The sequence below is a fragment of the Chitinophaga vietnamensis genome, assembly GCF_902167635.1.
Classification (GTDB): Bacteria; Bacteroidota; Bacteroidia; order Chitinophagales; family Chitinophagaceae; genus Chitinophaga; species Chitinophaga vietnamensis.
The window spans coordinates 865,071-922,741 of sequence record NZ_CABHMS010000001.1; the positions used below are offsets into that span (position 1 = coordinate 865,071).

Here is a 57,671-nt window from a genome sequence, read left to right on the forward strand (position 1 = left end):
CGGCGGCAAGCTGTTCTCCGGCACCAACAACCTCGCCTGGTATCAAGGTTTGGCCAAAGCTACATTGCCTGGCCGTGAAGGCGGTATCGTTGGTAAAGGAGTAACAGAAGATGGTAAAGCCAATACTGTAAATGTATCCGCAGAAACCTATTACAAGTTTGTTGCTAACAATATCACAGAAGAGTTTGTATATGATGCCAGCTTCGTGAAACTGCGCCAGGTAGTACTGGGCTACAACCTGCCACAGCGCTGGATCAAGGGTTCTGCCTTCCAGTCGGTGTCCTTGTCTTTTGTAGCGCGTAACCTGCTCACCATCTATTCCAAAGTGCCGGTGGTAGATCCTGAATCAGCCTACTCTACTGGTAACAACCAGGGCTTTGAAATGCTGGGACTGCCCGCTACCCGCAGCTTCGGATTCAATCTCGGTGTGAAGTTCTAATCATTCATCTCTCAAAGAAAAATTATGAAAAGAAAATATTTAGCATATATAGGCGCGTCGCTGGTGTTGATGGCTACTGCCTGCACCAAAGACCTGGAGAACCTGAACAAGAACCCGAACAGCAATACCAGCATACCACCTGCTACGATGCTGAGCAATGTGCAGCTCTCTTCTGCCACGCTCGACAGAGGCACGGTGCGGCGTACCAATCTCTCTTTCTCTATGATGCTCGTGCAACAGCTGGCATCCACTGAAACGCTGGATGGAGGAGAAGGAGATAAATACCTGAAGAATGATAACTGTGGAAATCTCTTTGAAGCAACATACAACAATGCGGTGATCAATCTGTCGCAATTGGCAGATGCGATCAAGGGAGATGCCAGCCAGGTAAACCTGCAATCCGCCGCCCGCATCTGGCGCGTGCTGGTATTCCAGCGCCTCACTGATGCTTATGGCGATGTGCCTTATTTTAATGCAGGCCAGGGGTATACAGGTGGCGTTTTCTTTCCGGTATATGATAAACAACAGGATATTTATGGAGATATGTTGAAAGAGCTGGGAGAAGCTGCCGCTGCATTTGATGCCAGCAAAAAGCCACTCGGCAGTGCTGACCTGGCATACGGCGGCGATATCGCCCGCTGGAAAAAACTGGCTTACTCCCTCATGCTGCGACTGGCTTTCCGCATGGAAAAACAAGATCCTGCCAAAGCCAAAGAGTGGGCTTTGAAAGCCATCAACGGCGGCGTGATGCAGACCAATGACGATATCTGCTACATGAGACATTCCGGCGACCGTAATGCCCAGATGAACGCGATCGCCTATACGTTTTCCAGCTATAATCTCGCTGATACGAAAATCAAGATCAGCAAAACTTTCCTGGATTATCTCATCAACACGAACGATCCACGCAGGGCCGTATACGCCAGCCTGAAAACCGGCGATACCGCACTGGCGCATCAGAAAGGCCTGCCTAATGGCCTGGATCAATCCGGCTTCATTGCGAAGTTCCCGGGTGACAGCCTCCAGGGCTTCTCTACGCTCAATACCAATGTGATCCTGCAACCCACCGCGCCTACTTTCTTCATCACCAATGCGGAAGTACAACTGATGCTGGCAGAAGCAGTGGTAAAAGGCTGGACCTCCGGCAATGCAGCAGATTACTACGCCAAGGCGGTGACCAGCTCCATGCAGCAGCAGAAGCTCTATGGCGCAGGCGGTGTGATCAGCGATGCAGCCATCCAGCAATACCTGGACGCCAATCCGTTTCCGGCCACCAGCGCCGACCAGCTGAAAGCGATCGGCACCCAATACTGGATCGCTACTTTCCTCAATGGTTGGGAATCCTTCGCAAACTGGCGCCGCACCGGCTACCCGGTGCTTACACCAACGAACTTCCCCGGCAACCTCACCAATGGCACGATTCCGCGCAGGTTCACTTACCTGTTGTCTGAATACAGCACTAACGGGAAAAATATCAACGACGCGGTGTCCCGCATGGGTAAAGATGATTATCTCACGAGAGTATGGTGGGACAAACAATAATTAAGGATTGCAAATTAAACATTACGGCCATCGGCCGTAATGTTTAATTTGTAGTTTCTAATTACAAGAATATGCTGCAATTAATCGACTGGATCATTATTGGTATCTATCTGGGCGTGATCGTTCTGATAGGTTTATTGTTAAGAAGAAAAGCAAAGCAGAACAAAACAGCGTATATGCTTGGGGGTAAGTCATTGCCCTGGTATATGTTAGGTTTGTCGAATGCGGCTGACATGTTCGATATCTCCGGCACCATGTGGCTGGTGACGCTCACTTTTGTTTATGGCATGAAGAGCATCTGGATCCCTTGGCTGTGGCCGATCTTCAACCAGGTGTTCATGATGGTGTTTATATCGGCCTGGCTACGGAAGTCTAATGTGAGCACCGGCGCCGAATGGATCATCACACGTTTTGGCAATGGCCGCGATGCGGCTTTATCACACACGATCACCGTTGTTTTTGCGCTGATCAGTTGCCTGGGCTTTATGGCATACGGTTTCATCGGCCTGGGCAAGTTTATGGAAATATTTATCCCCTGGCAAAATATTGCGCCTTACGTTCCTTTTACGGTGCAGCCGGCGTATGTACCACATCTGTATGGTGTGGCCTTTGCGCTGTTTGCCGTATTCTACAGCATCCTTGGCGGTATGAGCAGTATTGTGTGGGCAGATGTGGTGCAGTATGTGATCCGTACGGTGGCCGCTGTGATCATCGCGGTGATTGCGGTGCGCGCGCTGGCCGTACATGCATTGAATGTGCCGGAAGGGTGGTTTAATCCTTTCTTTGGCTGGAAACTGAACCTCGACTGGAGCCGCATCATCCCCGAGGTGAATAACAAAATTAACAGCGACGGCTATACGATTTTCGGCGCTTTCTTCATGATGATGCTCTTCAAAGGCGTGCTGGTAAGTCTTGCCGGCCCTGCGCCCAATTACGACATGCAGAAAATATTATCCACCCGCAGTCCGCAGGATGCCGCCAGGATGAGCGGTTTTGTATCCATCGTGCTGATGCCGGTACGTTACCTGATGATCATCGGTTTCGCGGTACTGGGCTTGATCTACTATAACCAGCTGAATTTAAAAACCGGCGACCATATAGATTTTGAGAAGATATTACCAGCCGCTATCAGCAGCTTTGCACCCGTTGGCGTGATGGGCTTGCTGGTGGCGGGTATGCTGGCATCGTTTATCGGCACTTTTGCCGGCACGCTGAACGCCGCACAGGCTTATATCCTCAATGATGTGTATCTCAAATATATCAATCCGCAGGCGAGCAATCGCCGTATCAGCAGCATTAACTATCTCTCGGGGATATTGGTGGTGGTGATCAGTATCATCATCGGGGTATTTGCGAAAGATGTGAACAGCGTATTGCAATGGCTGGTATCCGGCCTCTGGGGCGGATATGTAGCGGCCAACGTATTGAAGTGGTACTGGTGGCGTTTCAACGGCTACGGTTTCTTCTGGGGAATGCTGGCAGGTATTGCCGCCGCATTGATCTGTCCTTACATCTTCACAGGTCTTAATCTCTATTATTTCCCGGTGATATTACTGGTATCGTTGATCGGTTGTGTGGCCGGCGCCCTTGCCACGCCGCCGGTGGAAGAAAAAGTATTAAAGCAATTCTATTACAACATACGCCCATGGGGCTTCTGGAAACCGGTGCTGGAAAAGCTCAGGCAGGAAGATCCGGCGATTGCCCCCAATCAAAATTTCAGCCGCGACATGCTCAACGTAGTGATCGGGATCATTGCACAGCTTTGCCTGATGGTATTGCCCATGTACCTCGTATTGCAAAAGCAGCAACCTTTCTTCATCACCGCCGGCATATTGCTAGTGATGCTGTTCGTGCTGAAAAAGACCTGGTGGGATCACCTGAATAAACAATGATGAGTAAATAAAATATGACAACGAGCGAGATTTTTTCAAGCAGGCTACAGCAGCTGGAAGCAGCGCAACAGGAACTGTTTCAATTGCGCAATGAACCGATACTTCCGGGCAATGGCATATATGAGCGCTATCGCTATCCGGTGCTCACAGCGGCGCATACCCCTCTTTCATGGCGTTACGACCTGAACCCGGCCACCAATCCTTACTGTATGGAACGTTTCGGCATCAACGCTACGTTCAATGCAGGAGCGATGAAATGGCAGGGTCGCTATATTATGATGGTACGTGTAGAAGGCGCTGACCGCAAATCATTTTTTGCGATCGCTGAAAGTGCCGATGGTATTCAGCACTGGCGCTTCCGTAACACGCCGGTAGCATTGCCGGAAACCGAGGTGCCCGATGTGAACGTATATGATATACGCCTTACCGAACATGCCGATGGCTGGATATATGGCCTCTTCTGTACAGAACGCAAAGACCCGCAGGCGCCTCCGGGCGATATGTCGTCGGCCATCGCGCAATGTGGTATCGTGCGTACTAAAGACCTCGAACAGTGGGAGCGCTTGCCGGACCTCATCACGTCTTCGCCACAGCAACGCAACGTGGTGCTGCACCCTGAATTTGTAAATGGTCAATACGCCTTTTATACCCGTCCGCAGGACAATTTCATCGAAGCCGGTTCCGGCGGAGGTATCGCTGTCGGCTATACGAAAGATATTACCCATCCGGTGGTAAGCACTGAAACGGTGATCGACCCGCGTCAATATCACACCATCAGTGAGCTGAAGAACGGCCAGGGGCCTGCGCCGCTGAAAACTTCCGAAGGCTGGCTGCACCTCGCCCATGGCGTGCGCAACACCGCCGCCGGCCTGCGTTATGTGCTCTACATGTTCCTCACCGACCTGCACGACATCACCAAAGTGATTGCCAAACCAGCCGGTTACTTTATGGCGCCGCAGGGAGAAGAGCGCATCGGCGACGTATCCAACGTGCTTTTCTGCAATGGCTGGATCGCCGACGACAACGGCCGCGTCCTCATCTACTACGCCTCTTCTGATACCCGCATGCATGTGGCATCCTCCTCCATCCCCCGCCTGCTGGACTACGTGAAGCATACCGCCGCCGACCAGCTGCGGAGTGGTAAGAGCGTGGAAACGCTGCTGGGTATTATTGAGAAGAATATTGGCGCATAGCGCGAAGGTTGTCTGGCTCAGGATTTAAGGATTGAAAGGATTACCAGGATTTTTTTTCAGGATTAATAAAGATTAAAGAAGATTGAGGAGAAGATCAACGAGGTTCAAGCCCTTGAAGCGCTTTGAGCGCTTCAAGGGCTACCGTCGCGAAGATCTTCTCCTCAATCTTCTTTAATCTTTATTAATCCTGAAAAAAAATCCTGGTAATCCTTTCAATCCTTAAATCCTGAGCCAGACAACCTTCGCTCATATTCTCAAAAATTTCTTCTATATTGCTACTGATGTCAACCAGGTCAGTATGTAGTATAATCCTGCTTTTTCTGCTGGGAATAGGTATGGGTGCGCTGGCACAGGACTCTGTGCAAACTTTCCGTTTGCTGGATTCTGTCAGGCAGCTGCCGCGGGATACCGCCAAAGTAAGACTGCTGCTGCAAAAAGGAAAAATTGCCGCACGCTATTTCGACTCGCACAAAACAGAAAACCTCTTTTACCTCGATGCCATCTCTCTGGCGCAACACCTCAAAGATGCCAGGGGCCTGTCGCTCGTCTTCAATGAGCTGGGTACCAACAAAAGAAATAAATCTCAATACATTCTTGCGGAAGACTATCACGAGCGCGCGATCAAATTTGCGGAAGAAGCCCGCGATTCGCTGCTGATGAGCCTTTCGCTCAACAATGCCGGCGTGGATTGCCGCCGCCTCGATAAACTGCAAAAAGCATTCGACTATCATTTCCGCGCCTTGCAGATCGCTGAAGCGATCAATGATGTGAGGAATATTTGCGTGGCCACTAACAGTATCGGGAATATTTTTTTGTCGGCCGAAAAATATGAAGACGCCATCCAGCGCTTCCAGCGCGCCCTGAAGCTGGAACAGGAAAGCAACAACGACCTCGGTGTGGCCATCAACCTGGGCAACCTGGGCTACGCCTACCAGGGCCTGCATAAACTGGATCATGCCATCCAGTATTATAAAAGTTCGCTGGCAGTGAACCAGAAGATCGATAATCCTGTTGGTATAGTGATCTGCTATAATTCTCTCGGCTCCGCCTATAAAGAGAAAAAAGACTACAATACGGCCATGGACTACCTTAAAAAAGCCCTGGCAGTGAATGACAAGGTAGACGACAAGGTACATATCGCCGAAAGCTATCTCAATATCGGCAAGTTGCTCAGCGACCAGGACAAATACGAAGAAGCCCGGCAATACATCCAGCAATCCATTGACCTGAGCACCTACTGGGGCTTCAAATCCACGCTCATGGAGGCTTACAAGGCACTGGCCAATGATTATAAACGCAGCGGCGATTTCCGTAAATCGCTGGAGGCAACAGAAAAATCATTACAGTATAAAGACAGCATACTCGATGAGAAATCAGCAATGGCCCTGAGCCAGATGCAAACCATCTACGAAGTGGACCTGAAAGATAACCAGATCCGCACGCTGGAACACGACAAGGCGCTGGGGGAGCTGCGCACCAAACGTAATGTGGTATTCACTTTCGCGCTGGCGGCCTTTCTGCTGATGATGATAGTAGGCGGCTTTTTCTATATCCGGCACCGCAACCTGCAGGCTAATAAACAAACCTTGCAGCTGGAATTGCGCTCCCTGCGTTCGCAGATGAACCCGCATTTTATTTTCAATTCGCTCAGCTCCATCCATCGTTATATCTGGAGCAATAACCAGGAGGAGGCATCTGACTATCTCACCAAATTCTCCCGCTTAATGCGTCTGATACTCGACAATACACAGCATACCTTTGTAACATTGAACAAGGAGCTGGAATCATTGCGCCTGTACCTCGACCTTGAATCATTGAGATGTAATGGTATCTTTGAGTACCATATCCGGCTGGGAGAAAATATTAACGACGAAGAAGTGCTGATCCCGCCGATGATATTGCAACCGTATGTAGAGAATGCCATATGGCACGGACTGGTGCATAAGCTGGCCGACAAAGGCGTGCTGGAGATCGCGATCAAACTGGAGGGGCGAAGCCTGATCTGCACCATCCGCGATAATGGCATCGGCCGCAAAAAGGCCATGGAAATTAAAGAACGGAAAGGAAAGACCCACAATTCCGTAGGCATGAAAGTAACAGAAGGACGCATTAACCTGATCAGGAAGATCAACAACAAAGATGCCCGGGTGATCGTTTCCGACCTGGAAGATGATCAGGGCCAGGCCGCCGGTACCTGCGTGACGATCATTTTACCGGCCGAATTTATATTTTAGCAGACGCCAATACTGTCCATCCATCACTGTAACCCGCTCTTGATTTTTATAATAGCTTAAAAACCAGCACAGACGCTGGCCTAAATCCTACAAGCATGAGTGATATCAAAGCCATTATCGTTGATGATGAGCAACATTGCATTGATGCCCTGCAAACCATGTTATCGAAAAAGTGCCCCGGTGTAAATGTGATCGGCAGGGCCAGCAGCGTAAAAGAAGCAAAGACGCTGGTAGACGAATTACAGCCCGATCTCGTTTTCCTGGATGTGGAAATGCCCCACCAGAACGGGTTTGAACTGCTCAAATTGTTCGACAAAATCTTCTTCGACGTCATTTTCACCACCGCCTACGAACAGTATGCACTCAAGGCCATCAAGTTCAATGCGCTGGACTATCTCCTGAAACCCTTTAGCATAAAGGAGTTGCAGGATGCCCTGGATAAATTCCGCGACAAACAGGCCAACCGCGGCAAAGACCTGGCCTCCTCACCGCTGGAAGTGTTCCTGCAAAACATGAAAACGCTGCATCAATCTCATAAGAAGATCGCCCTGCCTACCATCAATGGCCTCGTATTTATGCCGGTACAGAATATTGTGAGATGTGAATCGACAGGCAACTATACCAAGATATTTTTCACAGATAAGAAGAACCTGATGGTATCGCGGCCACTCAAGGAATTCGAAGAACTGCTCACAGATGTAGACTTTTTCCGCGTGCACAATTCACACCTGATCAACCTGCAACAGATGCAATCCTATATCCAGGGTGAAGGCGGCTTCGCGCTCATGAGCGATGGTACACAGGTTGAAGTGTCAAGAAGACGCAAAGCCGAATTTTTGAAAAAGGCGATGCAGTTTTGAAAATGCAATTCCAAATTTGGCCGTTTTTATGCCACTTATAGTAAATAACCTACCGGATAATAATTACCTGTTGCATGCCTTTTTTATTAAGGGTACTTTTGGATCACGATTACAATTTAGCGCTATATAAAGATTTTATTCTCTGCATTACTAGCGTGATTAGCCCCAAAGAAAAAAGACACCCTCAGGTGTCTTTTTTGTTATTGAGGGATTTTTTGATTTACGGATTTCTTGATTTAAATCCGTAAATCAAAAAATCCGTAAATCCGTAAATCAAGAAATCCCTACATATTCATCCGCTTTATGTTCCAGGCCATAGAAAGATAGCAAACGCCTTATCACGCCTTCCACGAGGGCATCGGGGCAGGAGGCGCCGCTGGTGAGCAGCACGGTTACCTGTTCTTTTTCCGGCAGGAAATGTTGGCTGTGAAGTTCTTTTTTATGATGGAAATCCCAGTGTTCAATTTCGTTGGAAGAGATGATGTGTTCCGGATCGGAGATAAAATAGGTCGGTAACTTTTCTTCACAAAGTTCTACCAGGTGAGAGGTGTTGGAGCTGTTATAGCCGCCTACCACAATGGCCAGGTCGGCCGGTTCCTGGAGCATGCCGGTAACAGCGCTCTGATTGTCGTTGGTTGCATAGCATAGCGTATCGCGGGTATCGGCAAAACGCTCGCCCACCGTGTCTTCCGTGAGGCCGAAGGTACTGATCATCACGCTGCGGATATAGTCTGCGATGGCCTGCGTTTCGGTGGCCAGCATGGTAGTTTGGTTCACTACGCCTACGCGTTGCAGGTCGGTGTTCACATCAAACCCGGGAGAGTATTGCCCGGCAAAAGTGCTGTGGAACTCGGCTGCCGGCCGTTTACCGCTGATGAACTCCGCCAGCTTTTCCGCTTCCTGGATATCTTTTACCACTACGGTAGGCGTGGCAGACTGGCTATGGGAGAAGGTGGCCCTGGTTTCTTCGTGTTTGGGTTTGCCGTGCACGATCACCGTGTAGTTCTTCTGACCGATTTGTTCCGCCTTGTTCCATACCCTTTCCACGAAAGGGCAGGTGGTATTGTATTTCAGCGGTTCGATGCCGAGTGCGCTGAGCTGTTTTTCTATTTCGAGTGTGGTGCCGAAGGCAGGAATGATCACGATATCATCCGGTTGCAGGGCATCCCAGGGAACGAGCTGGTTACCCGCGGTATCCATGAGAAATTGTACGCCACGGCCCAGCAGGTCGTTGTTCACATGGGGGTTGTGGATCATCTCACTCAACAAAAAAATACGTTTGCCGGGGTTCTCGTCTATAGTCTTGAAGGCGATCTCGATGGCATTCTCTACGCCGTAGCAGAAGCCGAAATGCCTTGCCAGCAATATTTTCAGCGGACCGAAATCCAGGGTGGTAGGCGTAAAGTCCTTCTTCATGCGGTCCTGCTGCTTGCGTCGGTTTTTGATGGAGCTGATCAGCGGACTGCGGTATATAACCGGAACGTTGAATGTTTTCATGCGCTTAAAAACGAAAATTGAATAGCAAAGGTAATCAAATGAACTGTGATCAGTTCTCCTTGCTTACTTTATCCAGCCAGGCTTTCTCTTCGGCGCTCAGGCTTTGGTAACCTTTCTCATTGATTTTGTCGAGGAGCTGATCGAGTTTGGACTGTGTATTTTCATCTGCCCGCTTCACTACTTTGAGCGGCGATTTTTTAGGTTTGAATTTGAGGGTGGTCTTTTTTTCTTTCCTGCGTTCGCTGGCGTTGAACAGCCAGATGAGCGGCTTGCCCATATCGTTGCCGGCTTGCAGCATACGGATATAAACGAAGCCAAACAATGCGCCGCCCAGGTGGGAGATCACGCCGCCGAGGTTCCCGTCCAGCATGGTAATGAGGCCCAGCACGATGAGGCCCAGTGCCAGCCATTTCAGGCGGATGGTACCCAGGAACATCAGGCCGATCTCGTAATTCGGCATCAGGGTGGCACAGGCCACCAGTATGCACATCACAGAGGCGGAAGCGCCGATCATGATCGCATCAAGGCCAGGGAAGAAAATATTATAACAGATGATGTACAGCGCCGCCCCTGCGATGCCTCCCAGCAAATACAGCGGCAACACGCGGTTATCGCCCAGGAAACTGCGGAACAGGTTACCGAACCAGTACAGGTTGATCATATTAAACAGGATATGCAACACATTCACATGGCTGAACATGTACGTGATCAGCCCCCAGGGCTTCAGTATAAAAACGCTGAAAGCAGAATGGGCAGCCACCTGCGAATACACCCAGGTGTAAATATCATTGTGCCCGAGTATGCTGACCAGGCGCACGATATTGAGCGCCAGGAAGATGATGATGTTCCAGAAAAGCAAGTGGTTAACAGTGTTTCCCTGCCTTAGCCAATAGCGAATATCCGATTGAAAAGAGGTCCCGTTCATATACACAAATTAATATAAAATCCGGGAATTTTTTTCAAGTCCCACAGCCTTTTAACACGTCCCCTTGACCATAAAGGACCTTTATTGGCCGGATGCCTCATAAGCGCTGCGGATCAGTTTCGCGAGCTCCGTTTCTTTCAAGGTCATATTGGCCGGTTCCAGCGCCTGCACAAAACCGGGGCGTACGTTGAAAGCGCCGGGAGTGGCGGGATGCGGCCCGTTCACCACATATTTCCAATCTTCCTCTTCTCCCACTTTGTATTTATATATGAAAAACTGCTTCGCGTTGATCAGCATCTTTTTTACCAGCTGCAGGTGATGGATATCATCCTCGTCCGACAGGTATTCCTGTAGAAAATTACGGGAGATGATCTCCGCAGATAACAGGCGCCTGATGGCGGGCAGCAATTTGTTGTCATCGGCCCTCCGGATAAACGACATGCCGCCATCGGGATCGTTGATACGCTTGCGCAGCTGGGCATCGCTCAGTTTGATGCCACAGTTCATCAGGCCGATCATTCCCTGATTGCTGATCAGCGCAAGGGTATCTGCTTCCATTTTGCGGAAACGCTCCACATTGCCGGCCGCCAGGCTACGGGCAGCCAGCAGGCGAGCCAGCGCATAGAGCTGGTAACGGCCGGCGGGCTTACCTTCTGATTGATACAGCTGCCATTGTTGATCAAACAGCCTTTGCAAACCAGGCTTGAGTTTAATGAGATGATATTTTTCAAAGTCGGGAGATAACCACAGAGAATCTTGCTGTGTATAAACGCTGTAGATAGAGAGAAAATCGTCCGACTGTGCGGCCAGGTCCACCAGTTGCGGAATGTATTGATTGTAATAATCCCGGTTCTTTAATTGGTAATTGATGATGCCAAAAGTGTTTCCATTCAGCTTAAAACCTGCCGCCAGCTGAAGGAACAACGGCATGCCCTTGCCGCCTTTCAGTCCTGAAAGCAGGTGCAGGATATCTTTTTGACGCTCGTAATGGCTGCGCTGGTATACCTTGGCAGCGGTTTGCAGGAATGCGTCGTCTATGGAGTCGCGCATCAGTTCCAGCAGCTTCACTTTTGCCGTATAGCCGTTAACGTTACTACTGGTATCCAGCGGGAAAGGCTGTGCCAGTGCGGCAAGTACCAACTGGCGGTTGGATGAGTCCACGGGGTAGTGCCGCACCGCCAGCAAGGCGGGATTGAACACGGCCGTATCGGTGCTTTGCAGATCCTTCAGCAGCAAGGATTTGCGGCCACGGCGTATATCCATGGTATCGAGCGGAGATGGATGGATCACGAAAGATTGACGGAACTGATCCGCGAAACCCTGATCCAGCGCCTCTTTTGAAAGCACCGCGGTAAGTGTGAACAGGCGACGGCCTTTCAGGATACTGTATCTCACGAGGTACATATCCGACTTGCGTTCCTTCAACTGACGCAAGCTCATATAGGCGCCGTTTTCCTGCCATTGACGTTGCTGTAGTATGGCTTTCGAAGTATCTGCATAATGGAGCGAATGCATCAGGCTATCCGGATGCTGCTCGTAATAAGGGCTGAACAATTGTTCCGTTACCATGTAGGTTGACTGATTGGTAACGCTGTCCACCCCTTCGTAGATACCTGTTTTGATGTTATCCACATATTGCTCGCTCATTTTCCGGTAAGGGAAGAGAGGGCCGGCCGCCTTCACGCTGAAACTCCCGTCAGGCGCGGTGGACGGCATCACAGGCGGCAGCAGTGGTTGCGGGAGTACCGACAGGCTGTTGAAGAAAAGATCAGTGAGGGCGCGCTTGCCTGCCGGAAACTGAACGAATTGCAGATAAGTGATATTGCCACGGAATACAAACCGGATGCGGCCTTCGAAGCCGTTTGAATATCTTACCCCGTAATCAGCCACGGGAAAACCAGCTAAGGTGGTGAAAGCAGAATCCGTAAATCTCGCCAAACTATCCGTTCCATGAACGCGCAGGCGGGTATCTTCTACCAGCAATTGATCATTGGTATTATAATAGCCAGGGGACGTTTTGAGCACGGCCAGGGTATAGCCAACCTGCTGCGCAGCATCGGTAGCGGTATAAGTATCAGAATAGCGGCCTTTATCATCTTCATTCGGATGGCGGCCGGTAACGAAGGTCTGGTAACCGGCCGGGAACAGTACTTTGAAGCCGTCTTTGTTATTCACGATGGTGTCGTAAGTCAGCGTAGTGCTGGCAATATCATTGAACCTTACAGAATTGAAATAGTTGTTGATCATCGCATTGCTGCTGCTGTCAACGATATTGTGCATAAACACATATGCCCGGTTATTGCGTACAAATATCCTTGCGCGGAAATAGCTGCCCATGGCCAGCAGTTCCCCTTCGAGGGCTTTGTTGTTGCGGTAGTTGACGGTGTGCTGGTTCCGGGCTTTTCCGCCGAATTGCTGCGCCATGCCGCTCAGGAGCAGCTCTTTCATTTTATCTGCATCTACGGCCACCTGCGCCAGCGCTACGGAATAGGCGAAAGCCACATCCGATTTTTCTTCATCGGAGCTGAAGTACATGCGGGTATTGGAGCCGGGGATGGGCATGGTTACCGGCATGCCGGGCAGCGTAACGCTGTAGCCTTCTGCCAGTTTGCTGAGCGGATAGCCTTTCAGTTTGTCGTATTGTTTTTTATAAGTTGTGGCAATGTCGGTGAAGGTGGCGGCTACGCGGGTAAGGGTATATCCTTTGTTGCGCAGCAGTGCGATCACGCCTTCTTTGCCGGGCAGGTGACCGGCGCCGATGGCGGCAAATACAGGTCCCTGGCTCATCAGCCGGATGATGCTGGCGGTCATATCCTGGTTGCGTTTGCGCATGAGGGCCGCTTCTTCTTTATTGTCTTTGAGATGCTGTTCAAGCCAATTGCCCAGCTGCTCTATGTTTCCACGGAAATAAATATTGACCATGGAATCGAGGAAATTGCCACGGTCTTCGGAACGGCTCTGGGTCCAGGTTTTCACGGCGCTGCTGTCAAACTGTTCATAGTAGCCGATTTCATCGAGGAAGGAGGCTTTGTCCAGTTCGGAGATGCGGGCGGAAAAGTATCCGGTTTGGTTGGAGATATCTTCGAGGCCGGCGAGGCGTTTGTGCAGGGCGCCCGCTTTCTGGTGCAGCCAGGCATCGAGGAAGATGGACTCGCGCGCTTTTTTATTGTGGCTGTATTGCGCCAGGTCTGCTTCCTGGTCTACTAATATTTTCTCTATGAACCAGAGGCGTTTGGTTTGCATCTGGCTGATATGCAGGCCGGTCTTGGCTTTCACGAGACTGTCAACAAACTGGTATTGGCTGGCATCGAATTGTTGTTGTATATAATTGACGGTGTCGAGGATGGGGCCGGAGGGATCGAGGAGATAGCTCATGAGAGAGTCGAGGTCTACCTCGTTGGCAAATATTTTTGCTTTATCGAATGCGAGCAGTACAGAATCGCTGAAATCGAATACCCGTGGGTCGCGCAGGTGCATGGTGCCATAGAGGTAAGCCGATTGCGGGATACCTGGTCCGTCGATACGCCACAGCAGCTGGTAATCATTGCGGGGCGCGGTTTTTTGCTGGGCAGATGCCGGGCAGATAAAGACGTTCCACAAAAAGACCAGGAACAAAGTACAGGAGGCCAGGCGGGGTGTAGGGAAGAAAAGGGATATCATGTATGAAAAAGATAATATGATGCAAAATTATTTAAAAAACGGTGTTAAAAGCCGGATTTTCAGCGGTTTTTTTGCCATGAAAAGTAGGAGGATACGGGTAAAATTCGTATTTTTGCCGTCCCATAAAAAAGGGAATCCGGATATCCCGGGTTAATTTTCAAATTTATATTATGAGCGAAAACAACATTCCTAACACACAAAACGCTGAACAACAGGCTACTCCGGCTACGGCTGCTGTAGAAACTGCGACAAAAAATGTTCCTGTTGCTACTGCTCACGACGATTTCGATTGGAGCGTAGACAAACGTAATGTTTCTTCTTACAGCAAAGAAGAAAAAGAAAAGTACGACGCTACTTACGAAGGTACCTTCAAAGTGTTCGAAGAGAACAGCCTGCTGACTGGTACTGTAGTAGGTCTGACTAACACAGATGTGGTGATCAACATCGGTTTCAAATCTGATGGTTTGATCTCCCTGAACGAATTCCGCGATTTACCAGGTCTGAAAATCGGTGACGAAGTAGAAGTACTGGTAGTGGAAAAAGAAGACCGCGATGGTAACCTGCACCTGAGCCGTAAACAGGCTCGCCAGAAACGTGCCTGGGAAAAAATCGTGGAAGTATACAAAACAGGCGAAGTGGTTACCGGTACTGTTACCAGCAAAACCAAAGGCGGCCTGATCGTGGACGTTTACGGTATGGAAACATTCCTGCCTGGTTCACAGATCGACGTAAAACCTGTTACCGACTACGACCAGTTCGTTGGCAAAACTATGGAGTTCAAAGTGGTGAAAGTAAACGAAACCATCCGCAACGCCGTAGTTTCTCACAAAGCGCTGATCGAAAGCGATATCGAACAACAGAGAGTGGACATCATCAGCAAACTGGAAAAAGGCCAGGTGCTGGAAGGTACTATCAAGAATATCACCGACTTCGGTGCGTTCATCGACCTGGGTGGTCTGGACGGTCTGCTGTATATCACCGATATCAGCTGGGGCCGTATCTCCCATCCGAGCGAAGTGCTGCAGATGGATCAGAAAATCAACGTTGTTGTGCTTGACTTTGACGACGAAAAACGCCGCATAAGCCTGGGCTACAAACAACTGACGCCTCATCCTTGGGATACTTTACCAGCTACCATCACTGAAGGTGCTAAAGTAAAAGGTAAAGTAGTAAACATCGAAGACTACGGCGCATTCCTGGAAATCATGCCTGGCGTAGAAGGCCTGGTACACGTTTCCGAGATCTCCTGGGCTTCTACTCCTATCAACGCTAAAGAATTCTTCAAATTAGGCGAAGAATACGAAGCAGTGGTAGTGACCCTGAGCAAAGAAGAGCGCAAAATGTCTCTGTCTATCAAACAACTGACAGAAGATCCATGGGCTACTATCGAAACTAAATTCCCTGTTGACAGCCGTCACAAAGGTATCGTGAAAAACATCACTCCTTATGGCGTGTTCGTTGAACTGGAAACAGGTATCGGCGGTATGATCCACATCTCTGACCTGAGCTGGATCAAACGTTTCAACCACCCATCTGAATACACTAAAGTTGGTAACGAAATCGACGTAGTGATCCTGGGTATTGACAAAGAAAACCGCAAACTGAGCCTCGGCCACAAACAGATCGAAGAAGATCCTTGGAACACTTTCGAAACAATCTTCCCGATCAACTCTATCCACGAAGGTACAGTTGTGAAGAAAGATGAGAAAGGCGCCACTGTTCAACTGCAATACGGTCTGGAAGCATACGCTCCTGCACGTCACCTGAGAACTGAAGATGAAAAACCAATCAACGTTGAAGACGTGAAAGAATTCATGATCATCGAATTCGATCGCAGCGAAAAACGTATCCTGGTTTCTCATACCAGAGTTTGGGAAAAAGCACAGGCGGAAGAGAAGCAAGCTATCGTGAAAGAGAAAAGAGAAGAAGCTGACAAAACCCGTAAAGCGGTGAAAAACATCCAGGGCAAAGTAGAAAAAGCTACTTTAGGTGATCTGGGTGCACTGGCTGAACTGAGAGAAAAACTGAAACAGTCTGAAGGCGGCGAAGAAAAAAGCGCACAGTAAGAACTGTTTTTGATATGAATGAAAAGCCCTCACGCTTAGCGTGAGGGCTTTTTTATTTTACGACTGATCTATTCTATAATCGCTACCACGCGCGCCGGGGCGGCGCTGGCGCCTTTTATCTTCAGAGGAAATACAGCTACCTTGAAGCCGGAAGGCGGCAATGCGCCAAGGTTTACCAGCTGTTCCATATGGCAATATTCTTTCTCCTGGCCTACGAGGTGCGCCTGCCAGAAATAATCGGCTTGGCCCCTTGCTTTGGCCTGCTGCGCCATATATTTTAATGGCAGATCAAAACCCCACTGATCGATGCCGATCACTTTCACGCCTTGGTCGATGAGCCAGCGGGTGGCGTCAGCACTCATGCCTGTGCCGCGCATAGGGTATTCTTTGGTGCCGATATACTGATCGCGGCCGGTGTGGATCAGCACAATCGTGCCGGGTGTGATCACAGCGCCGGTCTTTTCCAGGTCCTGGCGTATATCCGTTACCGTTATCTCCTCAAAATCAGCTTTGTGCGTCATGTTGATCACCACACCGCGACCATAGCACCAGTCCAGCGGCACCTCGTCGATGGTTTTGGCAGGCGCGCCATTCACAGTAGGGCTGTAATGCCAGGGGGCATCGATGTGAGTGGCGGCATGTACGCCCATGCTCACAATGCGGTCGTCGGCCCAGCCCTCAAACCCGCGCGGGAAGAGCTTTGCCGGCAGTCCTAAAAAATAACGGATCAGTAATTTGCTTTTTTTATGCGCCTTGTGTTTGATCTTGATGCGCATAAACCAGGGATCCTGTTTGTTGTAAGTAATGGTTTTGGATAGATCGATGATCTGCATGGGGATGTGAAAATTTGCCATCAAGATACAAAAAAGCCCTCCCTGACTTGCGGCAGGGGAGGGCTTTTTATATTCGGGCATTCGTTAAATTAATCGTTGCAGCGTATCATCGTTGAATTGAAGCAGAGAATCCAGCTTTACATCGGCGAGGGCATAGCGCATATCCTGACGGTTGTGCGGTTCAGGCACCACTACCGTTTTCATGCGGGCAGCTTTAGCGGCTATCATGCCGGTAACGGAATCTTCAAACGCAATGCAGTGGAGCGGGTCGCTGCCCAAGGCCTGGGCGCAGGCGAGGTATACCGCCGGGTGCGGCTTTCCGTAAGATTCAAATTCAGCAGAATATACCGCCTGGAAATAGTCGCTGATCCCGAGATGCTCCAGCACGGCGCGGATCAGGCTCATAGGAGAAGATGAGGCCAGCCCGATCTTGAAACCCTTCGCCTTAAAATAATCGAGGATATATTGCAAACCCTCCATAGACCTGCCTTTGGTGGTGATCTTATAGGTAACGCTGTCGATAATCTCCTGTGTTACTTGTTCGGCGCTTTTGCCGTCCCATTTGAAATGGTTGTGCCAATAGCTCACCACTTCTTTGGTGCGGAGGCCGGTGGTTTTGTGGGTCAGTTCGGGAGAGAGCGTAACGCCTACTGTGGAGAACACTTCCCGCATGGCGATGCCCCAGAGTGGCTCTGAATCTACCAGCAGACCGTCCATATCAAATATTACCGTATCTATCATGTCATCCTTTTTGCGCCGCAAAGATAGCAAGATCCATTTTAATGCCCGGCCTGCATTTATCTCTCCCATAACAAATAGTTATAAGGCATAAACAATGGTTATGGCCGGCGGTGGCAATTATAGCGCAGCAAGCGGGTAGGGGCGTCCCCAAACTTGCTATGGCAGGGGATTCCGGGAATAGTATCCAGCAACATGCCAAAACTGGCGGCCCAAATGGCCGGTTCCTTCCTTGAAGATTTTCTAATTGATCCCCCTGTTTTTTATGAAAAAAAGTTTTGGAATAACAGGTGCGCCGCCTATCTTTGTATTACTCTACTAAAATTATAGGAAATATGGGTAATGGACGAATGAATGGAACTTGTTGCTGTTGGTCAATGACCCGGGAGGCGCGTGTATGATGATGTACAGCTGATCTGAATCAGTCATTTTATACGAAGTCTCCGGAGAAACAACCGGGGGCTTTATTTTTTGTGAACAGTATATTCCCCTTATCAACCGTTTTTACCACCACCAGAAAATATTTTTTATGCAAAGCTTCAGAACAGAACTCGAAAATCCGGTCGTAGCACGTGATATCATTGAGCTGGAGAAAAAAATACGCCTGTTCCGCGAAGGCAGCATCCCGGAAGAAAAATTCCGCAGCCTGCGACTGGCGAGAGGGGTGTATGGCCAGCGCCAGCAAGGGGTGCAGATGGTGCGCATCAAATTGCCCTATGGTAAAATGACCTTACAGCAATGGAAACGCATCGCTGATATCTCCGACGAATATTCTACCGGCAACCTCCACCTCACCACCCGTCAGGATGTGCAGATACATTTCGTGAGTCTGGAAAAAACCCCCGAGCTGTGGTCCAAACTGGAGCTGGACGATATCACTATCCGGGAGGCCTGTGGCAACACGGTGCGTAACATCACCGCGTCGGACCGCGCCGGCATCGACCCGGAAGAGCCCTTTGACGTAACGCCTTATGCAGATGCAGCTTTCCGCTACTTCCTGCGTAACCCGGTGTGCCAGGATATGGGCCGCAAGATCAAAATAGCTTTTTCCTCCAGCGATAAAGATACCGCCTGGACTTTCATGCACGATTTCGGTATGATACCCAAAGTAAGAACGGTGGACGGCAAAACCGTGCGCGGCTTCAAAGTATTGGTGGGCGGCGGTTTGGGCGCACAGCCTTTCCTCGCCAAAACGGCTTACGAGTTCCTGGAAGAAGACCTCCTCATTCCTTACATCGAAAACGTACTGCGCGTATTTGACCGCCACGGTGAAAGAGCCAGCCGCCACAAAGCCCGCATGAAATTCCTCGTGCAGAAACTCGGCTGGGAAGAATTTGAACGCCTGGTAAAAGAAGAATATAAAGCAGTGAAACAGAAACTGGTAAAAGTAGACCATACCGCCTGGGAAGCTACCCAGCCGCCGCTTACAGGCGCCGTACCTGCTTATACCATTAAAGATCCGAAGAAATACGAAGCCTGGAAAAAGACCAACACCTTCGAACAGAAACAAGCTGGATACTTTGCAGCCTATGTGAGAGTGCCGCTGGGTAATATCAGTTCTGATGCCAGCCGTCAGCTGATCGCCGCGCTGCGCCCCGTGATCGCGGATGATGTGCGCGTAACCGCCAACCAGGGCCTGCTCCTGAAATACATACTGCCGGCGCATCTGCCCTATGTGTTCAGTGCATTGGAAGAAGCTGGCTTTGCAGAACCTGGCTTCGACAGCATCGCCGATATTACGGCATGTCCCGGTACAGATACCTGCAACCTCGGTATCTCCAGCAGCACCGGCATCTCCCAGGCATTGGAAGAAGTGATCGCCGCTGAATTTTCCGATCTCATCTACAACCGCGATATCAAAATCAAGATCAGCGGATGTATGAACTCCTGCGGCCAGCACGGTATTGCCAGCATCGGCTTCCACGGCAGCTCATTGAAAAGCGGCGGTAAAGTACTGCCCGCATTACAAGTGCTGCTCGGCGGCGGCATCGTTGGCAACGGCGAAGGACGCGTAGCCGACAAAGTGATCAAAGTGCCCAGCCGCCGCGGTCCCGACGTATTGCGCACCCTGCTGCACGACTATGAGATCAACAGCGAAGCCAAGGAATTATTCAATCAATATTACGACCGCAAAGGTGAAAAATATTTCTACGAACTGCTGAAGCCACTGGCAGATCTCAGCAACCTCAGCGAAGATGCTTTTATTGACTGGGGCCAGGCTACACAGTTTGCTACCGCCATCGGTGTGGGTGAGTGCGCAGGCGTAGTGATCGACCTCGTAGCCACCCTTTTGTTTGAAGCAGAAGAAAAATTGCAGTGGGGCACGGAAACGCTGGCCAATGGCGCGTTTGCAGATACCATCTACCACGCATATGCTTCTTTCGTACAGGCTGCAAAAGCACTGTTGCTCGGTGAAGGCGTAAGCTGTAACACACAAAGCGGTATCATCAATGATTTCGACAAGCATTTTGTAGCTACTGGAAAATTCACCTTTGAGAAAGATTTCAAATCGCTGGTGTTGCAGATCAATGAACACGAGCCCACTGAAACCTTTGCCAGACAATACTTCCAGCAGGCGCAATCTTTTTACGATGCAGCACAGGTATACCGCGTAAGCAATGCCGCCGCTGCAGCAGCGCAGGCCTGATCACATTCATTCAAATCTGAACACTACGAACATGAACAACATACAACCGAAACTTGTGCTGGTGGGAGCGGGTCCTGGCGATCCGGAACTGATCACCGTGAAAGGTCTGAAAGCCATACAGCAAGCCCGTGTGATCCTTTATGATGCATTGGCCAATAACGATCTGCTGGAACATGCGCCTGCCAATTGCCTCTGCCGCTTTGTGGGCAAGCGCGCCGGCATGCACGTGTACTCCCAGGATGAGATCAACCGCATGATCGTGAAGTATGCATTGACTTACGGAAATGTTGTACGTTTGAAGGGAGGCGACTCCTTTGTGTTCGGCCGCGGGCAGGAAGAGATGTCTTTCGCCCAGCAGTTCGGCATCGCTACGGAAGTGATACCGGGCGTTAGCAGCGCCATCGCGGTGCCGGGTATGAACAAGATACCTGTCACCGCACGCCATATCAGCGAAGGGTTTTGGGTGATCACCGGCACCACGCAGCAGGGTAATCTCTCCCGCGACCTGGAACATGCCATACAAGCCAATACCACCGTAGTGATACTGATGGGAATGAGTAAACTGGCGGAGATATCCGCGATATATGAAGCACAGGGCAAAGGCGCTACGCCTGCGGCTATCATCCAGAATGGTACGCTGCCTACGCAGCAACTGGGCGTAGGCCATGTGGCAGACCTGGCGCAGATCGCCGCCGAACACCAGCTGCATAACCCCGCGATCATCGTGATCGGCGAAGTAGTGCGTTTTCACGACGCATTCCAGGCCTTGCAGCAAAGGGTGTCTGAAGGATTAAAAATAGCAGTATAATGGATAATCAGCTGTTTCCCGTATTTTTCAAGTTACACCGCCTCCACGTACTAGTGGTAGGCGGTGGCAACATTGGATTGGAAAAGGCCAATGCTATCCTGCAGAACTGTGCTGACAGCACCCTCACGGTGGTGTCGCTCAGTTTCCTGCCGGAACTGGAAGCGCTGGCGCATCAATATCCCAATGTAACACTGGTGCAGAAAGCTTTCTCCTGTGGCGACCTGCTGGGCAAAGACCTGGTGATCGCCGCTACCAACGATAAAGAGCTGAATTATTGCATCTGGGAAAAAGCGAAGGGAAGCAAAGTATTGATCAATGTGGCCGACACACCGGAGCTGTGCGACTTCTACCTCGGTTCTATTGTACAAAAAGGAAACCTCAAAATTGCCATCTCCACCAACGGCAAATCCCCCACTGTGGCCAAACGCCTGAAACAGGTATTACAGGAAGCCATACCCGATACGCTGGATGAAGTGCTGAACAAATTGCATATTATCCGCGATAAACTCAAAGGCGATTTTGCCAGCAAAGTGAAGCAGCTGAACAGCCTCACCGATGTGCTGGTGAAAAACGAAAACAAAGAAGCCTGATCATTTTTTCCTGAGCCAGTCGGCCAGCACACGCGCCTGGTTGTTCGTTTCATCTTTTGCACCATACAGGAGCGTAACCCGCCCCTGCTTTGCCTTTTCGAGGATATGGTCTGCAAGGTCCTGATGATCTTTCAACTCCTTTTCATAACGTTTTTTAAATTCTCCGAAGTTACTTTCTTCGTGATGGAACCATTTGCGCAGCGCATCGCTGGGTGCGATCTCTTTGAGCCATTCATCCACATGCGCCTTTTCTTTGGTGAGGCCGCGCGGCCAGAGGCGGTCTACCAGTATGCGGTAGCCATCACTCGCCTCGTAGGGTTCATATACGCGCTTGATAGTGATCATATGCTGAATGTACAAAAAAAGTTGTCGTTATCTTTAGGGCTATGACAGATCAAAACATTATTGACGCGACGGTGACCTATGTTAAACAGGAGCTTGCCGGCGCGGAAGGAGGCCACGACTGGTGGCACATCTACCGGGTATGGCGGCAGGCGCGGCATATTGCAGGCACTGAAAAGGTGCATATGCTGACAGTGGAGCTGGGCGCTTTGTTACATGATATCGCTGATTCGAAATTTCATAACGGAGATGAAAACATCGGCCCTGCGAAGGCAACTTCGTTTATGCGTTCCCTGCAGTTGCCTGCCGACGTGATCCATCATGTAGAGATGATCATCCGGTATATTTCATTCAAGGGCGGGCATAACGACGGGGTGTTCTATTCGCCGGAACTGGGCGTGGTGCAGGATGCGGACCGTCTCGATGCGATCGGCGCTATCGGTATTGCGCGGGCCTTCAACTATGGCGGCTTCAGGAACAGGGCGATCTATGATCCGGGTATCAAGCCTGATCTGCATCTCACCAAAGAAGCATATAAAACGAACACCGCACCAACGATCAATCACTTCTACGAGAAATTATTATTGCTGAAAGACAGGATGAATACGGCTACCGGCAAGGCTTTGGCCGAAGAGCGACATGTGTTTATGGAACAATTCCTGCAACGATTTTACCAGGAATGGGAGGGAGAGAGATGAAAATGTGAAAATGTGAGAATGTAAGAATGTAAGAATTTACGGATTTAGGGATTTACGGATTTGTTGATTTGGTAAATCCCTAAATCCCTAAATTCTCACATTCTCACATTCTCACATTCTCCCATCCTTAAATAGCAAATAATGCTTTCAGTTCTTCTGCATCTTCTGGTTTCATTTTGCCACCGAGAATGAGGCGAAGCTGGCGACGGCGGAGGGCGCCGTCATATAATCTTTTTTCTTCTTCTGTATCTACTGTAATGGCAGGCACCGGGCGGGAGTTGCCGTTCGGGTCGAGCGCTACGAAGGTCATGAATGCTTCGTTGGATTTGTAGCGGTACTGTTGCACCGGATCTTCTCCCCACACGCGCATGTGCACTTCCATGGAAGTATTGAAGGCGCGGCTCACTTTGGCCTCGATATGTACCACATTACCCAGCTTGATGGGATTTTCAAAAGAGATATTATCTACAGAAGCCGTTACCACGGGCGCGCTGCAATGTTTCATGCACGACAGGGCGGCGGCGATATCCATCCAGTACATCAGGCGGCCGCCCATCAGGTTACCGAAAGTGTTGGTGTCGTTGGGAAGCACCAGTTCGGTCATCTGGATCAGCGAATCCTGTGCTCTTTTAGGCGTTAAAGTCATCTTTAATGTATTTCGGACGCAAATTTACAGTTTAAATAGTTATGGCGCCGCAATGATTGTGTAAAGGTTTGCGGGCGATGAAGGTTTTTAATAAATAATTTCCGTCACTTCGAAATTCTTTAAAACGCCCGCCGGATCAGTGATGGCCGCTGAATAGATGCAGTGAAAAATTAATAAACAAATAAAGTGGCAAACGAAAAAACTTGGGTGCGAAACAATTTTGTGTAACTTTGCCTGACCTTCGGAAGTAGTTTACTTGACAGGTAATACACCAAATGCAGTCCGGCACTTCCCCCTTTATAGGTCAAGTACATTTCGCTGAATTTTAGTTTTTATGGCAAAATATATCTTCGTTACGGGAGGTGTTACTTCCTCTTTGGGTAAAGGAATTATAGCCGCCTCGCTGGCTAAACTATTGCAGGCACGCGGCTTTAGAGTGACTATTCAGAAGTTCGATCCATATATCAATGTGGACCCGGGCACGTTAAACCCTTATGAACACGGGGAATGTTATGTAACTGAAGATGGCGCCGAAACCGATCTGGACCTGGGTCACTATGAGCGTTTCCTGAATACGCCTACCTCCCAGGCCAACAACGTCACCACTGGTCGTATCTATCAAACTGTTATCAACAAAGAAAGAGAAGGCGCTTACCTCGGTAAAACCGTACAGGTGATCCCGCATATCACAGATGAGATCAAACGCCGCATCCTGCTCCTGGGCAAAGATGGCAAGTATGATATCGTGATCACCGAGCTGGGTGGTACTGTTGGCGATATCGAATCCCTGCCTTACATCGAGGCGGTTCGTCAGCTGCAATGGGAACTGGGTGAAGAAGATTGCCTGGTAGTGCACCTCACGCTGATCCCTTATCTCCGCGCTGCAAAAGAGCTCAAAACCAAGCCTACACAGCACTCTGTTCGCCTGCTGAGCGAATATGGCGTGCATCCTGATATCATCGTTTGCCGTACTGAAGAGCCGATGTACCGCGATCTCAAGAAGAAGATCGCCTTGTTCTGTAATGTACAGGTAGATGCAGTGATCGAAGCGAACGACGTACCCACCATCTACGAAGTACCGTTGGAAATGATGCGTGAAAAACTGGATGTTTCCGTGTTGAAACGCCTCAACCTCCCGGTGGAAAAAGAACCGGAGCTGTCTAAATGGCGCGAGTTCCTCGACAAACTGAAATATCCGAAGTCCAAGGTCACCATCGGTTTGATCGGTAAGTATGTGGAATTGCAGGATGCTTATAAATCCATCCTGGAATCCTTTATCCATGCGGGTTCGCTGAATGAGTGCAAGGTGATTGTACAGAACATCCACTCCGAACACATCACACCGGAAAATGTATGCGAGAAACTGAAGAACCTCGACGGCCTGCTGGTAGCGCCAGGCTTCGGTCATCGCGGTATTGAAGGCAAGATCACCGCCATCCAGTATGCACGTGAAAATGCGTTGCCTTTCTTCGGTATTTGTTTGGGTATGCAGATGAGCGTGGTAGAATATGCCCGCAATGTATTGGGTTGGAAAGATGCGCATTCCGTGGAAATGAACCCCGATACGGCACATCCGGTGATCAACCTGATGGAAGAACAGAAGAAGATCACCGCGAAAGGCGGCACCATGCGTTTGGGCGCTTATGCCTGCGAGCTGCGCCCCGGTTCCAAAACAGCGGAGATCTACGGTGCTACCCATATCAGCGAAAGACACCGTCACCGCTACGAGTTCAATAACGAGTATATCACCCAGTTCGAAGAAGCGGGCATGATCCCTTCCGGTAAAAACCCGGATACCGGCCTCGTTGAAATGATCGAACTGCCCAATCATCCTTTCTTCGTGGGCTCCCAGTTCCATCCCGAACTGAAGAGCACCGTGGAAAGCCCTGCACCTTTGTTTGTGTCGTTCATCAAAGCAGCCAAAGTATATGCAGAGAATAAAAACGGGAAAGTGATAGCGGCCGAAGAAAAGATTGTACAGTAATTTATTTTATAATATAATGGGCACTTCCGGTGCTCAAGGCAGCAGCCCTTGAAGCGCTCCAAGCGCTTCAAGGGCTTTTATCGTAATTAACAGGGCTTTCACCTAAAAACCCTGTTCAAATCATAAAATCCTGCTTACCTTTGCTGCCTAAATTTTAATTGCATTTCATGGACAGAAATTCGGTTATCGGCTTTTTACTGTTGGGTGTTTTGCTGGTGGTATACATTTTCTACAACCAGAAACAACAGCAGAATGCTACGATAGAGAAAGCCAGGCAAGATTCCATCGCCAATCTGAACAAACCCAAGACGGTTCCAGCGGATACGATGACATTGACAGGTGCTAATCTCGACTCCGCCCACCAGGCGCAGCTTTCAGGGGAATTTGGCGTGTTTGCCGGCGCTGCCGTTGGCACCGAGCAAACAACTGTACTGGAAAACGATGTGGTGAAAATCACCTTTACCAATAAAGGCGGCCAACCCGCCAGCGTACAGCTGAAAAAATTCAAAACTTCAGAAGGCGGCCCGCTCATGCTGGCAAATGGCTCTTTTAACCGCCTCTCCGTAGAAGTGCCCGCCAACCCTACCAAGGTATTGAACAGCGCTGATCTCTTCTTTACTGCCGGTCAGCCGCAACAGCTGGCAGATGGCGGACAAGCCATCAGCTACCGCCTCAACACCGCCAATCCCGGCGCCTACCTGGAATTCGTATACTCCCTCAAACCCGGCAGCTATATCGTTGACTACAACGTACATGCAGTGGGATTCCAAAACCTGCTCCCTGGTAATCAAAACTACCTGAACCTCCAGTGGAACAGCCAGAACGACAGACAGGAGCAAGACATGCAGAACGAGCGCCTCAACAACCAGGTGCACTACATGTATGCTAACGATAAACACGATTACTTCACATTACAGCGTACTTCTCACGAAAAACTGGACAACAAGCTGAAATGGATCAGCGTAAAACAACAGTTCTTCAACACCACGCTCATCGCCAAAAACGGCGATTTCAACAGCGCAGATGTAAATGCCAAAGTACCTGAAAGCGGTATCATCGTAGGTCAGGCATTCAGCACGATCCAGATACCTTATAACCGCGCCAACGATTTCTCTTTCCCGATCGAGATCTACTACGGCCCGAACCACTATAAAACACTGAAATCATTTGATCTCGGCCTGGAAAAAATCATTCCGCTCGGCTCCGGCATCTTTGCTTTCGTGAAATATGTGAACAAATGGATCATCATCCCTGTGTTTAACTTCCTCAGCGGATTTATCCACAATTATGGTCTCATTATCCTGCTGCTTACCATCTTCATCCGTCTGATCATTGCGCCTTTCACTTATCAGAGCTATGTATCACAGGCAAAAATGAAAGTGCTGAAACCTGAGCTGGATGCGCTGAGAGCCAAATATGGCGATGATCAGCAGGCATTTGGCGTAGAACAGATGAAACTCTTCAAGAGCGCCGGCGTGAACCCGCTGGGAGGCTGTTTGCCTGCATTGCTGCAGCTGCCGATCCTCGTGGCCATGTACAGCTTCTTCCCGTCTTCCATCGAGCTGCGTCAGGAAAGTTTTCTGTGGGCAAAAGATCTGTCTACTTACGACTCTATTCTCAACCTGCCCTTCAACATTCCGTTCTATGGTAACCACGTGAGCCTCTTCACCATCCTGATGACCATCACCAGCTTGATCCTGGCCTTCTACAACCGCGGTATGACCGATCAGAGCAACCCGGTGATGAAGTACATGCCTTACATCATGCCGATCATGCTGTTGGGTATCTTCAACAGATTGGCAGCGGCCCTCACCTTCTACTACTTCCTCTCTAACGTGATCAGTATCCTGTTGCAGTGGGTGATACAGAAATTTATCATCAACCACGACAAGATCCACGCACAGATCCAGGAGAATAAGAAGAAACCTGTTTCAAAATCCAAATGGCAGGACAAACTGGAAGAAATGCAGCGCCGTCAGCAGGAGATACAACAGCGCAAAAAATAATACGATCTGAACAATTCAAACATAATTTTTAGCAGAAGGCTTCCCGATCGGGAAGCCTTCTCTATTTTGGCGAGATGAAACGATTGTTATTACTGGTTTGTGCAGCAGGTTTGTACATCCACACACAGGCGCAGGATACCATTCCTGATGCCGGCAGGATTCAAAAAATAGTGAACTATCTGGCTTCCGACAAACTGAAGGGCCGTGGTACCGCGGAGAAAGGCGGCGTCATTGCCAGCCGCTTCGTAGCCAGACAATTCCGGAAGCTGGGCCTCAAACCCCTTAATGGCAGCTATTATCAGCCTTTCACGTTCGACCGGAACACACACACAAATATTCCCAGCCGCAACGTGATCGGCTTCCTTGATAATGGCGCTGCGCGCACCATTGTAATAGGCGCACACTATGATCATCTTGGTACGGCTGGTTTGTTCGATGGCAAATACCCGGTGGGCCAGATCCACAACGGCGCCGACGATAACGCCTCCGGTGTAGCGGGCCTGCTGGAGCTGGCGCGCTATTACACGCAGAACAACACAAAGGAGCCATTCAATTTCCTATTCATTGCCTTCGGTGGTGAGGAGCTGGGTTTGCAAGGCTCCAAATATTACACAGCGCATCCATTGTTGCCGCTCGATCAAATGCATTTCATGCTCAACATGGATATGATAGGCCGCTACAATCCTGAAAGGGGCATTGGTATTGGCGGCTACGGCAGCGCGAAAGAATGGCCGGCCATCTTCAAGGATGTGCAGCAGCCTGGCATCAAATATTTCACCGATGCTGCCGGCAAGGGCGCTTCAGATCATCACAACTTCTACATCAGCGGTGTGCCCGTCCTGTTTTTCCACACCGGCGGCCACGACGATTATCACAAACCCACCGATGATGCACCCAAGCTACAATCCGCTGCTGAAGCCAATATCCTGCAACTCGGGATACAATTGATCAATAAGGCAATGGAATATAGCAGTTTGATTTACTCATAAGAATTTTCGGATTTATTGATTTTCGGATTTATTGATTTAATTGAAGCGGAGATGAACAATGCAATGTTGTTATCTTCGCTTCAATTAAATCAATAAATCCGTAAATCAATAAATCCGAAAATCCTTACGCGCTGGCCAGTTCTACTTCATACACGGGGCTGAAGAGGTAGATCTTTTTGGATGCAACTTCTTCGCAGCGGTAGCGTTTTCTTATTTTTTCGCCTTTGCGGAAGATGCGGCCGTCTTTGGTTTTGAAGAGTTGGTGTAACGGTAACTGCTCTACGAAAAAGTGATTTTCTTTTTGGCGATCGTAGCGTTTGAGCACGCGCATGAGGTCTTCGTCGGCGCAGGAGCTGGCGGCGGGATTGGCCATGCTCTGGCGTACGGCGAGTTCGATATCTGGTGGGAGGAGCTTGTTGCCAACGAAACCGCGGAGGATGGAAGAAAATTCGTGTTTCCATTCCTTGCCGTGGGAGGCGACGCTATTTTGATATTTGTTGAAAGTGGTGAGGTGGGCGATCTCATGCAGGAGGGTGAGGAGAAAAGCATATTTATTCAGCGATCCGTTGATGCTGATACGGTGTCCTTTTCCTCTTCCGTCGGGATGACGGTAATCTCCGAGGATGCTGCTTCTTTCGCGGGTAATGGTGAGGTGTACCTTATAGAAGGTGATAAATTCCATTACCGGCTGGAAGGTGCCTTCCGGGAGATATGACGCTAAAGCATTTAATGGCGCCTCTTTTTTCACGCAGCTTTTTATTTTTTCAGCCTGGTGAGTCTGAACAGACTGAGTGTTTCAAATACGGTGTAGACCAGGTACAGGAACATCAGGATAAAAATGGTGGCTTTGCTGACGTTGGGGCGATAGGCCAGTATATACGCCAGGATGCCGACAAGACACAGCATTAGTTTGCTGAGCGTGGATCCATAAACGGCGCGTACGAAAGCATTGTTGTTGGCGGATGCAAGCCCTTTGCGGCTCATCAGGTAGGAGAATAAGGTAATCAATGCCAATGCCAGATTGCCGGCGAGCAGCACGTAGAAATGTGCGCTGACCTCCAGCAACCTGGGTTTGAACACTATGATAAGTCCGTTTAAAATGCCGAATACTGCAAATAACCGAATAAAAAATCTGTCACTCATTGCTTGCGGGTGTCTTTGATAATTTGCCACAAAAGTATGGCTAAAGCCAGTAAAGAAAAAATGATCAGGAATACGGGGAATCTCCACCCGATATATTGGTCGAGTTTATATCCCGCAAATACGCCTAACCCCAATGTGGCCATCATCTGAAACGCAAGGCCCGCATAGCGGAGCAGGATATTACGCCTGTTCTGCTTCGGTGAGGACTGATTTTCCATGTTTGTGGCTTTCTACCGGCGGCTGTTCATCCATGTAGCAACGGCCATTGAATTTGGCAGTAGGCTCCATTTCGAAATGCGCGGTGTACACATCTCCCTTTACCAGGGCATTTCCTTTCAGGAATAATAATTCTTCCACTTTAATGATCCCGGTTACTTTACCGAGAACATCAGCGCTCTGACAAACCAGATCGCCGGTGATGTCCCCTTCAGGGCCTACGACGATCTTTGCTTTGGTTGATACCAGGCCATTTACCTGTCCATCAATGCGGATGTCGCCCTCACAAACAATATCACCCTGGATAGAAGTGCCACTGCCGATAATGTTGATGGTGGAGGTAGGTAACATCGTTTTGCTGTCACCTTTGGATTTCTGACTGTTATTAAACATAGGTTTTCAGGTTTTTCAAGTTTTTAAACCGATGTAATTTAAATTTTTAAATTTTTATATTTATAAATTTCTTGATTTATAGCGAATAGGAGCGATCGTTATGCAAATCAAAAAATCCCTAAATCCTTAAATTCCAAAATTAATAAGTGCTGTTGTCTACTTTCGGCACCTTCAACATCGTAGTATCGAGCTTGCCTTTAAAGTCGCCATTGATCACCTGCTTGATATTGTCCAGGTACTGATCACGGGCATTGACGGCCGTTTCGAGGGAGTCGGCACGCATTTTAAGCCGGATGAATTCTTTGCGCTGCTTCAAGTCGCCATAACCCGGGATATAATAACGCAAAGGCGTGAACACAACAGTAGCCACCGTAATGGCCACCAGCAATACGAACAGGGTACTCAAAGCGATATACACACTCATCCTCGACAATTTAAACGAAGTAACTTCTTCATAGGTATCATCATTCATAATTACCAGCCGGTATTTATGACTGAGCTTCTCGAGATTCTTTCTTTTGTTTTTATTCCCCTTCCTGGCCATTGCAGTTTTTCGTTTTCAGGCGGCTAAAGTTAATGATAATTGCTTTATTTGCTAACCTGTTTATCGGTTAATTGTTTGCGGGGGAATTTTTTATTTGATTATCAGGTGATTAAATGATATTTTTATATCAGGATAATAATAGCTTCGTCAAAACCAGCGCTGGAGCCATCCTACACGGTCATCAACCATCAACTATTTTATCCTATCTTTAAAATATTTTTTCAATCTATAAGTTATATATATTTAGCCTATACACCCTGGCATCCATGAACTTTTACAAATCGCTACATAAACACTTTGTTCTGTTAATAATTTTGTTGTGGGTGGGAAAGCCGGTTGTGAAGGCCCAGAATCAGCCGCGCAACCAGGTGCAGCAACAACAATCTGTAAATCAGCCCCAGTCAAACTCCCAGGGTAAGCCCCTGGCCAAGCCCCTTTTTAAGCCCAGAGAAAATACCCGCGTGCAGGACCGCCGCCCGCCATCAGAAGTGATGCTGGAGAAAAAAAAGTGGACCATCAAACGCAAGTTTTTCCAGAACCTGGCCACCCGTTACAATTACTATTTTCACGCTAAAACAAAGCTGAACACCGTTCTGAGAACAGCCAACCGCCAGGGGCAGGATAATTACAACGTATTATTACCCTTCTACCCGCTGTCGCTACAAAGCCAGGGATATAGCAAAAGTGAGCTCGACTCCGTGATAGAAAAGACCAACATGGCCATTCAGCTGCACGACCCGCGCGGCAAATGGATCGACGATTGTTTCCTGCTCATGGGCCGCGCCTACTTCTATGAAGGCGACCTTGACAATGCTAATAAAACATTCCAATACATCAACCTCACCTTTGCACCCAGGAAGAAGTCTGAGTACAAAACAGTGGTGGGCGCTAACGAAAACGACCAGATCTCCATCTCTTCCAAAGAAAAAAGAAAAGGATTCCTCGGCCGTTTCAAACACACCTATGCCCGTAACGACGCTTTCCTCTGGCGCGCTAAAACGCTGTTGGAAATGAAAGAGTACGACGAAGTACAGGCTTTGCTCAACCTCTTGAACACTGACCCCAATTTCCCGAAACGCCTGGAAGGCGGTCTCGCCGAAGTAAGGGCCTACAGCAACTACGTACAAGGCCGATACCCTGAAACCATCGCTCCGCTGCAGCTTGCGATCGACGAGAGCCATGACCGCGTATCCCGCACCAGGATGTTGTTTATATTAGGCCAGCTGTACGCACAGCAACATCATCCCGATTCTGCCATCGCGCAGTTTAAAGAAGTGATCAGCGAGAAACCCGATCCCATGATGGATTTCCAGGCAAGGGTACAGATTGCGCGCCTCAACGCTACCCGCGAAGGCGGCAACGTGCAGGAAAGCATCGCCGGCCTGCAACACATGCTCCGGAAAGAAAAGTTCGAATCTTTCCGCGACGGTATCCTGTACAACATGGGCATGCTGTCTTATCCGAAAGATCCGGATGCGGCGCTGAACTATCTACAGAAATCTCTCAAAGTGCCCAGCACCAACCTCGTACAGCGGGCGCTCACCTATAAAGGGATCGCAGATATCTACTACGAGCAACGTAAATATCTCGACGCCAAAAAATATTATGACAGCACCGCCGGCGTAATGACCACCGACTTCGCCGATGCAAAACTGGTGAACACCCGCAAGGAAGTGCTCACCGAGGTAGCCGCGAAAGTGGCGCTGATACAGCGGGAAGACAGTCTGCAACGCCTCGCCGCCATGCCGGAATCAGACCGAAACATCGCACTGGCGAAAATGGCCGCCACCATTAAAAAGAATGCAGAAGAGAAAAAGAAACAGGACGCCCTGAATGCCGCTAACCCACTGGATAATCCCGGCTTCGGCTTTGATAACGGCGTAAATAACGGCTATGGACCGAAAGCAGAAAAAGGCGATTGGTACTTTTATAATCCTTCGAGCAAATCATCCGGCTACTCTGAATTTAAACGCCGTTGGGGCAACCGCCAGCTCGCGGATAACTGGCGCCGCAGCCAGAATGGCGTAGTCAGTAACAATAACAATAGCGTAGATCCGAATGTAGGCGTGCGCATGCTCAATGCGCCGGATGCCGCATCCGCCATACAGAACCTGCCGCCAGACAGTATTACCGCCGACAGGCTGGCGCAAGGGCTGCCGCTCACCGCCGATAAAATGGCGGCCTCCGTGAAGAATGTGCAGGATGCCTGGTTTGATCTCGGTAAATTATACCACGACAAACTTGAGAACTCGCCACTCGCTATCGAAACCTATGATTCGTTGCTGTTGCTGTTTCCAGCGCATCCGCGCAAACCGGAAGTGCTGTATTCGCTCTATGTATGGCATGGCAAAATGAATCATACCGCGGAAGCGAACCGCTATAAAGATATGGTGCTCACACAGTATGGTGGCACCAACTTCGCTGATATCATACGTTTCGGCGGATTGAAAGATATTGATGCAGATAAAAAGAAAGCGATCAGTGCGGCTTACGATTCCGCCTATACGTCGTTCCGCAATGGCGACTACGCTACTGCACTGGCCCGGAAACGCCAGGCTGATTCCACTTTCGGCTTCAATTTCCTGCAACCAAAATTTGATCTGCTGGAAGCGATGGTGATCGTGAAAACCGATACGGCCTATGCTACCGATACCGCGCAGCTGTCTAAAAAGGCGGTGCAGTATGTGCTGAACAAATATGCGAATGATGAAGCAGTGCGCGGTCAGGCGCAAGCCCTGATGGATGCGCTCAATCACCGCGCAGAATTATCTGATTATCTCGCCAAACTGCAACTGCGCAAAGCGGACGGCGGCGGCGCCATGGTGGATGAAAATATATCCATGCGCTATCCCTGGCAAAATCCGCAACCAGTATTTACAGATAAATTAAACACGGCAAAAGCAAAAGATAGTATACTACGGATCGCCAATAAGGCTGAGGGGCCTGCACCTGCGCCGATCAAAACCCTGGCGCCCGAAAAACCGGTGACGCCTTACAAGTTAGCGCCAGACAATCCTTATTTCGTGGTGATGTCATTCCAGCGGGTATCCAAAGAGCTGATGGACGAAGGTTTGAACCAGTTCACCCGTTACAATGCTTCCAAACATGCCGGTGATAAAATTGAAGTGGGCAGCTTTGTACTTACACCAAACGATATCATGCTGATATTCCGTCTCTTCCCTAATGAAGACAGGGCCCTGGCTTATTTCGACGAGATCCGCGATGCCGCTTCTGCCAATATCATTCCGAAGATACGGCCAACAGAGTATTCCTTTTTTGTGATCTCCCGGGATAATTTCATCCTGCTCAACAGCACGAAAGACCTCGCAGGCTACCGCAAGTTTTTCCAGGATAATTATATAACACAATAAATATTTTGGGATTTTTTGATTTTCGGATTTTTTGATTGGAGGGATGTTAACAGAATGCCAAATTCACAAATCCATAAATTTTCAAATTCAAAAATTCTATTAGCTTTGTAGGTCAACATAGTGGCTGCGGAGCCCTTAAAACAAATTGTATACGCATGAAAAAATCGGTGAAAATATTGTGGCGAGTGGCGTTTGGACTATTAGCACTCTTTATTTTGATCATTTTACTTATCAACTTCCGTGTGATCGGCAGCATGCCTTCCATGGAAGAGCTGGAAAACCCGCGCGCAGCGCTGGCTTCCGAAGTGATCGCCGATGATGGTACTATCCTCGGTAAATATTACCAGGTAGACCGTTCCAGCAGCGACTACAATGAGATCTCCAAAAATGTGATCAATGCCTTGATTGCCACAGAAGAAAGCCGTTTTTATGAGAACTCCGGTATCGATGCGAAAGGTACGTTGGCCATTCCCTTCTACTTACTCATTGGTAAAAAACGTGGTTCCAGTACCATCACCCAACAGCTGGCCCTTAACCTTCAGAGCGATGCGCAGGGAAAGCAACGCGCCAGCAACCCCGTGAGCCGTGCGTTTCAGAAGTTGCAGGAATGGATCATCGCCGTGAAACTGGAACGCAATTTCACCAAACAGGAAATACTGACACTGTACCTCAACACCGTTGCTTTCGGTGATAACGTATATGGTATCGAAAACGGCGCCCGCACCTTTTTCAGTAAAGATGCCGGCCACCTCTCTATAGAAGAAGCGGCCATCCTGGTGGGGATGCTGAAAGGCAACACCTTGTACAATCCCCGCCGTAACCCGCAGATGGCGCTGCAACGCCGCAACACGGTGATCGATAACATGGTGGATTCCAAATTCATCACGCCGGCAGAAGCCGCAGCAGCCAAAAGCAAACCAATCGTACTGCACTATAACAAGATTGACCATAACAAAGGTCTCGCGCCTTACTTCCGTGAAGTGCTGCGTGATGAGCTCAAATCATGGTGCAAGAACCATAAGAAAGCAGATGGCACCGAATACAACTTGTATCGCGACGGCCTGAAGATATATACTACCATCAACCCGCGCATGCAGCTGTATGCGGAAGAAGCGGTGATGCATCATCTACAGACTTTACAGAAATCTCTATCTGCACAAAACAACGTCAAAACCGGCAGCGTGTGGAAGAAATGGGGACAGTTCCTCGATCAGTACATGAAAGAATCTGACCGTTATAAGATGATGAAAGATGATGAGGCAGATGATTCTACCATCACCCGCGCTTTTAACACGCCAACGAAAATGAAGGTGTTTGCGTGGAGAAGTTTTACAGAACCGGATCTCAACGAGATCGATACCGTGATGACACCGATGGACTCCATCAAATACATGCGTACGATCTTGCAGGCAGGCTTCATGGCAATGGATCCTGAAAGCGGTGAAGTGAAAGCATGGGTGGGCGGTCCTGATTTCCGTTATTTCAAAAATGATCACGTGGCTAAAACCCGCCGCCAGGTTGGTTCTACCTTCAAACCGTTCCTGTACTGCTTTGCCATCATGAACACTTCGCTCACGCCTAACAGCATACTGCCTAACGAACCTATCACCATCGACGGATGGACACCACATAACTCTGAAGGCGGTACTGGCGGCTCTATCACAATGGCGGGCGCATTGGCAAAATCGCTTAACCTGGTGTCGGCCTATCTCATCAAGATGATCGGCGCTAAAGCGTTTGCTGATTTCGCCAAGAACAAGATCGGCTTCACGAGCGATATTCCACCCTATCCTTCCATTGCGCTGGGTTCTGCCGAAATATCATTATACGAGATGATGCAAGCCTATACGATGTTCCCGGCCAGAGGTATCAACACTAAACCGATATACATCACCCGCATTGAAGACAGGAACGGTAACATCCTTGAAACATTTGCACCGGTGAAACGTGAAGTGATCGGCGAGAAAGAAGCCTACACCATGGTGAAAATGATGGAAGGCGTAGTAGCTCCCGGCGGTACCGGCGCAAGGCTCCGCAGTACTTACAAGATACAAGGCGAGGTAGCCGGTAAAACAGGCACCACCAACGATAACACGGACGGCTGGTTCATGGGCTACACTCCTAAACTGCTCGCAGGCGCCTGGGTAGGTTGCGAAAACAACTTCATACATTTCAGCACCACCGGCGTAGGACAGGGTGCTAACACCGGCCTTCCGATTTGGGCGTATTTCATGCAGAAAGTATATGCAGACAATACCCTCAAGATCAACACCAGCGATAAATTCCTGGTACCGGCCAACATGACCAACGACAACTATTCCAACTACGAAAGTAACGTACAACCCGGTGCAGAAGCCACCGATCAAGGCAACGGTACCGAAGCCGACTATGGTAACGGCAATGAAAGCGACTTCGCCACACCTGGCGCCGACAAGCCAGAACCGGCCACCACAGCGCCCAAGCCGAAAGAAGAAAATAAAGAGAACAAAGAAAATAAAGATAACAAAGATAATAAGCCGGTCCCCAAGGCCACTTACCCTCCAAAGAAAGGAGAGTGATCTCAAGATTATATGATTGAAAGGATTACCAGGATTTTTTTACAGGATTAATAAAGATTAAAAAAGATTTGCGAGAAGCACGACGAGGTTCCAGCCCTTGAAGCGCTTGGAGCGCTTCAAGGGCTATCTTCGCGAAGATCTCCGCAAATCTTTTTTAATCTTTATTAATCCTGTAAAAAAATCCTGGTAATCCTTTCAATCATATCATCCTGAGCAAGACAAGCTTCGCGTTTATTCTACGTTTACCAGCACTCCTTTCGGATACGATATCGCATACTTCAGGTATTTCTTCTGTTCCTGTGCCGGCGCTACATTCAGCTGCCAGCTGAGGAGGCGTGTGTTTTCGTCCAGTTGTGCGCCATCGTATTCTGTTCTGGATACGTCCATATCGCTGCTTACTTTGATGGGAAGCTGATCTTGCAGGATGATGCTGATCGGAACGGCCTTGTTGTTTTTCACGCTGAGCTCCCAGGCGCGGGTGATGGTTTGATCTTTGGCCATGAAATGCTTTTTGCTGTTTTCCTTTTGCAGCGTGCGGTTGATCACCACTTGTTTGTCGCGGCCCAGGGATATTTGCAGGGTGTCTTTGCCGGATTGCAGGTCCAGCACGGATTTGCCGAGATAAGTATCTTCAAAGTAAATGCTGGCTTCTCCTTCCAGCAGGTTCAGTTGCTCCCAGTCGGTGATGCCGGCCATGAGAAAGGCGGATTTGTCCAGTTTGGGAACGGCGTAATACTGGTAGCTGGCGGGGATCTCCAGCTCTTTCACACTGACTGCATAGGGTTTGCCATCGGGCGGAATGGTATAAGGTACCGGGATATCGAAATAGAAAGTAGTAGGCGTATACTGTTCTGTTACATCGGGTATTATGGTACTGGATTTTACTTTCTTTGCGGACGATATGCTAATGCCCGCCGCACGGCCGGTTAAGCCGTCGCCCGCATAACCCGTTACCACCACTTCTTCCAATGTCTTGGTAGAAGGCAGCATACTCACTGACATATTAGTACTGGCGGGCATTTCACGGCTGTTGAAACCAATGGCGCTGAAAACCACTATCTGCGGGCCTCCGGGGGATTGCAGGCGGAACATGCCCTTGTCATCTGTGATGGTGCCGATAGTGCGTCCCTGGAGTTGCACCGAGCAACCGGGGAGAGGCTGGCCATCATTGTCCGTAACGATGCCGGCGATCTCTCCGGGATGATTATCGGTAATACTACGACGTGCACTGTTCAACTCTTGCAGCGAGTAATAGGTACGCAGGTACCAGGGCTGTAAAGAAGGCTTCACATTGCCTTCGCCGGGATTACCGGTGCTGAGCGTGAGCTTGATATTTTTCCAGTCTTCCCCGCATTGCTGGTAAACGCTGGCTTTGTAAGTGAGCAGCAATGGTTGCGTAATATCTTTTACCCGCAGGTCGTAAGCCGGTATCCAGCCTGCATTCCGGACGAGGTAACTGATGGTGAATTTACCGCTGGTATTTTCTTTCGCGAGAATATCCAGGATGATATCGCTGGTAGGAAGATCTTTCTGGTTGCGGAGTGCCGCCAGCTGGCTGTTGACGAGTTCCAGTTCTTTTTCCAGTGATTTGGTATTCCGGTTGATAGTAAAAAGTTTGTCGAGCACTTCGCTGAGACGGCTGCGTTGCAGGTCCAGCGCTTCTTTCAGGTCGGCGGCTTTGGTACCGTTGCTGGTACCGGCGATCACCTGGTTTTTGGATAGCATGGTTTGTTCCTGCGTATATACCTGGGCGTTATTCTTCTCGCGGTCCAGTTTATCTTCCAGCTTTTCCCGTTGCGCATCCAGCGCGGTGATTTCTTCGCGCTGCGTTTGTTGACGGATGATATTGGGTTGATGGGAAACCGCCAGCAGCGTGAATTTACCATCTCCTTTCACCTGTATGCTCTTCGTGTCCACATCAGGAGAGATACCGGAGATGAGCACCTGGTTATTACCTGGTATCAATGTGATGTTAGCAGTACGGGTTACCTGCGCGCCATGCAGGAACACTGTTACTTTACTGATACTGGAAACGGCTGTTTGTCTTTTGTTCTGGGCTACAAGTGGTTGGAGAAAGGCCAGCATGATAAGCAAGGGAAGTTGTTTCATAAGGCGTTGATTTTTTTGCATGATGATCAACCGTACATCAATTCCATACTTGCAGAGAAAAAATTTTTTTATAGCTTCATCCCTGAACCACCATTAACATCAAAGACCATGAAACACACCATTAAGGCGCTGTTGATAGCAGCGCTGTGGCCATTGGCCGCGTCCGCGCAGGACAGTACCCAGTTTATCAAAGGCTCCTGGGCCGATCTCACTGCAAAAGCCAGGAAAGAACACAAGCCCATTTTCATCGACACTTATTTCGAAGGATGCCATGCCTGTAAAGACATGGAGCTGCGCGTGTTCCCGGCGCCGGAAGTAAAAAAGTACATGCAGGATAATTTTATCTGTACCGGCTACGATGTTTTTAAAGAGGCATTCGGGAAAGACCTTTGCATCAAATACTTTGTGCGCGGCTTTCCTACCTACCTCGTCATTTCCGGGGAAGGGGAGCTGATAGGCGCCAGCAGCGGGTATTCCGACGCAGATATTTTTCTGTCGCTGCTCCGCGAAAATGTGCAGCGGTACAAGGCAGGCACTTATCTTTCCGGCTTTGGCCGCGAATGGAAGGGCGATGAACCGGCCTTTTACAAAGCCATGTACGACAAGGTTTCCCAACCAACAGACCCCGCGGAGGTAACGGCTTACCTCGCGAAACAAAAAGACAAGCTCGCAGAAAATACTTTCAAGGCGATGCTGGCGGCAGGCGCCTTACCGGCCGACTACCGCACGTTCTACATAAAGAACCGTGCGGCTTACCTGCAACGTTTCGGGGTTGAACTTAACCGGAACATATTGGAGAAGTTATTGCGGGAAGATATGAAGGCCCTGCCTCAAAGCTATGATGCTGCTGCCTTTGAGTCTTTCCTGCAACAACAGCAACGTATATACGATGCGGGCAGCTGGCAGGAGATCCAGATGTTTTATGCAGAAAATTATCTCTTCAAAAAATGCAAAAACGCCAAAGCCTTCCTGGAATTTGCGATCGCACATCACGACAATAACGAGAACCGGGTGCGTTATATGCTTTTTTATATGGGGATGGAAATGCAGCAGGATCCTGCATTACAGGCATTATATATACAGTGGGCGAAACCTGTGCTGAGCGAGCATGCGAGCTTGGAGCTGCTACAATCAATGGCTTATCTGTGCAAGAATAATGATAAGGAAGCTGCCCGGCAATATTTCAAATGGGCCATCGCCAAATCAACCATGATGAGAATGGACGCAGCACACATGCAACAGGAACTAAATAAATTGTAAAACTATTGGGCCTCAGCGGAAATATTCCACTGAGGCCCAATAACCAAATATCTAAATAATAAAATAATCAAATCAGCTCACGGCTTTATTCACCAGTGCGGCAGCTTCGCTGAGGAGGATAGCTGACTGCACTTTCAGGCCGCTGTCTTCGATCAGTTTTTTCGCTTCAGCGGCGTTGGTGCCTTGTAAACGAACGATGATCGGTACGGTGATGTTGCCGATGGATTGGTAAGCATCGATCACACCTTGCGCTACCCTGTCGCAACGAACGATACCGCCGAAGATATTGATCAGGATTGCTTTTACTTTAGGATCTTTCAGGATGATGCGGAAGCCTGCTTCTACCGTTTGTGCGTTGGCGGTACCGCCTACGTCCAGGAAGTTGGCAGGTTCGCCGCCGCTCAGTTTGATCATATCCATGGTGGCCATGGCCAGACCGGCGCCGTTTACCATACAGCCTACGTTACCGTCGAGTTTTACGAAGTTGAGGTTATATTTACCAGCTTCTACTTCAGTAGGATCTTCTTCAGTAATATCACGCAGCGCTTCGAGGTCAGGATGACGCATCAGGGAATTGTCGTCCAGGTTTACTTTAGCATCTACCGCGATGATCTTTTCGTCGCTCGTTTTGAACAGCGGGTTGATTTCGAGCATGCTGCAATCCAGGCCTACGTACGCGTTGTAGAGGTTAGACACGAATTTCACCATGTTTTTGAATGCCTCGCCGCTCAAGCCGAGGTTGAAAGCGATATTGCGGGCCTGGAAAGGTTGGAGGGCCATGTTAGGTTTTACCCACTCCTTGAATATTTTCTCAGGTGTTTTGTGTGCTACTTCTTCGATATCCATACCGCCTTCGGTAGAGTACATGATCACGTTCATGCTTTTGGCGCGGTCGAGCAGGATAGAGAGGTAAAATTCTTTTACAGGGTTGGGGCCGGGATAGTAAACGTCCTGGGCTACCAGCACTTTATTCACTACTTTACCAGCTTCGCCGGTCTGGATAGTCACCAGGGTGCCTCCCAGGATATTGCCGGCTATATTCTTGATATCTTCTGCATTTTTTCCTACTGCTACGCCTCTCTGCTCTGTACCACGGATCTTGCCCTTACCGCGTCCACCGGCGTGAATCTGTGCTTTTACAACGGCAAACTCGTTACCATATTGTACTTTCAATTGCTTGTAAGCCTCGGCGGCTGCTTCAGGTGTATCTACCGGAATGCCTTCCTGTACCGGTACGTTATATTTTTTCAACAGTTCTTTAGCCTGGTACTCGTGTAAGTTCATCGGAATAAAATTTGCCGCTAAAATAGGTCATTATGATTTAAATATAAAACGGAGTCATTTGTGAATTAAAAAATAACTTTGCGCGGGTTTGCCTGAAAACCCGTTTCTTTAAATAATGTATAAACAGATGAGCGAATTAACAGACCAGATCAAGGCTGCAGCCGACTATATCAGAAAATTCCGGGAGGAAGCCCCTGTAGCGGGCGTTATATTAGGCAGTGGCCTGGGCAACCTGGCGCAGGATATTGAAAACAGCGTAGAGATTCCGTACAGCGATATTCCACATTTCCCGGTATCCACGGTGGAAGGCCATTCCGGCAAACTGATACTGGGACATATGCAGGGCAAGCCGGTAGTGGCCATGGCAGGGCGTTTCCATTATTATGAAGGCTTCTCCATGAAACAGGTTACCTTTCCGGTGCGTGTGATGAAAGCCCTGGGTATCCACACCTTGTTCATTTCAAATGCGGCAGGCGGTATGAATGCCGGTTTCAAAGTGGGTGATCTTATGGTTATTAAAGATCATATCAACCTGCAACCCGAGCACCCGCTGCGCGGCCGTAATGAAGATACGCTGGGCCCCCGCTTCCCGGATATGAGCGAGCCTTACAGCAAAGCGCTCATCAACGCGGCCTATCAGATTGCCGCCGCCAACAATATTTCTTTACATACCGGCGTATATGTTGGGGTGCAAGGCCCTACCTTTGAAACGCGGGCAGAATATAAATACATGCACATCATCGGCGGCGATGCCGTAGGGATGAGCACTGTACCCGAAGTGATCGTAGCCGCCCATGCAGGCCTGAAAGTGTTTGCCATGAGCGTGATCACCGATATTGGCATCAGGGAAGAAGAGAACGTGATCACACATGACGAGGTGCTGGAAGCTGCCAAAGCAGCGGAACCCAAGCTGACGCTTATTTTTAGTGAATTAATCCGGCAACTATAAAACGTTTTTGTCATTTTCGGATGAGGCAACTTCTTATTTTCATCACCCTGCTGTGCTTTTGCGGGAATCAGTTAATGGCCCAGTTCAATACGGGGGGCCGTTTTGGCAATATGGGCGGCGGTGGCGGCACCAGCAAAATGCAGCGCGATACCGGCAAGCACGAACACGAGCCTGATACGCTCACGCTCACCTATCGCTATCTCGGCGAACCCACCGATTTTACCATCGATTCTTCTGTAGCGGACTTCAACAAGAACTTCCTGCTGGTACCTGCCAACTACGTTACCCTTGGTAACAGCGGTAGCGCCGCACGTAATATCATTGTGACGCCCTACATGAAAGCCGGATTCGACGCGGGTTTCCACGCCTATGATATCTATGCCAACACCCACGAAGGCGCCCGCTTCTATTATACCACGAAGCCATATACAGAAATGAATTACCTCGTGGGCAGCAAGCAGGAACAAGTGATCGGCGTAACGCATACGCAGAACCGCACCCAGCGCTTCAACTTCGCGCTGGACTACCGCAAAGTGAATGCCCCCGGCTATTTCCGCACTCAGAACACGAATCATGATACCTACCGTTTTTCTGCACATTATCAAAGCAAGAACAAACGGGCCAATACCTATCTCGACTTCTATTACAACAACCTTAATGGTGGCGAGAATGGCGGTATCCGCAACGATTCCTTCCTCACGCTGCCCGGCTATAAGAACCGCCGCACAGTAGATGTAAAACTCGGTAACTTCGATGTGCCCATCTATGGCTTCTTTGGCACCAGCATCACCGTAAAATCACAGTACCAGGAAACCGGCCTGCTACTGCAGCAGCAGTACGACTGGGGCAAAGGCGACACCATCCACGTGAACGATACCACAGATGTGTACAAATTTGATCCGGTGTTCCGCATACAGTATACTTTCAATTACCAGAACAACAAGTTCCAGTATTACGATACCAAACCGGATACCTTTTATTATCCCACACATTACGACCTCGATTTCATCGGGGGAGATACCAGCATTTTCGCCAGACATCAATGGAAGATGATCTCCAACGATCTCTCGCTGGTGCAGTTCCCCGTGCGGGGCAACCTCGGCCACTTTATCAGTGTGGGCGCACGCTTTGAGGCCATCACCGGCACTTTCCTGGATGCCGGCATCAATTTCAATAACCTGGCGCTGCATGGAGAGTACCGTAACAAAACCCGCAACCAGCTATGGGACTTCTCTGCCAAAGGAGAGTTCTATGTGATTGGACAGAATATCGGCGATTACAGCGTGAGCGGCATGCTCCGGCGACATATCAATGACCTGCTGGGCGATGTGCGGCTGTCTGTCAGCAACGTAAACCGCGAGCCATCTTACGTTTACAAGTATTTCAACAGCAACCGTACCACCTGGTACAATACCAGCCTGGCCAAGGAAAACACGACCCTGTTGCAGTTTGCAGCAGATAACAAAAAGCTGAAATACAACCTGGCCGTGAATTATTACCTGTTCACCAACTACACTTATTTCAAAGACTATTACCACAGTGCGCAGTCTGCCTCGCTGTTCAACCTCTTGCAGGTAGTGTTCAGCAAAAAGGTGAGCCTGGCGCCATTTGCGTGGTATATCGATATCGCTTTCCAGCAGATACATGGCACTTCGCCGATGAGTGTGCCCACCATCTGGACCCGCCATCGCTTTGCCTTTGAGAAACGTTTGTACACCAACCTCAATCTCATGACAGGGTTGGAGTTCCGTTACAATACCGATTACTACGCAGACGACTATACGCCGATGCTGGGGCAGTTCATCCCGCAACGTACCACCAAGGTGGCTTATGCTGCACCGGATATTGCTGCATTTGCACACTTCCGTATCAAATCTTTCTCTGCCTACGTACGTGCAGAGAACCTGAATACCTTCTTTACCAAGAACAACTACGCCGGACCGCTGTACCCTTATAACAATTTTGATTTCAGGCTCGGCATCCGCTGGTGGTTCGTTAACTAGGTTCCAGCCCTTGAAGCGCTCAAAGCGCTTCAAGGGCTATGCCTGATATCTCATTAAAATTTGGTACTTTTGTAATTCATGAAACGATTTTTTGTCATATTATTTGCCATGCTGTATGTTGCGCTCACCAGCGGATTTACAGTAAACGTGCATTATTGCATGGGCAAACTGGCGTCCGTGGAGCTTCACGGCACGCCGGAAGATATATGCAAAAGATGCGGCAAGCCTGTGAAGGGCATGGATTGCTGCAAGAATGAATTTAAATTCTGCAAGGTCACTGAAACACATCAGGCAGCTAAAGCCCTGCAGCAGGACTTCTCCACAGATATCGCCCTGCAACTGCCCGTGAAAATTTTACAGGCGCCCGTGCTGCCACAGCCGCAAACATTGATTGGTGGCTATCATCACGATCCGCCGGATATTCCTCATCCTCCCATCTTCCTGCAAAACTGTACCTTCCTGATCTGATACTCAATAATAGTTGATCATCTCCCGCGTGGGCAGATGTAATGTCTCTACTATTATTTTATCTTCTAAATTATTCAGATCATGAAAATCATCACCATTATATTATTCGTATTAGGCATCTCTATTGGCGCAAATGCACAATACAAGAAAGCCAGTCTGCAAGCCAATGGCCTCACTTGCGCCATGTGTTCCAACGCTACGCTGAAAGCATTGAAAACACTGCCTTTCATAGACAATATCGATACAGACCTCAACAATACCACCTTCATCCTGCATTTTAAACCAGATGCAACAGTAGATATCGACGCCATCAAAAAGAAAGTGGAAGATGCCGGTTTCTCTGTTGGCAAACTGGTGATCACCGCCAACTTCAAAGACGTAAAAGTGAGCAATGATGCACATGTGGCCTTCGCCGGCAATACCCTGCATTTCATGCATGTGAAAAACCAGGTGCTTAATGGCGACAAGGACATCACGGTGATCGATAAAGACTTTGTTTCCGCGAAGCAGTTCAGGCAGCATCTTACAGAAACCAGTATGCCGTGTTACAAGACCGGTGTTATGAGCGATTGCTGCAAGCCCGACGCTCCCGTTGCCAGCAAAAGGATTTATCACGTTACTATTTAATGCAGGTATATGAAGCAATTTTTAACGATCGCTGTGCTGCTGTTGGCAGGCATCTGCGCCAGCGCGCAGGAGCTGTATGTAAGCACCGAGCCAGCCAGTAATATGCCTGCCAACTCCATGGGTTTCAGGCTGACGAACAAGTTCTTTAAAATGGACCAGACCGGCAATACCAGTATGCGCTTTGAGCCGGAAGTGATGTGGGGCGTCAACAAAAAATTGATGCTGCACCTGATCGGCTATGGGTCCAATGCCATGCAACCTTCGCTGAGAGCGGAAGGCGGGAGCGTGTATGCCAAATACCGGTTTCTGTCGCTCGACCAGCAGCATTCCCATTTCCGGATGGCGGCATGGGTAAAGGGTTCCGTGATCGACAATCCATATTACCCCGCGCCGGGGGATCATGCGCCCAGCAAGCCTTACAGCAATACCGATATCGACCTGGAAGGCGCCACCAGCGGCGTTGCCGGCGGTATCATTGCTACGCAGCTGCTGCACAAACTGGCTTTGTCAACTACGTTGGGGTATAACCGTTATATGAACAATGTAAAGGATAACCTACCCGATGTTTTCCCGAAAAATGCGGTGAACTATAGTTTGTCGGCCGGTTACCTGCTCCTGCCTTTCAAATACAAAAGCTACGAGCAAACCAATCTGAACCTGTATGTGGAATTGCTTGGCAAAACCAATACCGACGCGGCTGCCAGGGGATCTTACCTGGATATTGCGCCGGCCATACAGTTCATTTTTAACAGCACCACCCGCCTGGACCTGAGCTACAGAACGCAGCTGGCCGGCGATATGCCAAGAAATATGTACAACAGCTTCCTGGTACGGGTGGAACATAATATCTTTAATATCAAAAAATAAGCATATGCAAACCTCGCAGCTGTTCATCAAAAATATGGTTTGCCCCCGGTGCATGAAAGTGGTAAGATCCGTGCTGGAGGCGCAGGGGAAGGCAGTAACAGATATTCAACTGGGGAAAGCCGAAGTAGAAGGCACACTCACCGAAGATGAACTGCGCAACATTGGCGCCGCCTTGCAAGACGAAGGATTTTTGTTGATAGATGATAAGAAACAACAACTGGTTGCAGCGATCAAGAGTATTATTGTGCAAACGGTACACTACACCGATCTCGACGAAATGCGCGAGAACTTCTCTTCATTGCTAGCCGGAAAATTGCAAAAAGATTATCACTATCTCAGCAACCTTTTTTCCGAACAGGAGGGTACCACTATCGAACAATATATCATCCAGCAGAAGATAGAAAGAGTAAAAGAGCTGCTGGATTACAATGAGCTGAGCCTGAGTGAAATTGCCTTCCAGCTGGGATACAGCAGCGTAGCGCATTTATCGGCCCAGTTCAAAAAAGTAACTGGCCTCACGCCGAGCCAGTTCAAGCAATTGAAAGATCCGAAGCGTATTCCGCTGGATAAATTATAAAGACAGTTGTTTTAGTTTTAGTGATGGAAAGAGGTTGCCCACAGTGGTAACCTCTTTTTAAAAAACGGGAAACATGAAAAGAACATTGATCAGCATATTAAAATTCATACAATCACTATTCATGAAAAAAGACTGCTGCCGGTAGTAGCGGAGGCGCGCTGCGCGCGATAAATTTGGCTCAGGATTTTATGATTGAAAGGATTACCAGGATTTTTTTTTGACTATAAGGATTAAAGGATTAGCGAAGATTAATGGGAAGATCAACGAGGTTCCAGCCCTTGAAGCGCTCAAAGCGCTTCAAGGGCTATCGTCGCAAATATCTTCCCATTAATCTTCGCTAATCCTTTAATCCTTATAGTCAAAAAAAAATCCTGGTAATCCTTTCAATCATAAAATCCTGAGCCAGATTTATGCGGGCGAAGCCCGCCCTCGTATTCCCGCTATTCTGCGAGAAAAAAAACTGCATGGTATTTGCAATTCGCTATCTTTACCTAGCGATTTACTGCAGATGAAGAACAAAAAATTTATTATCAGTTTGTTATGCGGATCTGGAGTCTTGGTTTTATTAGCTTGTGGACATCATAAGAAAAGACCCGCCGCCCCAAAACAGAAAGAGATTGTAGCAAATGTGAGGCAACTGGATGAAGTGATCACTGACAACATCAAGGAACGCCTGACCTACATCAACGACAATGAAGGAGTGATGGAAGACAGTATTCATGCCTTCCGGCCCCAAGCCCTCCGCGATTTTTACCAGCAACACCAGCATGCAGGCCAATGGTCTGATCACGGCAAAGCCAAGCCGGCAGCGGATTCTATGTTGAGCTGGATCCGTCATGCCGAAGAGGCAGGGCTGATGCCCGCACAATATCATGCCGCCGTGCTGTATGGCGCCTGGGACCACCTGGCCAATGACCCCGCTGCGAAAAATGATGCCGCCCTCTGGGCCAAAGTAGATGTGATGCTGACAGACGCCTTCATGAAAATGGCGTCGGACCTGCATTACGGCGTTGGCCCTCGCGACAGTATCACCCTTCGCAAGGATTCTGCTTTTGCCGACAGCGAGCTGCTGGCCAAGCTGCAACAGGCTTTGCAAAGCAACCAGGTGAGCGAAGTGCTGGCGCCACTGGAACCTACCCATCCCGGCTACCTCGCGCTGAAAGAGGGTATCCGCACTTTCAAAGAAAAATACGATAATGCCCATTGGGACACGCTGCCGCTGAACTACACGGATACCGCGACTTTCCGCGGATTGCTCGCCAACAGGCTCGTACAGGGCGGTTACCTCGATACCACCGGCCACCGGCCGGATTCCGCTGCTGTAAAGGCCGCCGTGAAAGCGTTCCAGAATGAGTTTAATATCTACCCGGATGGCGTGGCCGGCAGAAGAACGGTGATTGCATTGAACAAAACGCCGCACGACTGGCTCGTACAAGCCGGCCTGAACATGGACCGCTGGCGCAAACTGCCCGATTCCATGCCTTCACAATACATCCTGGTGAATGTACCCGGCTATATGCTTCGTGTAATGGACAGCGGCGAGGTAAGGCTCGAATCCCGCGTGATCGTGGGCGCGCCGCGAACCCGCACGCCGCTGCTCAATTCCTATATGACCAACTTCATCATGTTCCCTTACTGGCGCGTGCCGTACAGCATTGTGTTCAAAGAGATGCTACCGGCCATCAAACGCAATGTGGGATACCTCGCTTCCAAAAACCTGGAAGTGATCGATCATAACGGTAACACCGTTGATCCGTCGACGGTAGACTGGAACAAGTTGAGCAAAGACCACTTCCCATATGTGTTACGGCAGATGGATGGTATTGATAACTCGCTGGGTATTATGAAATTTAATTTCAGGAACAAATACAGCGTATACCTGCATGATACCAATAACCGAGGGCTGTTCAAAAATTCCATGCGTGCGATGAGCCATGGTTGTGTGCGCGTACAGCAATGGGATAGTCTTGCACAATACCTGGTACGTGCCGATACGGCGCGTGGCGACAGCATACGGGCCTGGATTGCGCGGGAGGAGAAGAAGCAGGTGGACCTGCCCAGGCATATCCCGATCTATCTGCGTTATTTCACAGCAGAGGGGCGCAATGGCAAATTGATTTTCTTCGATGATATTTATGGAGAAGATAAGGTGTTGAAGAAAGAGATGAGATTTTAAAAGAGAAGGTCCTGCAATTTGCAGGACCTTCTCTTTTTTTATTTCTTCAGTTTGGCTTTCAGGGCCGTGTCGAGTGCTTCGAGGAATTCTTCTGTGTACAGGTAATCTTTACCATGTTCCACTTTATTACCGTGGATACAAACTGCGAGGTCTTTGGTCATCTTGCCGCTTTCCACTGTTTCGATACACACTTGTTCGAGGGCGTGGCAGAAGTTGATCAGTTCCTGGTTGTTGTCCAGCTTACCACGGAATTCGAGGCCGCGGGTCCATGCGAAGATGGAAGCGATCGGGTTGGTGGAAGTAGGTTTACCGGCCTGGTGATCGCGGTAGTGGCGGGTTACAGTACCGTGTGCTGCTTCTGCTTCCATGGTTTTACCATCAGGAGTGATGAGGGTGGAAGTCATGAGGCCGAGAGAACCGAAACCTTGTGCAACGGTATCAGACTGTACGTCGCCATCATAGTTTTTACAAGCCCATACGAAGTTGCCGTGCCATTTCAGTGCGCTGGCTACCATGTCATCGATGAGGCGATGCTCGTAGGTGAGGCCGTGTTTTTCGAATTCAGCTTTGAATTCATTTTGATAGATGTCTTCGAAGATATCTTTGAAGCGGCCATCATATTTTTTCAGGATGGTGTTTTTGGTGCTGAGGTACAGCGGCCATTTTTTCATCAGCGCCTGGTTGAAACATGCGCGGGCGAAGCCTTTGATGGATTCGTCGGTATTGTACATGGCGAGTGCCACGCCATCGCCTTTGAAGTTGTATACTTCATGTTCGATCACTTCGCCGTTTTCGCCTTCAAATTTGATAGTGAGTTTACCTTTGCCTTTGGTCAGGAAATCGGTAGCGCGGTATTGGTCGCCGAAAGCATGACGGCCGATGCAGATGGGAGCTGTCCAGTTGGGTACGAGGCGGGGTACGTTCTTCATCACGATCGGCTCACGGAATACGGTACCATCGAGGATATTACGGATGGTGCCGTTCGGTGATTTCCACATTTGCTTCAGGTTAAATTCTTTTACACGTGCTTCGTCAGGTGTGATGGTAGCGCATTTGATACCTACGCCTACTTCTTTGATGGCATTGGCTGCATCTATGGTTACCTGGTCGTTGGTAGCATCACGGTGCTCCATGCCCAGGTCATAATATTTAATTTCAACATCCAGGTATGGAAGAATCAGTTTGTCCTTAATGAATTTCCAGATGATCCTTGTCATCTCATCACCATCCAGCTCTACCACCGGATTAGCAACTTTAATTTTTTCTGCCATTTCGGGTTTTTTTAAAAATTAGTTTAAAACGAATCACAACAACTATTCAAGCAAGCCCTGTTAAGGGATAATCCCGAAAAATACAAATAGCTGGGATATTTACAAAAAAAATTGGGCTACCAATATGCCGCCCCTACGGGGCGTATTGTTGGTGGACGCTATGATGTTACCAATATTGCGCCCCTACGGGGCTTGATGTTGGCAGATGTTGCATCGCCCCGTAGGGGCGCAATATTGGTAGCAATGTGGTATTGTTATTATTATACCGCCCCGTAGGGGCGGCATATTGGTAGCAATGCGGTGTTATAAAATTGTTACGCCCCATAGGGGCGGCATTACTATAACAAAAAAAAAACCGCGACGCATTGCGTCGCGGTTTTTAATATCATCAGCGTATAGCCTTATCAGTGTTGCATTTGTTTGATCACTTCGTCGGCAAACTCGCTTGTTTTAACGAGGGTGGCATCATCCATCAGGTTGTAGAAGTCGATGGTAACGCGTTTGCGTGCGATCGCTGTGCTGAGGCCATGAACAATGATCTCGGCAGCTTCTTTCCAGCCCATGTATTCCAGCATCATCACACCGCTCAGGATCACGGAAGAAGGGTTCATGGTGTTGGTGTTGGCAAAGCGCGGAGCGGTACCATGTGTTGCTTCAAATACGGCATGACCGGTTACGTAGTTGATGTTGGCGCCCGGTGCAATACCGATACCACCTACGGCAGCGGCCAGTGCATCGGAGATGTAGTCGCCGTTGAGGTTGAGGGTAGCTACTACGGAGTAGTCCTGTGGCGCCAGCAATATCTGTTGCAGGAAGTTATCGGCGATCACATCTTTGATCAGGAGCTTACCTTCTGCCAGTGCGATCTTCAGCTCTTTGTTGGCGGCTTCTTCGCCTTGTTCTTTCTTGGTTTTTTCCCATTTCTCCCAGGTATATACCTGTGCGCCAAATTCTCTTTCAGCGAGCGCATAGCCCCAGTTTTTGAAGCCGCCTTCGGTGAACTTCATGATGTTGCCTTTATGCACCAGCGTTACGGACGGACGTTTATGTTCCAGCGCGTAAGCGATAGCAGCGCGTACCAGCCTTTCTGTACCTTCGATAGAAACAGGTTTGATACCGAGGGAAGATGTTTCCGGGAAGCGGATCTTTTTCACGCCCATTTCATGTTGGAGGAAATGGAGCAGCTTTTCTGCTTCAGGCGTGCCTGTCATGTATTCGATGCCGGCATAGATATCTTCAGTATTTTCACGGAAGATCACCATGTCCACTTTTTCGGGATGTTTTACAGGAGAAGGCACTTTATTGAACCAGCGTACAGGTCTTACACAGGCATAGAGGTCCAGCTCCTGGCGCATGGCCACATTGAGGGAGCGGATACCGCCACCAACGGGAGTAGACAGCGGGCCTTTGATAGATACCAGGTACTCTTTCAGTGCATCCAGTGTAGTTTTGGGCAACCATTCGCCGGTTTCCTGGAAGGCTTTTTCACCTGCCAATACTTCTTTCCATTCAATTTTCCTATCATTGCCATAGGCTTTCGTCACAGCTGCGTCGAATACGCGCACACTGGCTCTCCAGATATCCGGACCAATGCCGTCGCCTTCTATAAATGGAATGATGGGGTGAGTAGGGACCTTCAGCAGGCCATTGTTCATCGATATTTTTTCTGCCGGCATAAAACGGTTTCTTTATGCGTTACGTAATTGTTGTAATTCGGGTGCAAAGGTAAGGCATTCCAGTCGTTTTCCCCGCTCATTTTCGCAGTATATAAATCGTTGCTTATGTTAAGATTAATGTTATTTTGCATAGCTCTTTTTTGCAACAACAATATCAATACCTGTAAGATGACTCCACTCAGATACCTGGCGCTGGGCGACAGCTATACCATTGGCGAAAGTGTGGCCCCGGAAGAACGTTTCCCCGCACAAACCGTACAGTTACTGCGACAACAAGGCCTGACCGTCAGCGATCCGCAGATCGTAGCCGTAACCGGCTGGACTACCGACGAATTACAGCAAGGTATCCGCGAAGCCGCTATCAACGGTACTTTCGATATGGTTACCCTGCTCATTGGCGTCAACAACCAATACCGTGGCCGCGATGTGGATAACTACCGCACGGAATTTGCGGCACTGCTGCATCAGGCCATCGCTTTTGCCGGCGGCCGTGCCGGCAGGGTAGTGGTGCTGTCGATCCCCGACTGGGGCGTAACGCCTTTCGCCGCAGACCGCGACCGTGCCGCCATCGCAAAGGAGATAAATGTGTACAATGTCGCCAATAAAGCCATCGCAGCGGATCTCGGCGTGCATTACCTCGATATCACACCCTTCACCCGCGAAGCCGCCACAGATACGTCGCTCGTGGCCGCCGACGGTCTCCATCCATCAGGAAAGGATTATGCACGCTGGGCATCTGCGCTCTCTAAAATATTGGAAAAAATGTTCAAATGATATACGGCAGCAAGCCGTGATTTTTTTATTATTTTCAGTCTTTATAAAGAAAACCTGATCTATGGAAAGCCATATCGTAAAGGTACTGTCCGTAGTACCTGTCACTCATAATGTGAGACGGTTTAAAGTGGAGAAACCTGCCGGCTATACCTTCACCCCGGGACAAGCCACAGAAGTAGCGCTGCACAAACCCGGCTGGGAAGAGGAACGCCGCCCCTTTACATTCACCAGTCTTAACAGCTGGGACCATCTCGAATTTACCATCAAGATATATGATGATCATCACAGCGTGACGCATGAGCTGGGACAGGTAAAGCCCGGCGACGAATTGATCCTGCACGATGTATGGGGCGCGATCCATTACAAAGGAGAAGGCGTGTTCATCGCCGGCGGCGCGGGCGTAACGCCTTTCATCGCCATCTTCCGTCAGCTCCATCAGGATGGCCTGCTGGGCAATAACCGGCTGATCTTCTCCAATAAAACTGCTGCTGATATTATCCTGAAAGATGAGTTTGAAGCCATGCTGGGCGATCACTTCATCAATACCCTCACCCAGGAAGTTGTTCCGGGCTATGATCATCATGTGATTGATGAAGCATATTTAAAAGAGAAGATCAGTGATTTCCATCAGCATTTCTATATCTGCGGCCCCGACCCTATGGTGCAGCAGCTCCACGGCATATTGGGCAAACTCACCGGCGAAGACTCGCTGGTGACCGTCGAAATATAATCACAGCGCAGCCGGTGAAACTTCAGCCCGTCATTTTCACCGGTAATTTCCTGCTTTTTACCGGTAAGAGAACTTTCTTGGCCTAATGCCCCTTGAATGGCATGCAGGGCGTGTCTACATTTGTATCATAAATTTTAAAACAATGTCTGACAACGACGTAACAGTAAACAAAAGAAGAGGACGCGGCCTCGGTGGCGCCATCCTTGTTCTGATCGGTCTGGGCCTCCTGCTCCGGCAGCTGCCCCTCGATATCCCTGACTGGATGTTCTCCTGGCAAATGATCCTGATCGTAGTAGGTCTTTTCGTTGGTTATAAACATAATTTTAAAGGTGGCGGGTGGCTGAGCATGGTGCTCGTAGGCGGGGTTTTCCTCGTAGGTGATATATTTGACTGGCCCTATAACAGCGCACAATTCATCTGGCCGGTGGTGCTCATTATCATCGGTATCGTGATCCTGCTCAAACGGGATACCTACTCCTGGAGCGATAGGTATAAGAAATGGGACAAGCACCAGAAATGGGACAAATACCGCGAACAGTACAGCCAGCAATTTAATCAGTCGCAAAGCTGGCCTATGCCAGATACACAGCCCGCATCAGATGCCAATGAAGATACGATCAACTACTCCGCGGTTTTCGGCAGCATCAGCAAACAGGTGATGTCGAAAGATTTCAAAGGAGGCTCCGTATCTGCCATCTTTGGCGGTATCGACCTGAACTTTACACACTCTGATATTCAAGGCATCGCTATACTGGATGTTACCACCATGTTCGGTGGATGTGAACTGGTAGTACCCGCCAGCTGGACGATAAAAATGGAGATCACAACCATTATGGGCGGTGTGGAAGACAAGCGCCCTTCCCAACTCATGGGCGCCACTAATAAAGATAAAACGCTGGTAGTAAGAGGAAGCTGTGTATGCGGCGGCGTGGAAATCAAAAGCTATTCCTGAACATAGGTTTATCAACCCAAGTATTTCATCTATTAAAATCTTATTGTATGCATTGGTTTGTTGCAAAAGTTGTTTACCAGATCATTTGCGGGAATGGAAATCATACCCCGCAATTTGATGAACAGATCCGCCTGATCAGCGCCATCTCCAAAAAAGATGCACTGTCAAAGGCCCGTGAAATCGGATTACAGGAGCAATACGCTTTCAAGAATCAGCAACAGGAACTGGTACAGTGGAAATTCATCAACGTACCGGAAGTATATACGCTGGATCAGCTGACAGATGGCATGGAACTGTATTCCCGCATTGAAGAACCCGGTGATCCGAATTCTTACATTGCCTGGTTGCAAATGAAATCCGCCCAGTTACAGGATCAACCATTGATCGAATTCAACGTTTAATATTTAAAAAGAAAGTCTTTGACCAGAAAGTTTCAGTCAAGCCAAGGGAATATCAGACGGATGCTCATCATCACCTTCAGTGCATGGCTGGTGATATATGGAGGACTTTTGTGGTACTGGTTCGGTTTCCCTTTCTGGCAGTCTTTTACCGACAGCTCGGTGCACATATTGTTACTGGCCGCTTCCGGCATTATCGTAAGTACGAACCTCGCCTATTACCGGCCTGGTGGCGATACCGCCAAAATGGTGTACGTAAGCTGTGTGAGCACTGCCATGACTTTCCTCTGGGCCGCCGCCACCCGATGGATACTGGTAAAGACCTTTGAAGGCGATGCAGAATATATAACCTGGCTCAACAAAGCCCTCCCGGTACATTGCATCGTAGGATGGTTGCTCATTGCCGGTATGGGATTCCGCAGCATTGTGTGGTACGACTCCGTAGAACAACAGGAAGATCAGCAAAGAAAAGAAGCTACGGAAAAGATAGTGCGGGAAGCAGAACTGTATAAGCTCCATCAACAGCTGCAGCCGCACTTTTTGTTCAACAGCCTCAATTCTATCAATGCGCTGATCATGCTGCGCCCACAACAGGCCCGTGAAATGGTGCTTAAACTGTCGGACTTCCTCCGTGGATCGCTCAAAAGAGAGAATGATCAATGGATCTCGCTCACCGAGGAACTACAATATCTTGGGCTCTATCTCGAAATAGAAAAAGTGCGCTTTGGTCATCGTTTATCCACTACCGTTATACATGACGAAGCCTCCGAAAAAATGTATATGCCACCCATGTTACTGCAACCTGTGGTGGAGAATGCCATCAAATTCGGACTGTACGATACTATCGGCGAAATCGCCATCAACATAAAAGCGTGGGCAGTGGAAAATATGCTGTACCTTGAAGTCACGAACCCTTTTGATGCCGAGTTACAACAACCCAACAGAGGAACAGGCTTTGGCCTCACCTCCATACGGCGCAGGCTTTACCTGCTCTTCGCCCGCCAGGATCTGCTGGAAACCAGCGCCAACGGAAATATTTTTACTACATTGATTAAAGTACCACAAACGCATGATAAAAGCAGTAATAATTGATGATGAGCCACTGGCTCGCGAAGTGGTGAAAGAATACCTGATGAACTTCCCGCAGGTACAGGTATTACAGGAATGTAATGACGGCTTTGAAGGATTGAAAGCCATCCAGCAGCATCAGCCGGATATCATTTTTCTCGACGTACAAATGCCCAAGATCACCGGCTTTGAAATGCTGGAACTGGTAGAAACCCTGCCAGCCGTGATCTTTACCACTGCCTTTGAGGAACATGCGATCCGCGCCTTTGAGGTAAATGCGGTGGACTACCTGCTGAAACCCTTCTCCCGTGACCGTTTCGACAAGGCCCTGCAAAAGTGGCTCGACAAACAGGTGAGTGTGCCCGCTCCTGTGCCGGCGCCGGAAACCGCCGCCCTGCTTGAAACTGCCGCATCATCGCCGGTGCAAAGCAATCGGGTGGTGATCAAGATCAATGGTAAGATCAAGATCATCCCTGTACAGGATATCCATTACCTGGAAGCGGCGGATGATTATGTGAAGATATTTACGCAGGAAGGCAGTTTTCTGAAGAACAAGACCATGTCGTTCTTCGAGCAAACGCTGGACCCGCAACAGTTTACAAGGGTGCACCGTTCTTATATGCTGAATGTAAACCAGGTAACGCGTATTGATCCTTATGAGAAAGAAAACCACCTTGCCATCTTGCGCAGCGGCGCCAGGGTGCTGGTGAGCAAAACCGGCTATCCCAGGCTGAAAGCGGCTTTGGGCTTATAATGAGGCAAACAGTTTTTCCAGTTTCTCCTTCTTTAATATCTTCTGCGATTGCGTGCCGGTGGCGATTACCCGGTTACCTACGCGCGCTTCGTAGCTGCAAATAATCTCATGTTGGCGGATGGCAGTGATGGTAGCGGTAAAACGCACCTCGCTGCCAATCGCGGCAGGGGAGCGGTGTTCCACCGTTAGCGACGTCCCGATACCTTCTTCCCCTTCTTCTTTCATATCCAATACAAATAACCTGCAACACCATTCTGCATCTCTCGCCAACGCGAAAGTAGCATATACAGGATGTACATTGCCGGCATCGAAAGTGGCGCAGTCCTCTTGGCGGACAGTACGTGTGAAGTGTTGCTGGTGGCCGGGTTGGAAGAGATGGCGCATGATGTGTTTTTACTGTTTATAAACAATTAAATTAAGGAAATTAGTAGAGATATAGCTGCCCGTTTTTTAGTAAATTGCAACTATTAATGCCTTTTCACATGATTGATCAGGGAAACACTTATCTACCCGATTTTGATAAAGCTGAGCTGGACTTGTTAAAGAATGCGTTAAAGCGTTCCTATGAAGAGCGCTTTCTTGTGATGACCCGCTTGATGAAGGCTGGTCGCATGTTTAAAAGTGCAAAGATTACGCACAAAGCATTACCTACCCATAAGAAATAGTTATGGATATATTTGACGAGGAATTACTGCGCTTCTGGCGTGTATTGAACGAGCATCAGGTAAGATATATCATGGTGGGAGGCGTAGCCACCAATTTGCATGGGTATCAACGACTGACAGAAGATATTGACCTGTGGCTTGATGATACATTGGAGAACAGGAAAAAACTACGCAGTGCACTTGCTGATTACGGCATGGGAGATTTTGATGCCATTGAGCGCATGCAATTTGTTCCCGGCTGGACAACTT

The 57,671-nt window shown here is 49.1% G+C and carries 49 protein-coding genes (2 of these 49 cut by a window edge); 32 read left to right on the plus strand and 17 right to left on the minus strand.

The genetic code is table 11. The annotated features are described in order from the left end of the window. From FPG75_RS03585 to FPG75_RS03610, 6 genes are all read left to right on the plus strand, one after another. Positions 1-439, plus strand: partial view of a SusC/RagA family TonB-linked outer membrane protein gene (locus FPG75_RS03585; protein WP_143305179.1) — the final stretch only. The gene continues 2,687 nt to the left of window position 1, outside the view; only the last 439 of its 3,126 coding nucleotides appear in the window; the start codon falls outside the window, past its left edge; its stop codon occupies positions 437-439. A 24-nt stretch (positions 440-463) separates the two neighbouring features. After that, the gene (locus tag FPG75_RS03590) at positions 464-1,981 is read left to right on the plus strand and encodes a SusD/RagB family nutrient-binding outer membrane lipoprotein (RefSeq protein WP_143305180.1); all 1,518 of its coding nucleotides are present in this window, start codon (positions 464-466) and stop codon (positions 1,979-1,981) included. 71 nt (positions 1,982-2,052) lie between these two features. Continuing rightward, positions 2,053-3,873 (plus strand): sodium:solute symporter family protein, encoded by a 1,821-nt coding sequence (locus FPG75_RS03595; protein WP_143305181.1) that lies wholly within the window; start codon positions 2,053-2,055, stop codon positions 3,871-3,873. A 14-nt stretch (positions 3,874-3,887) separates the two neighbouring features. After that, positions 3,888-5,066, plus strand: a complete 1,179-nt coding sequence (locus tag FPG75_RS03600) for a glycoside hydrolase family 130 protein (protein ID WP_143305182.1) — start codon at positions 3,888-3,890, stop codon at positions 5,064-5,066. Positions 5,067-5,347: 281 nt separating this feature from the next. After that, entirely contained in the window at positions 5,348-7,300 is a 1,953-nt protein-coding gene (locus FPG75_RS03605; RefSeq protein ID WP_143305183.1) for a tetratricopeptide repeat-containing sensor histidine kinase, read from the plus strand. A gap of 95 nt (positions 7,301-7,395) precedes the next feature. Next, a complete protein-coding gene (locus tag FPG75_RS03610) occupies positions 7,396-8,160 on the plus strand; it encodes a LytR/AlgR family response regulator transcription factor (protein WP_143305184.1) in 765 nt (254 codons plus the stop codon). 273 nt (positions 8,161-8,433) lie between these two features. On the opposite strand, the gene FPG75_RS03615 is transcribed toward FPG75_RS03610, so the two are convergent. From FPG75_RS03615 to FPG75_RS03625, 3 genes are all read right to left on the minus strand, one after another. Continuing rightward, complete coding sequence (locus tag FPG75_RS03615) at positions 8,434-9,657, minus strand: 4-hydroxy-3-methylbut-2-enyl diphosphate reductase (RefSeq protein WP_143305185.1); 1,224 nt, start codon at positions 9,655-9,657, stop codon at positions 8,434-8,436. 49 nt (positions 9,658-9,706) lie between these two features. Next, positions 9,707-10,582 carry a rhomboid family intramembrane serine protease gene (locus FPG75_RS03620; protein ID WP_143305186.1) on the minus strand — a complete coding sequence of 292 codons (876 nt, stop codon included), beginning with the start codon at positions 10,580-10,582 and terminating at the stop codon, positions 9,707-9,709. An 81-nt stretch (positions 10,583-10,663) separates the two neighbouring features. Then, a complete protein-coding gene (locus FPG75_RS03625; RefSeq protein ID WP_143305187.1) occupies positions 10,664-14,242 on the minus strand; it encodes a TraB/GumN family protein in 3,579 nt (1,192 codons plus the stop codon). 170 nt (positions 14,243-14,412) lie between these two features. Between FPG75_RS03625 and rpsA the strand changes: the two genes are divergently transcribed. Continuing rightward, on the plus strand, positions 14,413-16,308 hold the full coding sequence (rpsA, locus tag FPG75_RS03630) for a 30S ribosomal protein S1 (RefSeq protein ID WP_143305188.1): 1,896 nt from the start codon (positions 14,413-14,415) through the stop codon (positions 16,306-16,308). 68 nt (positions 16,309-16,376) lie between these two features. On the opposite strand, the gene FPG75_RS03635 is transcribed toward rpsA, so the two are convergent. Together FPG75_RS03635 and hxpB are read right to left on the minus strand one after the other, a co-directional pair. Further along, complete coding sequence (locus tag FPG75_RS03635) at positions 16,377-17,141, minus strand: cyclase family protein (RefSeq protein ID WP_143305189.1); 765 nt, start codon at positions 17,139-17,141, stop codon at positions 16,377-16,379. A gap of 84 nt (positions 17,142-17,225) precedes the next feature. Beyond that, positions 17,226-17,882 (minus strand): hexitol phosphatase HxpB, encoded by a 657-nt coding sequence (hxpB, locus tag FPG75_RS03640; RefSeq protein ID WP_143305190.1) that lies wholly within the window; start codon positions 17,880-17,882, stop codon positions 17,226-17,228. Positions 17,883-18,408: 526 nt separating this feature from the next. Between hxpB and FPG75_RS03645 the strand changes: the two genes are divergently transcribed. Genes FPG75_RS03645 through FPG75_RS03655 form a run of 3 tightly spaced genes read left to right on the plus strand, consistent with a single transcriptional unit; the run spans position 18,409 to position 21,924 of the window. Beyond that, positions 18,409-20,526: a HEPN domain-containing protein gene (locus FPG75_RS03645; RefSeq protein ID WP_143305191.1), complete on the plus strand. Its 2,118-nt coding sequence runs from the start codon at positions 18,409-18,411 to the stop codon at positions 20,524-20,526. A 31-nt stretch (positions 20,527-20,557) separates the two neighbouring features. Next, the gene (cobA, locus tag FPG75_RS03650; protein ID WP_143305192.1) at positions 20,558-21,334 is read left to right on the plus strand and encodes a uroporphyrinogen-III C-methyltransferase; all 777 of its coding nucleotides are present in this window, start codon (positions 20,558-20,560) and stop codon (positions 21,332-21,334) included. Beyond that, complete coding sequence (locus tag FPG75_RS03655) at positions 21,334-21,924, plus strand: precorrin-2 dehydrogenase/sirohydrochlorin ferrochelatase family protein (protein WP_236652716.1); 591 nt, start codon at positions 21,334-21,336, stop codon at positions 21,922-21,924. Before cobA ends, FPG75_RS03655 begins: the two co-directional genes overlap by 1 nt. Here FPG75_RS03655 and FPG75_RS03660 read toward each other — a convergent pair whose 3' ends face one another. Beyond that, on the minus strand, positions 21,925-22,269 hold the full coding sequence (locus FPG75_RS03660) for a DUF488 domain-containing protein (RefSeq protein ID WP_143305194.1): 345 nt from the start codon (positions 22,267-22,269) through the stop codon (positions 21,925-21,927). A 41-nt stretch (positions 22,270-22,310) separates the two neighbouring features. Between FPG75_RS03660 and FPG75_RS03665 the strand changes: the two genes are divergently transcribed. Beyond that, entirely contained in the window at positions 22,311-22,964 is a 654-nt protein-coding gene (locus FPG75_RS03665) for an HD domain-containing protein (RefSeq protein ID WP_143305195.1), read from the plus strand. A gap of 127 nt (positions 22,965-23,091) precedes the next feature. On the opposite strand, the gene FPG75_RS03670 is transcribed toward FPG75_RS03665, so the two are convergent. Then, the gene (locus FPG75_RS03670; protein ID WP_143305196.1) at positions 23,092-23,610 is read right to left on the minus strand and encodes an acyl-CoA thioesterase; all 519 of its coding nucleotides are present in this window, start codon (positions 23,608-23,610) and stop codon (positions 23,092-23,094) included. A 334-nt stretch (positions 23,611-23,944) separates the two neighbouring features. Between FPG75_RS03670 and FPG75_RS03675 the strand changes: the two genes are divergently transcribed. The 3 genes from FPG75_RS03675 to FPG75_RS03685 all read left to right on the plus strand — a co-directional run bounded on the left by FPG75_RS03675 (position 23,945) and on the right by FPG75_RS03685 (position 28,589). Next, a complete protein-coding gene (locus FPG75_RS03675; RefSeq protein WP_143305197.1) occupies positions 23,945-25,594 on the plus strand; it encodes a CTP synthase in 1,650 nt (549 codons plus the stop codon). Between the two features lie 167 nt (positions 25,595-25,761). Continuing rightward, positions 25,762-27,600, plus strand: a complete 1,839-nt coding sequence (gene yidC, locus FPG75_RS03680) for a membrane protein insertase YidC (RefSeq protein WP_143305198.1) — start codon at positions 25,762-25,764, stop codon at positions 27,598-27,600. Between the two features lie 74 nt (positions 27,601-27,674). Beyond that, complete coding sequence (locus FPG75_RS03685) at positions 27,675-28,589, plus strand: M20/M25/M40 family metallo-hydrolase (RefSeq protein WP_143305199.1); 915 nt, start codon at positions 27,675-27,677, stop codon at positions 28,587-28,589. 124 nt (positions 28,590-28,713) lie between these two features. On the opposite strand, the gene FPG75_RS03690 is transcribed toward FPG75_RS03685, so the two are convergent. From FPG75_RS03690 to FPG75_RS03710, 5 genes are all read right to left on the minus strand, one after another. Beyond that, the gene (locus FPG75_RS03690) at positions 28,714-29,337 is read right to left on the minus strand and encodes a SprT-like domain-containing protein (RefSeq protein ID WP_143305200.1); all 624 of its coding nucleotides are present in this window, start codon (positions 29,335-29,337) and stop codon (positions 28,714-28,716) included. 8 nt (positions 29,338-29,345) lie between these two features. Beyond that, the gene (locus FPG75_RS03695; RefSeq protein ID WP_143305201.1) at positions 29,346-29,669 is read right to left on the minus strand and encodes a hypothetical protein; all 324 of its coding nucleotides are present in this window, start codon (positions 29,667-29,669) and stop codon (positions 29,346-29,348) included. A 59-nt stretch (positions 29,670-29,728) separates the two neighbouring features. Beyond that, entirely contained in the window at positions 29,729-29,950 is a 222-nt protein-coding gene (locus FPG75_RS03700) for an AtpZ/AtpI family protein (protein WP_143305202.1), read from the minus strand. Continuing rightward, the gene (locus FPG75_RS03705; protein WP_143305203.1) at positions 29,913-30,341 is read right to left on the minus strand and encodes a bactofilin family protein; all 429 of its coding nucleotides are present in this window, start codon (positions 30,339-30,341) and stop codon (positions 29,913-29,915) included. Before FPG75_RS03705 ends, FPG75_RS03700 begins: the two co-directional genes overlap by 38 nt. 139 nt (positions 30,342-30,480) lie before the next feature. Continuing rightward, entirely contained in the window at positions 30,481-30,885 is a 405-nt protein-coding gene (locus tag FPG75_RS03710) for a hypothetical protein (RefSeq protein ID WP_143305204.1), read from the minus strand. 323 nt (positions 30,886-31,208) lie between these two features. Between FPG75_RS03710 and porW the strand changes: the two genes are divergently transcribed. Together porW and FPG75_RS03720 are read left to right on the plus strand one after the other, a co-directional pair. After that, positions 31,209-34,256 carry a type IX secretion system periplasmic lipoprotein PorW/SprE gene (porW, locus tag FPG75_RS03715; protein ID WP_143305205.1) on the plus strand — a complete coding sequence of 1,016 codons (3,048 nt, stop codon included), beginning with the start codon at positions 31,209-31,211 and terminating at the stop codon, positions 34,254-34,256. A 215-nt stretch (positions 34,257-34,471) separates the two neighbouring features. Further along, entirely contained in the window at positions 34,472-36,814 is a 2,343-nt protein-coding gene (locus FPG75_RS03720; RefSeq protein WP_236652717.1) for a penicillin-binding protein 1A, read from the plus strand. Positions 36,815-37,045: 231 nt separating this feature from the next. On the opposite strand, the gene FPG75_RS03725 is transcribed toward FPG75_RS03720, so the two are convergent. Continuing rightward, positions 37,046-38,923: a DUF4139 domain-containing protein gene (locus FPG75_RS03725; protein ID WP_161596653.1), complete on the minus strand. Its 1,878-nt coding sequence runs from the start codon at positions 38,921-38,923 to the stop codon at positions 37,046-37,048. A gap of 108 nt (positions 38,924-39,031) precedes the next feature. Here FPG75_RS03725 and FPG75_RS03730 point away from each other — a divergent pair, with 108 nt between their 5' ends. Continuing rightward, the gene (locus tag FPG75_RS03730; RefSeq protein WP_161596654.1) at positions 39,032-40,183 is read left to right on the plus strand and encodes a thioredoxin family protein; all 1,152 of its coding nucleotides are present in this window, start codon (positions 39,032-39,034) and stop codon (positions 40,181-40,183) included. A gap of 72 nt (positions 40,184-40,255) precedes the next feature. Here the strand turns inward: FPG75_RS03730 and sucC are convergent, their stop codons facing one another. Next, entirely contained in the window at positions 40,256-41,467 is a 1,212-nt protein-coding gene (sucC, locus tag FPG75_RS03735; RefSeq protein WP_143305209.1) for an ADP-forming succinate--CoA ligase subunit beta, read from the minus strand. A 127-nt stretch (positions 41,468-41,594) separates the two neighbouring features. Between sucC and FPG75_RS03740 the strand changes: the two genes are divergently transcribed. The 7 genes from FPG75_RS03740 (at position 41,595) to FPG75_RS03770 (ending at position 49,134) form a co-directional block, all read left to right on the plus strand. Next, a complete protein-coding gene (locus tag FPG75_RS03740) occupies positions 41,595-42,416 on the plus strand; it encodes a purine-nucleoside phosphorylase (protein WP_143305210.1) in 822 nt (273 codons plus the stop codon). A gap of 20 nt (positions 42,417-42,436) precedes the next feature. Beyond that, on the plus strand, positions 42,437-44,419 hold the full coding sequence (locus FPG75_RS03745) for a putative porin (RefSeq protein ID WP_143305211.1): 1,983 nt from the start codon (positions 42,437-42,439) through the stop codon (positions 44,417-44,419). A gap of 78 nt (positions 44,420-44,497) precedes the next feature. Continuing rightward, positions 44,498-44,887, plus strand: coding sequence for an HYC_CC_PP family protein (locus FPG75_RS03750; protein WP_143305212.1), 390 nt, complete (start codon positions 44,498-44,500; stop codon positions 44,885-44,887). Positions 44,888-44,968: 81 nt separating this feature from the next. Further along, entirely contained in the window at positions 44,969-45,514 is a 546-nt protein-coding gene (locus tag FPG75_RS03755; protein WP_143305213.1) for a heavy-metal-associated domain-containing protein, read from the plus strand. A gap of 9 nt (positions 45,515-45,523) precedes the next feature. Next, entirely contained in the window at positions 45,524-46,381 is an 858-nt protein-coding gene (locus tag FPG75_RS03760; protein ID WP_143305214.1) for a transporter family protein, read from the plus strand. A gap of 4 nt (positions 46,382-46,385) precedes the next feature. Further along, complete coding sequence (locus FPG75_RS03765) at positions 46,386-46,958, plus strand: helix-turn-helix domain-containing protein (protein WP_143305215.1); 573 nt, start codon at positions 46,386-46,388, stop codon at positions 46,956-46,958. A 628-nt stretch (positions 46,959-47,586) separates the two neighbouring features. Next, positions 47,587-49,134, plus strand: a complete 1,548-nt coding sequence (locus tag FPG75_RS03770; RefSeq protein WP_161596655.1) for a L,D-transpeptidase family protein — start codon at positions 47,587-47,589, stop codon at positions 49,132-49,134. Between the two features lie 38 nt (positions 49,135-49,172). Here the strand turns inward: FPG75_RS03770 and FPG75_RS03775 are convergent, their stop codons facing one another. Then, positions 49,173-50,405: an NADP-dependent isocitrate dehydrogenase gene (locus FPG75_RS03775; RefSeq protein WP_143305217.1), complete on the minus strand. Its 1,233-nt coding sequence runs from the start codon at positions 50,403-50,405 to the stop codon at positions 49,173-49,175. Between the two features lie 404 nt (positions 50,406-50,809). Beyond that, on the minus strand, positions 50,810-52,081 hold the full coding sequence (icd, locus tag FPG75_RS03780; RefSeq protein ID WP_143305218.1) for an NADP-dependent isocitrate dehydrogenase: 1,272 nt from the start codon (positions 52,079-52,081) through the stop codon (positions 50,810-50,812). A gap of 168 nt (positions 52,082-52,249) precedes the next feature. Here icd and FPG75_RS03785 point away from each other — a divergent pair, with 168 nt between their 5' ends. The 6 genes from FPG75_RS03785 to FPG75_RS03810 all read left to right on the plus strand — a co-directional run bounded on the left by FPG75_RS03785 (position 52,250) and on the right by FPG75_RS03810 (position 56,757). Beyond that, positions 52,250-52,855, plus strand: a complete 606-nt coding sequence (locus tag FPG75_RS03785) for an SGNH/GDSL hydrolase family protein (protein ID WP_201747877.1) — start codon at positions 52,250-52,252, stop codon at positions 52,853-52,855. Between the two features lie 61 nt (positions 52,856-52,916). Continuing rightward, a complete protein-coding gene (locus FPG75_RS03790; protein ID WP_143305220.1) occupies positions 52,917-53,585 on the plus strand; it encodes an FAD-binding oxidoreductase in 669 nt (222 codons plus the stop codon). Between the two features lie 142 nt (positions 53,586-53,727). Further along, positions 53,728-54,537 carry a LiaF transmembrane domain-containing protein gene (locus FPG75_RS03795; protein ID WP_143305221.1) on the plus strand — a complete coding sequence of 270 codons (810 nt, stop codon included), beginning with the start codon at positions 53,728-53,730 and terminating at the stop codon, positions 54,535-54,537. A 47-nt stretch (positions 54,538-54,584) separates the two neighbouring features. Continuing rightward, positions 54,585-54,938 carry a DUF4288 domain-containing protein gene (locus tag FPG75_RS03800; protein ID WP_143305222.1) on the plus strand — a complete coding sequence of 118 codons (354 nt, stop codon included), beginning with the start codon at positions 54,585-54,587 and terminating at the stop codon, positions 54,936-54,938. A gap of 60 nt (positions 54,939-54,998) precedes the next feature. Beyond that, the gene (locus tag FPG75_RS03805; protein ID WP_236652718.1) at positions 54,999-56,027 is read left to right on the plus strand and encodes a sensor histidine kinase; all 1,029 of its coding nucleotides are present in this window, start codon (positions 54,999-55,001) and stop codon (positions 56,025-56,027) included. Then, positions 56,005-56,757, plus strand: a complete 753-nt coding sequence (locus tag FPG75_RS03810; protein ID WP_143305223.1) for a LytR/AlgR family response regulator transcription factor — start codon at positions 56,005-56,007, stop codon at positions 56,755-56,757. The genes FPG75_RS03805 and FPG75_RS03810 overlap by 23 nt, the downstream gene beginning before the upstream one ends. Here the strand turns inward: FPG75_RS03810 and FPG75_RS03815 are convergent. Continuing rightward, the gene (locus FPG75_RS03815) at positions 56,752-57,141 is read right to left on the minus strand and encodes a thioesterase family protein (protein ID WP_143305224.1); all 390 of its coding nucleotides are present in this window, start codon (positions 57,139-57,141) and stop codon (positions 56,752-56,754) included. The two genes, FPG75_RS03810 and FPG75_RS03815, sit on opposite strands and share 6 nt — an antisense overlap. A 98-nt stretch (positions 57,142-57,239) precedes the next feature. On the opposite strand from FPG75_RS03815, the gene FPG75_RS03820 reads away from it, so the two are divergent. Both FPG75_RS03820 and FPG75_RS03825 read left to right on the plus strand, forming a co-directional pair. After that, complete coding sequence (locus FPG75_RS03820) at positions 57,240-57,422, plus strand: hypothetical protein (protein ID WP_143305225.1); 183 nt, start codon at positions 57,240-57,242, stop codon at positions 57,420-57,422. Between the two features lie 2 nt (positions 57,423-57,424). Next, positions 57,425-57,671, plus strand: partial view of a nucleotidyltransferase gene (locus tag FPG75_RS03825; protein ID WP_143305226.1) — the 5' portion only. Its footprint extends 242 nt past the window's final position; only the first 247 of its 489 coding nucleotides appear in the window; its start codon is at positions 57,425-57,427; the stop codon falls past the right edge of the window.

Excerpts from the sequence above, each read along its gene's own strand:
- FPG75_RS03590 (WP_143305180.1), top strand. The coding sequence starts at position 464 with ATGAAAAGAAAATATTTAGCATATATAGGCGCGTCGCTGGTGTTGATG.
- FPG75_RS03595 (WP_143305181.1), top strand. The coding sequence starts at position 2,053 with ATGCTGCAATTAATCGACTGGATCATTATTGGTATCTATCTGGGCGTG.
- FPG75_RS03600 (WP_143305182.1), top strand. The coding sequence starts at position 3,888 with ATGACAACGAGCGAGATTTTTTCAAGCAGGCTACAGCAGCTGGAAGCA.
- FPG75_RS03605 (WP_143305183.1), top strand. The coding sequence starts at position 5,348 with ATGTCAACCAGGTCAGTATGTAGTATAATCCTGCTTTTTCTGCTGGGA.
- FPG75_RS03610 (WP_143305184.1), top strand. The coding sequence starts at position 7,396 with ATGAGTGATATCAAAGCCATTATCGTTGATGATGAGCAACATTGCATT.
- FPG75_RS03615 (WP_143305185.1), bottom strand. The coding sequence starts at position 9,657 with ATGAAAACATTCAACGTTCCGGTTATATACCGCAGTCCGCTGATCAGC.
- FPG75_RS03620 (WP_143305186.1), bottom strand. The coding sequence starts at position 10,582 with ATGAACGGGACCTCTTTTCAATCGGATATTCGCTATTGGCTAAGGCAG.
- FPG75_RS03625 (WP_143305187.1), bottom strand. The coding sequence starts at position 14,242 with ATGATATCCCTTTTCTTCCCTACACCCCGCCTGGCCTCCTGTACTTTG.
- rpsA (WP_143305188.1), top strand. The coding sequence starts at position 14,413 with ATGAGCGAAAACAACATTCCTAACACACAAAACGCTGAACAACAGGCT.
- FPG75_RS03635 (WP_143305189.1), bottom strand. The coding sequence starts at position 17,141 with ATGCAGATCATCGATCTATCCAAAACCATTACTTACAACAAACAGGAT.
- hxpB (WP_143305190.1), bottom strand. The coding sequence starts at position 17,882 with ATGATAGATACGGTAATATTTGATATGGACGGTCTGCTGGTAGATTCA.
- FPG75_RS03645 (WP_143305191.1), top strand. The coding sequence starts at position 18,409 with ATGCAAAGCTTCAGAACAGAACTCGAAAATCCGGTCGTAGCACGTGAT.
- cobA (WP_143305192.1), top strand. The coding sequence starts at position 20,558 with ATGAACAACATACAACCGAAACTTGTGCTGGTGGGAGCGGGTCCTGGC.
- FPG75_RS03655 (WP_236652716.1), top strand. The coding sequence starts at position 21,334 with ATGGATAATCAGCTGTTTCCCGTATTTTTCAAGTTACACCGCCTCCAC.
- FPG75_RS03660 (WP_143305194.1), bottom strand. The coding sequence starts at position 22,269 with ATGATCACTATCAAGCGCGTATATGAACCCTACGAGGCGAGTGATGGC.
- FPG75_RS03665 (WP_143305195.1), top strand. The coding sequence starts at position 22,311 with ATGACAGATCAAAACATTATTGACGCGACGGTGACCTATGTTAAACAG.
- FPG75_RS03670 (WP_143305196.1), bottom strand. The coding sequence starts at position 23,610 with ATGACTTTAACGCCTAAAAGAGCACAGGATTCGCTGATCCAGATGACC.
- FPG75_RS03675 (WP_143305197.1), top strand. The coding sequence starts at position 23,945 with ATGGCAAAATATATCTTCGTTACGGGAGGTGTTACTTCCTCTTTGGGT.
- yidC (WP_143305198.1), top strand. The coding sequence starts at position 25,762 with ATGGACAGAAATTCGGTTATCGGCTTTTTACTGTTGGGTGTTTTGCTG.
- FPG75_RS03685 (WP_143305199.1), top strand. The coding sequence starts at position 27,675 with ATGAAACGATTGTTATTACTGGTTTGTGCAGCAGGTTTGTACATCCAC.
- FPG75_RS03700 (WP_143305202.1), bottom strand. The coding sequence starts at position 29,950 with ATGGAAAATCAGTCCTCACCGAAGCAGAACAGGCGTAATATCCTGCTC.
- FPG75_RS03705 (WP_143305203.1), bottom strand. The coding sequence starts at position 30,341 with ATGTTTAATAACAGTCAGAAATCCAAAGGTGACAGCAAAACGATGTTA.
- FPG75_RS03710 (WP_143305204.1), bottom strand. The coding sequence starts at position 30,885 with ATGGCCAGGAAGGGGAATAAAAACAAAAGAAAGAATCTCGAGAAGCTC.
- FPG75_RS03725 (WP_161596653.1), bottom strand. The coding sequence starts at position 38,923 with ATGAAACAACTTCCCTTGCTTATCATGCTGGCCTTTCTCCAACCACTT.
- FPG75_RS03730 (WP_161596654.1), top strand. The coding sequence starts at position 39,032 with ATGAAACACACCATTAAGGCGCTGTTGATAGCAGCGCTGTGGCCATTG.
- sucC (WP_143305209.1), bottom strand. The coding sequence starts at position 41,467 with ATGAACTTACACGAGTACCAGGCTAAAGAACTGTTGAAAAAATATAAC.
- FPG75_RS03740 (WP_143305210.1), top strand. The coding sequence starts at position 41,595 with ATGAGCGAATTAACAGACCAGATCAAGGCTGCAGCCGACTATATCAGA.
- FPG75_RS03745 (WP_143305211.1), top strand. The coding sequence starts at position 42,437 with ATGAGGCAACTTCTTATTTTCATCACCCTGCTGTGCTTTTGCGGGAAT.
- FPG75_RS03750 (WP_143305212.1), top strand. The coding sequence starts at position 44,498 with ATGAAACGATTTTTTGTCATATTATTTGCCATGCTGTATGTTGCGCTC.
- FPG75_RS03755 (WP_143305213.1), top strand. The coding sequence starts at position 44,969 with ATGAAAATCATCACCATTATATTATTCGTATTAGGCATCTCTATTGGC.
- FPG75_RS03760 (WP_143305214.1), top strand. The coding sequence starts at position 45,524 with ATGAAGCAATTTTTAACGATCGCTGTGCTGCTGTTGGCAGGCATCTGC.
- FPG75_RS03765 (WP_143305215.1), top strand. The coding sequence starts at position 46,386 with ATGCAAACCTCGCAGCTGTTCATCAAAAATATGGTTTGCCCCCGGTGC.
- FPG75_RS03775 (WP_143305217.1), bottom strand. The coding sequence starts at position 50,405 with ATGGCAGAAAAAATTAAAGTTGCTAATCCGGTGGTAGAGCTGGATGGT.
- icd (WP_143305218.1), bottom strand. The coding sequence starts at position 52,081 with ATGCCGGCAGAAAAAATATCGATGAACAATGGCCTGCTGAAGGTCCCT.
- FPG75_RS03785 (WP_201747877.1), top strand. The coding sequence starts at position 52,250 with ATGACTCCACTCAGATACCTGGCGCTGGGCGACAGCTATACCATTGGC.
- FPG75_RS03790 (WP_143305220.1), top strand. The coding sequence starts at position 52,917 with ATGGAAAGCCATATCGTAAAGGTACTGTCCGTAGTACCTGTCACTCAT.
- FPG75_RS03795 (WP_143305221.1), top strand. The coding sequence starts at position 53,728 with ATGTCTGACAACGACGTAACAGTAAACAAAAGAAGAGGACGCGGCCTC.
- FPG75_RS03800 (WP_143305222.1), top strand. The coding sequence starts at position 54,585 with ATGCATTGGTTTGTTGCAAAAGTTGTTTACCAGATCATTTGCGGGAAT.
- FPG75_RS03805 (WP_236652718.1), top strand. The coding sequence starts at position 54,999 with ATGCTCATCATCACCTTCAGTGCATGGCTGGTGATATATGGAGGACTT.
- FPG75_RS03810 (WP_143305223.1), top strand. The coding sequence starts at position 56,005 with ATGATAAAAGCAGTAATAATTGATGATGAGCCACTGGCTCGCGAAGTG.
- FPG75_RS03815 (WP_143305224.1), bottom strand. The coding sequence starts at position 57,141 with ATGCGCCATCTCTTCCAACCCGGCCACCAGCAACACTTCACACGTACT.
- FPG75_RS03820 (WP_143305225.1), top strand. The coding sequence starts at position 57,240 with ATGATTGATCAGGGAAACACTTATCTACCCGATTTTGATAAAGCTGAG.